Here is a 55,726-nt window from a genome sequence, read left to right as displayed (position 1 = left end):
CATAATAATATTGGAACAGAACATATTTTACTTGGGCTTGTACGTGAAGGTGAAGGAATTGCAGCAAAAGCGTTAATTGCTCTTGGATTAAGTCCAGAGAAAGTTCAAAAAGAGGTAGAAGCATTAATTGGACGCGGAACAGAAGCTTCTCAAACTGTACATTATACACCGCGTGCTAAAAAGGTTATTGAGTTGTCAATGGATGAAGCTCGTAAATTAGGTCATTCTTACGTTGGAACAGAACATATCTTACTTGGTTTAATCCGTGAAGGTGAAGGTGTAGCAGCACGTGTTTTAAATAACTTAGGTGTTAGCCTAAATAAGGCAAGACAGCAAGTATTGCAACTTCTTGGAAGTAATGAAGCAAGTTCAGGTCACCAAGGTGGTTCTTCAACAAATGCAAATACACCGACACTGGATAGCTTAGCACGTGATTTAACAGTTGTTGCACGTGAAAATCGTCTAGACCCTGTTATCGGGCGTGGTAAAGAGATTCAACGTGTAATTGAAGTTTTAAGCCGTAGAACAAAAAATAATCCTGTATTAATTGGAGAGCCTGGTGTAGGTAAAACGGCAATTGCAGAAGGATTAGCACAACAAATTGTAAATAATGAAGTTCCTGAAACATTAAGAGATAAGCGTGTTATGACACTAGATATGGGTACAGTTGTAGCTGGAACGAAATATCGTGGTGAATTTGAAGATCGTTTAAAGAAAGTTATGGATGAAATCCGTCAAGCTGGCAACATTATTCTATTTATTGATGAACTTCATACATTAATTGGTGCAGGTGGAGCAGAAGGTGCTATTGATGCATCGAACATTTTAAAACCATCTTTAGCACGCGGAGAGTTACAATGTATTGGGGCGACAACTTTAGATGAATATCGTAAATATATTGAAAAAGACGCGGCTTTAGAGAGACGATTCCAACCGATTCACGTTGATGAGCCAAGTTTAGACGAATCAACTCAAATCTTGAAAGGTTTACGTGATCGTTACGAGGCACATCACCGTGTATCTATTACAGATGATGCAATTGATGCAGCTGTAAAGCTTTCAGACCGTTATATTACAGATCGTTTCTTACCAGATAAGGCAATTGACTTAATTGATGAAGCTGCTTCAAAGGTTCGCTTACGTTCTTATACAACACCACCAAATCTAAAAGAGCTTGAAGTGAAGCTTGAGGAAATTAGAAAAGAAAAAGATGCAGCTGTGCAAAGTCAAGAATTTGAAAAAGCTGCTTCCTTACGTGATATGGAACAACGCTTACGTGAGAAGTTAGAAGATACGAAGCGTCAATGGAAAGAACAACAAGGAAAAGAAAACTCAGAAGTGACAGTAGAAGATATTGCAAATGTCGTTTCTACGTGGACTCGTATCCCGGTTTCTAAACTTGCACAAACAGAGACTGATAAATTATTAAACTTAGAATCCATCCTTCACGATCGTGTTATTGGTCAAGATGAAGCGGTAGTAGCTGTAGCGAAAGCTGTTCGTCGTGCTAGAGCGGGATTGAAAGATCCAAAACGTCCGATTGGTTCATTTATTTTCTTAGGACCAACAGGTGTAGGTAAAACAGAGCTAGCAAGAGCGTTAGCAGAATCTATGTTCGGTGATGAGGATGCAATGATTCGCATCGATATGTCTGAGTACATGGAGAAGCATTCTACTTCTCGTTTAGTTGGATCTCCTCCAGGATATGTTGGATATGAAGAAGGTGGACAATTAACAGAAAAGGTTCGCCGTAAGCCATATTCAGTTGTCCTATTAGATGAAGTAGAGAAAGCTCACCCTGATGTGTTTAACATTTTACTACAAGTATTAGAAGATGGTCGTTTAACGGATTCTAAAGGGCGTACAGTTGATTTCCGTAATACAATTGTTATTATGACATCTAACGTTGGTGCAGACGCGTTAAAACGTAATAAACATCTTGGATTTAACGTACAAGATGAGAGCCGCGATTATTCAGATATGAAAGGTAAAGTAATGGATGAGCTGAAAAAGGCATTTCGTCCAGAATTCTTAAACCGTATTGATGAAATTATCGTGTTCCATATGCTTGAGAAAAAACATATTCAAGAGATTGTAACACTTATGGTAAATCAGTTAGTGAATCGCTTAAAAGAGCAAGAAATTGAATTGCATTTAACAGAAGGAGCAATTTCAGCCATTGCTGATAAAGGATTTGACCGAGAATACGGTGCTCGTCCGCTTCGTAGAGCAATTCAGAAACATGTAGAAGATAGACTGTCGGAAGAACTTTTAAAAGGTGCTATTGAGAAAGGACAAAAAGTTATCTTTGATGTTGAAGGGGAAACATTTGTCATTCATAGTGCTGAAAAGGTAAAATAAGTATAGACAAACTAAGAGGGCTACGAGATAGCCCTCTTTCTTGTACGAGAAGGATAAACTGTGTATAGATGAAAGTGAAGTGAAATATAAAACGATATGGCTAAAAAGAAAACAAAATTTACATGTCAAGAGTGTGGTTATCAGTCACCAAAATATATGGGGAAATGCCCTGGTTGTGGTCAATGGAATACACTTGTTGAAGAGATGGAACCGGTTGTATCATCAAGACGCCTTAATTATGCCAATGCAATTCAATCGGAAGTAACAAAACCAAGACGCCTAACAGAAGTAGAAACAAAATCTGAGGCACGTATTGAAACGAAATTCCAAGAGTTTAACCGTGTACTTGGTGGTGGGATTGTAGATGGATCCTTAGTACTTATTGGTGGAGACCCTGGGATTGGAAAATCAACATTGCTATTACAGATTTCATCGCAATTAGCAGATTCTTCATATGATGTACTATATATATCCGGTGAAGAATCGGCAAAACAGATTAAACTTCGTGCAGATCGTTTGCATGTAAATGGTAGTAATCTATTTGTTGTATCAGAGACAGACTTGCAGCGAATTGCAGCACACATTGAAGAGATGAATCCAGCTTTTGTTGTTATTGACTCCATTCAAACGATACATTTACCTGAGGTAACGTCAGCGCCGGGAAGTGTGGCACAAGTACGTGAATGTACAGCAGAATTAATGAAACTTGCAAAAACGAAAGGAATCCCTATTTTTATCGTCGGACATGTAACAAAAGAGGGGGCAATTGCAGGACCTCGTATGTTAGAACATATGGTCGATGCAGTTCTTTACTTTGAAGGAGATCGTCATCATACATATCGTATTTTGCGAGCTGTGAAGAATCGTTTCGGTTCCACGAATGAAATGGGTATTTTTGAAATGAAAGAGCTTGGTCTTGCGGAAGTCTTAAACCCTTCTGAAATTTTTCTTGAGGAAAGACCCGTTGGAGTCGCAGGATCAACAGTAGTTGCCTCAATGGAAGGAACAAGACCGGTTTTAGTAGAAATACAAGCATTAATCTCCCCTACTAGTTTTGGAAACCCTCGAAGAATGGCGACGGGAATTGATCATAACCGTGTATCGCTTATTATGGCAGTGTTAGAAAAAAGAACAGGTTTATTATTGCAAAACCAAGATGCATATTTGAAAGTGGCAGGTGGTTTGAAATTAGATGAACCAGCAATTGATTTAGCTGTGGCTTTAAGTATCGCTTCAAGTTTTAGAGATAAATCTACGGCACCAACCGATGCAGTAATAGGAGAAGTAGGATTAACTGGAGAAATAAGAAGAGTATCGAGAATTGAACAACGTGTACAAGAAGCAGCTAAATTAGGATTTCAACGTGCTATTATTCCTAGAAAAAATTTGGGAGGATGGACAATTCCGGATGGGATTGAGGTAGTAGGTGTATCTAATTTAGGGGAAGCGCTTCGTTTGACATTAGGAGGCTAGGCTATGGAAGAAAACAAGCAACGTGTCAAAAGTATGATTAATATTTTACAACTCGTGGCCCCAGGAACACCACTGCGCGAAGGGATAGATAATGTGCTTCGCGCACAAACAGGGGGACTAATTGTTCTTGGATATAACGAACAAATTAAAAGTATTGTAGATGGAGGCTTTCATATTAATTGCGCATTCTCTCCTGCTAGCTTATACGAATTAGCAAAAATGGATGGGGCACTTATTTTAAATGAAACTGGAAGTAAAATTTTAATTGCAAATGCACAGTTAGTTCCAGAGGCATCTATTGATTCTATTGAAACAGGTATGCGCCACCGGACAGCAGAGCGTGTAGCAAAGCAGACAGGTAGTCTCGTTGTGGCTATTTCACAAAGACGTAACGTAATTACACTATATCAAGGGAATTTACGTTATACACTAAAGGATATAGGTGTTATTTTAACAAAGGCAAACCAAGCTATTCAGACGTTAGAAAAATATAAGGCTGTATGGAATGATGGTATTACCAATTTGGGCATTCTAGAATTTGAAGAAGTCGTTACAATGTCCGAGGTGGTTCATGTGCTACATAGTGTTGAAATGGTACTGCGTATTAAAAATGAAATATTGAGCTATATTCATGAGCTAGGAACAGAAGGTAGGTTAATTCGTTTACAACTTACAGAACTACTAGCTGATTTAGAGGCAGAGGCAGCGTTATTAATTAAAGATTATTACCAAGAAAAAACACAAGACCATCATCAAATTTTGAAAAAGTTACAAGATCTTGCGAACACACAACTTTTAGAGGATAGCGATTTAGTTAAATTGCTTGGCTACCCAGGACAAACGAGTTTAGAAGAAAGTGTGACGCCGAGAGGATACCGAATCACAAGCAAAATTTCGCGCGTTCCGCCACTTATCATTGAAAATTTAATTAATCGGTTTAAGACTTTGCAAGGTGTTTGTCGAGCAACTATTAATGAATTGGATGATGTGGAAGGAATTGGAGAAGTCAGGGCGAAGAAAATACGAGAAGGCCTAAAAAGAATCCAAGAGCATCTCTATATGAGTAGACACAATTAAGAATATTACATTGATTCCATAATATAACGACACTAGAACACTTTTGGTATATGATATGATATATTGGTAAATAAAACTATTTATAAAAAAACACGTCCGCTTTTGCATTCGGCGTTTTGATTAGCGAAACAATGGTTAATAATGAGTAGGAGGTGGTTGGATGTTAAAACGGATTGTACAGCTCTTCTTTCTAGTAATTGGGGGAGCGTTAGGGATTTACTTAATCCCAAAAGTTATTAATGTATTAGACATCGGTGCCGTTCCTTTATTGGAAGGATCGTATGCTCGTGCAATTATTGGTGCAATTATTTTATTTTTAACAACATTTTGGCTTGTAGATTATATTGTTCAACTTATTAAGCATATTGAAGAGGCTCTTGTAAAGGCGCCTGTAGCGGATGTTTTATTTGGTACATTAGGTTTAATCTCTGGGCTTATTGTTGCGTATTTAATTTTAATACCAATTCGTGAATTTACAATTCCCGTTATTAGTACAGTGTTGCAAGTGTTCTTTACTCTTTTACTTGGATACTTAGGATTCCAAGTAGGGTTTAAAAAGAGGAATGAATTGCTAGGATTATTTACACTACCACAACGTGGGAAGAAGAAAAATAATAATAGTGATAATGAAGAAACTGAAGCAGAGGTAGAAGAATCTACAACTCATTGGAAAATTCTCGATACGAGTGTAATTATCGACGGACGTATTGCTGATATTTGCCAAACAAAGTTTTTAGAAGGAACAATTGTGATTCCACAATTCGTGTTAGAAGAACTTCAGCACATTGCCGATTCTTCGGATGCTTTAAAACGTAATCGTGGTCGCAGAGGATTAGATATTTTAAATCGTATTCAAAAAGAGATGCCGATTCCGGTAGAAATTTATGAAGGCGATTTCGATGATATTCAAGAAGTGGATAGCAAGCTTGTAAAGTTGGCGAAAATCACTGGCGGAACGGTAGTAACGAATGATTTCAACTTAAATAAAGTTTCTGAACTACAAGGGGTAACGGTGTTAAACATTAACGATTTAGCTAATGCAATTAAACCTGTTGTACTCCCAGGGGAAGAACTAAGTGTTTATGTTGTAAAAGATGGAAAAGAACAAAATCAAGGTGTTGCATATTTAGATGACGGCACGATGATCGTAGTAGAAGATGGTAGAGAATATGTAGGGTCACAACTCGATGTGCTTGTTACGAGTGTGTTGCAAACATCGGCTGGTCGTATGATTTTCGCCAAACGTAAATTATTAGAAAAAGCATTATAAGTAGAGGATTATTAATATGTATACATTAATTATTCCAGCAGCCGGTCAAGGTAAGCGGATGGGTGCAGGTAAAAATAAGTTGTTCTTACTTATTAATGAAGTACCGATTATTGTGCATACGTTACGTGCTTTTGAAAAGGATAAAGCGTGCAAAAGTATTATTATGGCAATTAACGAAGAAGAGCGCTCGTATTTTGAAGAGCTAATGCAGAAGTATCCGATTGAAAAGCCAGTACAATTTATTCAGGGTGGAGCTGAAAGACAAGATAGTGTATATAACGCCATTCAGCATACTAGTGATGTTGAGTATGTTCTTGTACATGACGGCGCGCGTCCATTCGTAACGAATAAAGTGATTCAAGATGTATTAACTGCAGCGGAAAGATATGGAGCATCCATTTGTGCGGTACCAGTGAAAGATACAGTTAAGAAAGTAGAGCAGGGTGTTGTTATCGAAACGGTAGAAAGATCTCAGCTTAAAGCTGTACAAACACCGCAAGGGTTCGCTGTTTCTCTTTTGTTAGAAGCTCATAGAAGTGCGAAACAGAGTTGTTTCCTTGGTACAGATGATGCAAGTCTCGTAGAACGTATTGGGAAGCAAGTAGGTGTAGTAGATGGAAGTTACTATAATATTAAAGTGACGACTCCAGAAGATTTACTAATTGCTGAAAGCTTTCTTCACGTTCAAACGAAATGATAGCAATGAGCATAGCGAAGAAAAGCTCGGCAACAGCCGGGCTTTTCTTTATAAGGATAGCGATATAATATAGAATCATAAAACTCTGTAGTTTAGCTTGAGGAGGATGTAAAAAATGTTTCGAATTGGACAAGGTTTTGATGTGCATGAATTCGCGGAAGGTAGACCGTTAATTATTGGTGGAATTACAATTCCCCATGAGAAAGGATTAATTGGTCATTCAGATGCAGACGTATTGTTACATACGATTGCGGACGCATGTTTAGGTGCAATTGCAGCAGGAGATATTGGAAAGCATTTCCCTGATACAGATCCTGCCTTTAAAGATGCTGATTCAGCTGTATTGCTGCAAAAGGTTTGGGAGTTTGTACGTGAACAAGGTTACGAGTTAGGGAATCTAGATTGTACAATTATTGCTCAAAAGCCGAAGATGGCACCACATATTGAAAGTATGCGTAAACGCATTAGTGAGCTATTAGAAACGTCTATTGATAATATCAATGTAAAGGCAACAACAACAGAAAAATTAGGATTTACAGGTAGAGAAGAAGGAATTGCTTCTCAAGCAGTTGTTTTATTACAGAAAAAATAAGGGTTTTTAATTCGTAAGATGGATAATCACATTTGTTTGGTGTACAATTATAGAATGTGTTGACATTAAGAATGGAAGGTGTACCAATTATGGAAAAGCAAGTGAGAGTGCGCTATGCGCCAAGTCCAACAGGACACTTACATATCGGAAATGCGCGTACGGCATTATTTAATTATTTATTTGCTCGTCATCAAGATGGTAAGTTTATTATTCGTATTGAAGATACTGATGTAAAACGTAATGTTGCTGGTGGAGAAGAAAGCCAATTAAAATACTTGAAATGGCTCGGTATGGACTGGGATGAAGGTGTTGATGTTGGTGGTGAATTTGGACCATATCGTCAAACAGAGCGTTTAGATATTTATAAAAAATTATATGAAGATTTACTAGAGCGTGGTTTAGCTTACAAATGTTATATGACAGAAGAAGAGCTAGAAGCAGAACGTGAAGGACAAATCTCTCGTGGTGAAACACCTCGTTACGCAGGTAACCACCGTGATTTAACTGAAGCACAAGAGAAAGAATTTGAAGCTGAGGGACGTATTCCAAGTATTCGTTTCCGTGTACCAGCTGACCGTGATTACACATTTAAAGATATCGTAAAAGATGAAGTTGCATTCCATTCAAATGATTTCGGTGATTTCGTTATCGTGAAAAAAGATGGAATTCCAACTTATAACTTTGCGGTAGCAGTAGATGATCACTTAATGGAAATTACACACGTACTTCGTGGTGATGATCATATTTCAAATACGCCAAAACAAATGATGATTTATGAAGCTTTCGGTTGGGATATCCCGCAATTTGGTCATATGACTTTAATTGTAAATGAAAGCCGTAAAAAATTAAGTAAGCGTGATGAATCTATTATTCAATTTATTGAGCAATATAAAGAGCTTGGATATCTTCCAGAAGCAATCTTTAACTTTATTGCACTACTAGGCTGGTCGCCAGTAGGAGAAGAAGAAATCTTCTCTCAAGAAGAGTTTATCAAAATGTTCGATGCAGCTCGTTTATCAAAATCACCTGCATTGTTTGATTCTCAAAAATTAAAATGGATGAACAACCAATATATGAAAAAGCAAGATTTAGATACGGTGGTAGAATTAAGCTTACCGCATTTAGTGAAAGCTGGACGTATAGGTGAGACTTTAAGTGAACAAGAACAAGCTTGGATTCGTGATGTAATTGCGTTATATCATGAACAAATGAGCTTTGGAGCTGAAATTGTAGAGCTTTCTGAAATGTTCTTCAAAGATCATGTTGATCATGAAGAAGAAGGACAAGAAGTATTAAAAGGTGAACAAGTACCAGAAGTACTTCGCGCATTTGCTGGTCAAGTAGAAGCACTAGAAGCGATGGAACCAGCAGCAATTAAGGCTGCTATTAAAGCAGTTCAAAAGGAAACAGGTCATAAAGGTAAAAACTTATTTATGCCAATCCGTGTTGCAACTACTGGTCAAACACATGGTCCAGAGCTTCCTAATGCTATTGCACTTCTTGGAAAAGAAAAAGTTTTAAATCGTCTTCAAAAAGTAATTGGTTAACATTTTCTAGGTTTAGAAATATAATAAGTATACTTAAAACCTAATAAGGAAAAGCGACGAGAAGGAGAAGTAGAAAATCAGGCTTTTTACAGAGAGAACCACCTTTAGGCTGGAAGTGGTTTATAAGCGGATTTTTGAAATGCCCCTTCGAGTCTTCTGCTGAACAGCAAATTGTTTTGCGAAACGTCTTAGGGCGTAAAGTAAGCAGAAGCGGTGTACACCGTTATCAGAGATGAGTTTGAGGCTTTTTTTAGCCTAAACAGAGTGGAACCGCGCTTATAAGGCGTCTCTGTCAATATGACAGAGGCGTCTTTTTTTATACCGTAAAACAGGATATGAGTATAAGTTTTATCTACGTGTATAAAGGTTTAGGGAGATAAGTAGGGAGTTAGTTCGCTCGAAAAAGCAGCCCATAAAGGGGAGGGAACATCGATGTTTAAGAGGCTTCGGGAAGATATTGAAGTCGTTTTTGAACAGGATCCAGCGGCAAGAAGTTATTTCGAAGTCATTTTGACTTACTCTGGATTACATGCAGTTTGGGCACATCGAATTGCACATGCTTTTTATAAAAAGAATTTCTTCTTTATTGCACGTTGGATCTCACAAGTTAGTCGTTTCTTTACTGGTATTGAGATTCATCCAGGAGCAACAATTGGTCGTCGTTTTTTCATAGACCATGGAATGGGGGTTGTAATTGGAGAAACGTGCGAAATTGGTGATAATGTAACGATCTATCAAGGGGTTACATTAGGTGGTACGGGTAAAGAAAAGGGAAAGAGGCACCCTACAATTCAGGATAATGTATTAATTGCAACAGGTGCTAAAGTACTAGGTTCTATTACAGTTGGAGAGAATTCTAAAATTGGAGCGGGGTCTGTCGTATTAAAAGAAGTCCCTGCACATTCTACAGTTGTAGGTATACCTGGCCGAGTCGTTATTCAAAATGGAGTAAAGATCGGTCAAGAATTAAATCATTCTGACCTTCCAGACCCAATTTTTGATAAGTTAAAGGTCATGGAAGTAGAACTTGATAAATTGAAAAAACAACTTGAAGTAAAGGTAGAAAGGAAGGATAAAAATGACTATTCACATTTATAATACGTTAACGCGTCAAAAGGAAGAGTTTACTCCATTAGAAGAAAATAAGGTAAAGATGTATGTGTGCGGACCTACAGTGTATAACTATATTCACATTGGGAATGCAAGACCACCTATGGTATTTGATACGGTACGCCGTTATTTAGAATATAAAGGGTATGATGTGCAGTATGTATCTAACTTTACTGACGTAGATGATAAACTAATTAAAGCAGCAAATGAATTAGGTGAAGATGTGCCGACAATTGCTGACCGTTTCGTTGAAGCGTACTTTGAGGATGTAACAGCACTAGGTTGCAAACATGCAACGGTTCATCCGCGTGTAACGGAAAATATGGATATCATTATTGAATTTATTCAAGAACTTGTGAATAAAGGATATGCATATGAATCAGAAGGTGATGTGTACTTTAGAACGAAGGAATTCGAAGGGTACGGTAAATTATCGCATCAACCAATTGCAGACTTACGTCACGGTGCGCGTATTGAAGTAGGAGAAAAGAAACAAGACCCTCTTGATTTTGCTCTATGGAAAGCTGCGAAAGAAGGAGAAATCTTCTGGGAAAGCCCTTGGGGGAAAGGTCGTCCAGGCTGGCATATTGAATGCTCGGCAATGGCGCGTAAATACTTAGGAGATACAATCGATATTCATGCTGGTGGTCAAGACTTAGCATTTCCTCATCATGAGAATGAAATTGCGCAGTCTGAGGCGTTAACTGGAAAAACATTTGCACGTTATTGGATGCACAATGGATATATTAATATTAATAATGAGAAGATGTCTAAGTCACTGGGGAACTTCATTTTAGTTCACGATATCATTAAGCAATATGATCCACAGTTAATCAGATTCTTTATGCTATCGGTGCATTACCGTCACCCAATTAATTTCAGTGAAGAGTTATTACAAAGTACAAATAACGGATTGGAAAGAATTAAAACGGCTTACGGTAACTTAAAACACCGTATGGAAAGTAGTACCGATTTAACAGACCATAATGAGAATTGGTTAGCGGAACTGGAAAAATTCCAGACTGCATTTGAAGAAGCAATGAATGATGACTTCAACACTGCTAATGCAATCACTGAGTTATATAATGTAGCAAATCATGCGAATCAATATTTACTGGAAGAACATACGTCTAAAGTGGTAATTGAGGCATACGTAAAACAACTTGAAACATTATTTGATATTTTGGGGTTAGAATTAGCGCAAGACGAGTTGCTTGATGAAGAAATTGAGGCACTTATTCAAAAACGTATTGAAGCTCGTAAAAATCGTGATTTTGCATTGTCAGATCAAATTCGCGATGATTTAAAAGACCGTAATATTATTTTAGAAGATACCGCTCAAGGTACAAGATGGAAAAGAGGATAAGAATGATTGATGCAAAGCAATTAAACAGCTTAGCGTTAGCATACATGGGTGATGCGGTATATGAACAATATATCCGCTATCACCTACTCCAAAAAGGGAAAGTTCGTCCTAACCAATTACATCGATTAGGGACAAGCTTTGTTTCGGCAAAAGCACAGGCGAAAGTTGTTTATCATTTATTAGAGACAGCATTTTTAACTGAGGAAGAAGAAGCAGTACTAAGAAGAGGGCGTAATGCAAATTCAGGTACTGTTCCGAAAAACACGGATGTACAAACATATCGACATAGTACAGCTTTTGAAGCGCTAATTGGCTATCATCACTTATTAAATAATCGCGAAAGATTAGACGAAATTGTATATAAAGCAATTGCTGTTTTAGAAGAAAAGGAAGGGGGCACATCATCATGAGTAGTGAATATATTATCGGACGTAACCCTGTAATTGAAGCGTTACGATCAGGAAGAGATATTAATAAAATTTGGATCGCAGAAGGTGCTGCCAAAGGACAAGTACAAATTGTACTAGCACTAGCGAAAGAAAATAAGGTTATTTTACAACATGCACCAAAGAAGAAGTTAGATCAATTAGTTGAGGGGAACCATCAAGGTGTAATTGCTCAAGTGGCTGCGTATCAATATGCTGAGCTAGAAGATCTATTTAAATTAGCAGAGAAGCGTAATGAAGATCCGTTCTTCTTAATTTTAGATGAAATTGAAGACCCACATAACCTAGGTTCTATTATGCGTACTGCGGATGCAACAGGAGCTCATGGAATTATTATTCCGAAGAGAAGAGCTGTGGGACTTACAGCATCAGTTGCGAAAGCATCGACTGGAGCAATTGAATATATTCCTGTTGCACGTGTAACGAATTTATCTCGTACAATTGATGAGTTAAAAGAACGTGGACTTTGGATTGCTGGTACAGATGCAAAAGGGAAAACGGATTACCGTAATTTAGATGGTAAAATGCCAATTGGATTAGTAATTGGAAGTGAAGGAAAAGGTATGAGTCGTATTATTGGTGAAAAATGTGATTTCCTAATTACTTTACCGATGGTGGGTAAAGTTACATCCTTAAATGCTTCAGTAGCCGCAAGTTTGTTAATGTATGAGGTATATCGTAAGCGTCACGAAATTGGTAAATAAAAAATGAACGATATTTTAATCGTTGACGGTTACAACATTATCGGAGCTTGGGGAGACTTGAAGAAACTACGGGATGTAGATTTGCAATCATCAAGGGATGCACTGATTGATAAGATGGCGGATTACCAAGGATACACTGGTACAAAGGTAATGATAGTCTTTGATGCTTATACAGTACAAGGCATTGAAAAAAAGATGAAACAATCGCGTGTGGAAGTCATATTCACGAGAAAGAATCAAACTGCAGATGAAAAGATAGAGCAACTAGCGATTGAGCTTAGAAATATAAATACGCAAATATATGTTGCGACTTCTGATTATACGGAACAATGGGTTATATTTGCGCAAGGTGCTCTTCGGAAATCTGCACGTGAATTAGAGCTGGAAGTACAAGCGATGGAGCAACAAGTAAGAAGGCGTACGCAAGACACAAAAGAAAAGCAACCCGCCATGCGAAAGATATTTAGTAAAGATATTACAGAAAAATTAGAAAAATTAAGAAGAGGAGAGCGTTGAAGCATTGACGCTCTTTATCTTTTTACTGTATAATATTGCTAAATAAATAGCGGTCGGAGGGATCAAGGTGGAAGCAGGCTTCGTAAGTGTAGGCGACGTTACATTTCGTGATTTAGAGGATGAGGCAATCGTTGAGTTAGTTCGAAAAGGTAATACTGACGCTCTAGAATATTTGATTCACAAATATAAGAACTTTGTTCGCGCGAAATCAAGATCTTATTTCTTAGTGGGTGCCGATCGAGAAGATATTGTTCAAGAAGGTATGATTGGATTGTTTAAAGCGATTCGTGATTATAAAGAGGACAAGCTGTCTTCATTCAAAGCATTTGCTGAACTGTGTATCACTCGACAAATTATTACCGCTATTAAAACGGCAACAAGGCAAAAACATATTCCGTTAAATTCATATGTTTCTTTAGATAAGCCGATTTATGATGAAGAATCTGATCGGACATTATTAGATGTTATTTCGGAAGCGAAGGTAACGGATCCTGAAGAAATGATTATAAGTCAGGAAGAATATACAGACATAGAATCTAAAATATCTGAATTATTAAGCGATTTAGAAAGAAAAGTTCTTTCTTTATATCTAGATGGTCGTTCTTATCAAGAGATTTCGGAACAGTTAAATAGACATGTGAAATCTATTGATAACGCTTTACAGAGGGTAAAGCGGAAATTGGAACGATATATGGAAATGAGAGAGAGTACTACGTTAAATTCATAATAAATACTACAGGTGTAAAAAATCACCTGTTTTCTTTTTGTAGAGAGTACAAAAGGCATGTCATTGACATTGTCTTTTGTTGTATGATACATTTTTAGGGACATAATGTTACAAGGTTGGTGTAACTAATGAGGAAAAAAGTTGTACTCTCATGTGAAGAGTGTAAAAATCGAAACTACTCTACGATGAAAGATACGAGCTCAGTAGAGCGACTTGAAATAAAGAAGTTTTGTAAAACATGCAATCAGCATACAGTTCACAAGGAAACAAAATAAATAATTGAAATAATACACTGGAGGTCCCGTAGATGCGTTTAACGAACTTTTTCGGCGATGTAGGTCGCGAAATGAAAAAAGTAAGTTGGCCTAAAAAAGATGAATTACTCCGTTCAACAGCGACTGTTATCGCTACAGTTGTCTTCTTTGCGATTTTCTTCGCAGTAGTTGATATGGGCATTTCTTCTTTAATTCGGTTAATTCTTGGTTAATTCTTGAATAAGAAGCACTTATCCATGATATAATGTTATTTATAAGAACTGTGTAAAAGCCCGGTGAACGGGTTTTTTCATTTGCGCAAAAAAATGTACGTCAGGGAGGGAAGGACGCTCGTCCTAAATGAATGGAAAAAAGTTGGTATGTTGTCCATACTTATTCTGGATATGAAAATAAAGTAAAAGCAAACCTAGAGAAACGTGTAGAATCAATGGGGATGCAAGATAAAATTTTCCGTGTTGTTGTCCCGGAAGAAGTAGAAGTAGAAATGAAAAACGGTAAAGAAAAATTAATGAAAAGAAAAGTGTTCCCAGGTTATGTATTAGTAGAATTAATCATGACTGATGACTCTTGGTATGTTGTACGTAATACACCAGGTGTAACTGGGTTCGTTGGTTCTTCTGGTTCTGGATCTAAACCATCACCTCTATTAGAAGAGGAAGTTGTTACCATTATGAAGCATATGGGAATGGACAACGAAGTGGTTGATTTCGACTTTGAACTTCATGAAACAGTGCGTGTAAATGAAGGACCATTCGCAGATTATACAGGTGCTATTGAAGAAATTGATGTGGAGAAGAAAAAGGTTAGCGTGCTTGTGGACATGTTCGGTCGCGAGACTCCAGTTGAACTTGACTTCCATCAAATTGAAAAATTATAAAATGAAACTTGAAATGAATTGTAAAAAGTGATAATATCTTTTAAGTCAGTACGTCTTCGTTATCGGAGACGTTTTTTGAAAGATTTTATCCTTACAGATAAAATATGACGTGGGAGGGCAAATCACTGTCCAATTGACCACATCACGGACTTAAGGAGGTGTGTCTCGTGGCTAAAAAGGTAATTAAAATGGTAAAGCTTCAAATTCCTGCAGGTAAAGCTAACCCAGCTCCACCAGTTGGTCCAGCATTAGGACAAGCAGGTGTTAACATCATGGGCTTCTGTAAAGAGTTTAACGCTCGTACAGCTGATCAAGCTGGTCTTATCATCCCTGTTGAAATTACGGTATTTGAGGACCGTTCATTCACTTTCATTACTAAAACTCCTCCTGCTGCTGTTCTTCTTAAGAAAGTAGCTGGTATTGAGTCTGGTTCTGGTGAACCAAACCGTAATAAAGTGGCAACTGTTAAGCGTGATAAAGTACGCGAAATCGCTGAAACTAAAATGCCTGACCTAAACGCTGCTAGCGTAGAAGCTGCAATGCGTATGGTTGAAGGTACTGCACGCAGTATGGGCATCGTTATCGAAGACTAATTCGATTTGTTTTTTTAAAAAGGTTGCGGGTCTGGAATTCCAATTCGCAACCTTTATTATCGTAAATGATTATCGTTTTTAAATAAATGGATGGCGCGCATCCTCAGGTTATACCTGAAAATAAGCGTAAACGTGGGAGGTTATTCCGCTAAAACCACATTCGAGGAGGAAATAAAAATGGCTAAAAGAGGTAAAAAGTACGTAGAAGCTGCAAAGCTTGTTGATCGTGCAACTGCTTACTCTGCAACAGAAGCAGTAGAATTAGTAAAGAAAACAAACACAGCTAAATTTGATGCGACTGTAGAAGTTGCATTCCGTTTAGGTGTTGACCCTAAGAAAGCTGACCAACAAATCCGTGGTGCAGTTGTTCTTCCACACGGTACTGGTAAAGTACAACGTGTATTAGTATTCGCTAAAGGCGAAAAAGCTAAAGAAGCTGAAGCTGCTGGAGCTGACTTCGTAGGCGATGCTGATTACATCGGTAAAATCCAACAAGGTTGGTTCGATTTCGATGTAGTAGTAGCAACTCCTGACATGATGGGTGAAGTTGGTAAACTTGGCCGCGTATTAGGACCTAAAGGTTTAATGCCAAACCCTAAAACTGGAACAGTTACTTTCGATGTAACTAAAGCTGTTAACGAAATCAAAGCTGGTAAAGTTGAATACCGCGTTGATAAAGCTGGTAACATCCACGTTCCAATCGGTAAAGTATCTTTCGAAGATGCTAAATTAGTAGAAAACTTCAGTACAATCGCTGACACTTTACAAAAAGTTAAGCCAGCTGCTGCAAAAGGTACTTACATGAAGAACGTAACAGTTGCTTCTACAATGGGACCTGGCGTACGTGTAGACGTTTCTACATTAGCGTAAATTTTGGAAGTTGACTTCATAAAGAAGTTTTTATATAATCATTTATGTTGTGAATTTAATTAGTGTACCGTAGACAGTAGGTGTCAATAGACTTAATTTCCTACCTAGGTGTTAATATACGAAACGGAATTTTTTTCTGTGACTATATGCCTCCATGTCTACAAGTTGGGCATGGAGGTTTTTAGTGCACTTTCGGTACATCTTCTATATAATCTACAGGAGGTGTAATAACATGAGCAAAGTAATCGAAACTAAACAACAAGTTGTAACTGAAATCGCGGACAAACTTCGCGAAAGTAAATCTACAATCGTTGTTGACTACCGTGGTTTAACAGTTTCTGAAGTAACAGAATTACGTAAAAACTTACGTGAAGCTGGCGTTGAGTTCAAAGTTTACAAAAACTCTTTAACTCGTCGTGCTGCAGAATCTGCTGAAATGGCTGAGTTAAACGAATTCTTAACAGGACCAAACGCAATCGCGTTCAGTAACGAGGATGTAGTTGCTCCTGCGAAAGTATTAAACGACTTCGCTACAAAACACGAAGCTTTAGAAATTAAAGCTGGTGTAATCGAAGGTAAACTTGTAACACTTGATGAGGTTAAAGCTATCGCTACTCTTCCATCACGTGAAGGCTTACTTTCTATGCTTCTTAGCGTTCTTCAAGCTCCAATCCGTAATCTTGCACTTGCTACTAAAGCAGTTGCAGATCAAAAGGAAGAGCAAGGCGCTTAATTTTTTAAAAGATAATTACTTGTTATCTATAAAACAATACAAACCTATTTAAGGGAGGATATTTACAATGACTAAAGAACAAATCATTGAAGCAGTTAAATCTATGACTGTATTAGAACTTAACGACTTAGTAAAAGCTATCGAGGAAGAATTCGGCGTAACTGCTGCTGCTCCTGTAGCTGTAGCTGGTGGCGCTGGTGAAGCTGCTGCTGAAAAAACTGAATTTGACGTAGTACTTGCAAGTGCTGGCGCTCAAAAAATCAAAGTTATCAAAGCTGTACGTGAAATCACTGGTCTTGGCTTAAAAGAAGCTAAAGAATTAGTTGACAACACTCCAAAAGCAATCAAAGAAGGCGTTTCTAAAGAGGAAGCTGAAGAAATGAAAGCTAAACTTGAAGAAGTTGGCGCTGCTGTAGAAGTTAAGTAATTAACTTTTGATGCTTTAAAAAAAGCTCGCTCTCATGCGAGCTTTTTTTTTAACTGTAAAGAAAAGAGGTGGCCATATGGCAGACCATTATTTTTCTAACGACCCTTCTAGTAAAAGTGATCGTAAGCGATGGGAATTTGCACTTCGTGGATCTCGATTTACTTTCTTATCTGACCGTGGGGTGTTCTCGAAAAACGAAGTGGACTTTGGTTCTCGTCTTTTAATTGAAGCGTTTCAAGTGCCAGATATTAAAGGTGATATATTAGACGTAGGTTGTGGATATGGACCAATTGGTTTATCGTTGGCGAAAGAGTTTCAAGACCGTAAAGTTCACATGGTGGATGTGAATGAAAGGGCGCTTGAGCTTGCGAAAGAAAATGCCGCTAACAATAGAATTGGAAATGTACACATTTTTCAGAGTAGCGTCTATGAAAATGTAGATGGTATGTATGCTGCTATTCTATCTAATCCTCCAATTCGTGCAGGTAAAGATATCGTGCATGAGATTTTAGAGAAGGCTGTAGAGTATTTGGTTCCAGGTGGAGAGTTGTGGATTGTTATTCAAAAGAAGCAAGGTGCACCATCTGCACTGAAGAAACTAGAGGAAGTATTTTCTGAAGTCGAAGTTGTAGAAAAGAAAAAGGGATATTATATCATAAAATCAAAAAAACGTTGACGGTTATTTTTGGCTATGTTAACATTATACAATGCCAATATATGATTTTCTGCGTTGAGAAAGATGTATATTTTTGTTTCTCTTGGAAAAGATAGTAAAATCAGCAGATTATGAAACAGAATGATGGTTTTCTTATAGAAGCCATTTTTCTTTTTTGAGCAGGTAGAAAGACTCAACGTATTTATCTTTAAGAGAAAAAGACTACGCTAATAGCAGTAGTTGTATTTATTTGTGATTTTGCGCAAATTTTTTTGCGCATTTATAATACTCATGATTTGAGGGGTGAAGCAGTTGACAGGTCAACTAGTTCAATACGGACGCCACCGCCAACGAAGAAGTTATGCCCGTATTAGTGAAGTATTAGAGTTACCAAATCTTATCGAAATTCAAACCTCTTCTTATCAGTGGTTTCTTGATGAGGGTTTGCGAGAAATGTTCCAAGACATTTCTCCGATTGAAGACTTTACGGGAAATCTATCGCTTGAATTTATCGACTACAGCTTAGGTGAACCTAAATACTCTGTAGACGAATGCAAAGAGCGTGATGTGACGTATGCAGCACCACTTCGTGTAAAAGTGCGTCTAATCAACAAGGAAACTGGTGAAGTAAAAGAACAAGATGTGTTCATGGGAGATTTCCCACTCATGACAGAGACTGGAACATTCGTAATTAACGGTGCAGAACGTGTTATCGTTTCCCAGTTAGTTCGCTCTCCAAGCGTATACTATAGTGGCAAAGTGGATAAAAACGGAAAACGTGGTTTTACTGCTACTGTAATTCCAAACCGCGGAGCTTGGTTAGAGTATGAGACAGATGCTAAGGATGTTGTATATGTGCGTATTGACCGTACGCGTAAACTTCCTGTAACTGTTTTGTTACGCGCATTAGGGTTTGGCTCTGATCAAGAAATCACCGAGCTTTTAGGTGATAACGAATACTTAAGCAACACATTAGAAAAAGACAACACAGATAGCACAGAAAAAGCATTGCTTGAAATTTATGAGCGTCTACGTCCTGGTGAACCACCAACAGTAGAAAATGCTAAGAGCTTACTTGTGTCTCGTTTCTTCGATCCAAAGCGCTACGATTTAGCAAATGTAGGTCGCTATAAGATCAACAAGAAGTTACACATTAAAAACAGATTGTTTAACCAACGCTTAGCTGAAACATTAGTGGATCCAGAAACTGGTGAAATTTTAGCGGCAGAAGGAACAATCTTAGATCGTCGTACACTTGATCGCATTTTACCTTACTTAGAGAAAAACATTGGATTCAAAACAGCGAAACCAATGGGTGGAGTGGTAGAAGGCGATGTTGAGCTGCAATCTATTAAGATTTATGCTCCTGAGTCAGAAGGCGAACGCGTAATTAATGTAATTGGTAATGCGAATATTACTCGTGATGTAAAACACATTACACCAGGTGATATCCTTGCTTCTATCAGTTACTTCTTCAACCTACTATACAAAGTAGGGGATACAGATGATATCGACCATTTAGGAAACCGTCGTCTGCGTTCAGTTGGAGAACTATTACAAAATCAATTCCGTATCGGTCTTTCTCGTATGGAACGTGTTGTTCGTGAGAGAATGTCGATTCAGGATACAAATGCAATTACACCACAGGCGCTAATTAATATTCGTCCTGTTATTGCATCTATTAAAGAGTTCTTCGGAAGTTCTCAGTTATCTCAGTTCATGGACCAAACAAACCCATTAGCAGAGTTAACTCACAAACGAAGACTATCTGCATTAGGACCCGGTGGTTTAACGCGTGAGCGCGCAGGCTTTGAAGTGCGTGACGTTCACTACTCTCACTATGGTCGTATGTGCCCGATTGAAACACCAGAGGGACCAAACATCGGTTTGATTAACTCATTATCATCGTTCGCGAAAGTAAATGAGTTTGGTTTCATTGAAACACCATACCGTCGTGTTGATCCAGAAACTGGTCTTGTAACAGGGCAGGTTGATTACTTAACTGCAGATGAAGAAGATAATTATGTTGTAGCCCAAGCGAATATGAAATTATCTGAAGAAGGAGAATTCCTTAGTGAAGATATCGTAGCTCGTTTCCGTGGTGAAAACATTGTCACAAATAAAGAACGCATCGACTACATGGATGTATCTCCAAAACAAGTAGTGTCGGCAGCGACAGCTTGTATTCCGTTCTTAGAAAACGATGACTCTAACCGCGCACTTATGGGAGCGAACATGCAACGTCAGGCGGTTCCGTTAATGAATCCGGAATCTCCGATTGTAGGTACAGGTATGGAGTACGTATCAGCAAAAGACTCAGGTGCTGCAGTAATCTGTAAACACCCTGGTGTTGTTGAACGCGTAGAAGCACGTGAAGTTTGGGTACGTCGCTTTGTAGAAGTTGACGGTCAAACAGTAAAAGGCGACTTAGATCGCTACAAAATGCAAAAATTCATTCGTTCTAACCAAGGAACTTGCTACAACCAACGCCCAATCGTAAGTGTTGGAAATGAAGTTGTAAAAGGTGAAATCCTTGCGGATGGTCCTTCTATGGAATTAGGCGAACTAGCACTTGGACGTAACGTGCTTGTTGGCTTCATGACTTGGGACGGTTATAACTACGAGGATGCGATCATTATGAGTGAGCGCCTTGTAAAAGATGATGTGTACACTTCTATTCATATTGAAGAATATGAGTCAGAAGCTCGTGATACGAAGCTTGGACCAGAAGAAATTACACGTGACATTCCAAACGTTGGGGAAGATGCATTACGCAACCTTGACGAGCGCGGTATCATTCGCGTTGGTGCGGAAGTAAAAGATGGAGATTTACTTGTTGGTAAAGTAACACCTAAAGGTGTAACAGAATTAACAGCTGAAGAACGTCTATTACATGCTATCTTTGGAGAAAAAGCACGTGAAGTACGTGATACATCACTACGTGTACCACACGGTGGTGGCGGTATTATCTTAGACGTAAAAGTATTCAACCGTGAAGATGGCGATGAGTTGCCACCAGGCGTGAATCAACTTGTACGTGCATATATCGTTCAAAAACGTAAAATTTCTGAAGGTGACAAGATGGCCGGACGTCACGGTAACAAAGGTGTTATCTCTCGTATTTTACCAGAAGAAGATATGCCTTACTTACCAGACGGTACGCCAATCGATATCATGTTAAACCCATTAGGGGTACCATCTCGTATGAATATCGGTCAGGTATTAGAGCTTCATCTTGGTATGGCAGCAAGATACCTTGGCATTCACATTGCAACACCAGTATTCGATGGTGCTCGTGAGGAAGATGTTTGGGGCACGATTGAAGAAGCTGGTATGGCAAATGACGCGAAAACAATCCTGTATGACGGACGTACTGGTGAACCATTCGATAACCGCGTATCTGTTGGTGTCATGTATATGATCAAACTTGCGCACATGGTTGACGATAAACTTCATGCTCGTTCTACTGGACCATACTCACTTGTAACGCAGCAGCCTCTTGGAGGTAAAGCTCAGTTCGGTGGACAACGTTTCGGTGAGATGGAGGTTTGGGCACTTGAAGCTTATGGTGCTGCTTATACTCTTCAAGAAATCTTAACAGTGAAGTCTGATGATGTTGTTGGACGTGTTAAGACGTATGAAGCCATTGTTAAAGGCGAAAATGTTCCAGAACCAGGCGTTCCTGAATCATTCAAAGTATTGATTAAAGAGCTGCAAAGTTTAGGTATGGACGTTAAAATGATGTCTAGCGACGATAAAGAAATTGAAATGCGTGATACAGAAGATGACGATGATCATCAATCAGCAGATAAATTGAATGTCGAAGTTGAGACAACTAAGGAATAATTGGGATAACCTGTAGACTAAAAGGGAGGTAGGCCCCTTGATAGATGTAAATAACTTTGAATATATGAAGATTGGACTTGCTTCACCTGACAAGATTCGTTCTTGGTCATACGGTGAAGTTAAGAAACCAGAAACAATTAACTATCGTACGTTAAAGCCTGAAAAAGATGGCTTGTTCTGTGAGCGTATTTTCGGACCACAAAAGGACTGGGAATGTCATTGCGGAAAATACAAACGTGTACGTTATAAAGGTGTAGTTTGTGATCGATGTGGCGTTGAAGTAACGCGTGCAAAAGTTCGTCGTGAACGTATGGGTCATATCGAATTAGCTGCTCCTGTATCTCATATTTGGTATTTCAAAGGTATCCCGAGCCGCATGGGACTTGTCTTAGACATGTCCCCTCGCGCGCTTGAAGAAGTAATTTATTTCGCTTCTTATGTTGTAACAGAAAGTGGAGATACACCACTTGATAAGAAGCAATTACTTTCTGAAAAAGAATACCGTGCATATCGTGATCGATATGGTAGCACATTCCAAGCTGCTATGGGTGCAGAAGCGATTAAAAAGCTACTACAAGACATCGATTTAGATAAAGAAGTAGACTTCTTAAAAGAAGAATTAAAAACAGCACAAGGACAACGCCGTACTCGTGCTATTAAACGTCTAGAAGTATTAGAAGCATTCCGTAACTCTGGAAATCACCCATCTTGGATGATCCTAGATGTTCTTCCAGTTATCCCACCAGAACTACGCCCAATGGTACAGTTGGATGGTGGACGTTTTGCTACTTCTGACTTAAACGACTTATACCGTCGTGTAATTAACCGTAACAATCGTTTAAAACGTCTATTGGACTTAGGTGCACCAAGCATCATCGTTCAAAACGAAAAACGTATGTTACAAGAAGCTGTAGACGCATTAATCGATAATGGTCGCCGTGGCCGTCCAGTTACTGGACCAGGTAACCGTCCATTAAAATCACTATCTCACATGCTTAAAGGTAAACAAGGACGTTTCCGTCAAAACTTATTAGGTAAACGTGTTGACTACTCTGGCCGTTCTGTAATCGTTGTAGGACCGAACTTAAAGATGTACCAATGTGGATTACCGAAAGAAATGGCGCTTGAATTGTTTAAGCCTTTCGTTATGAAAGAGTTAGTTGGAAAAGGTTTAGCACACAACATTAAGAGTGCTAAACGTAAAATCGAGCGTGTACAACCTGAAGTTTGGGACGTTTTAGAATCTGTGATCAAAGAGCATCCAGTACTTCTAAACCGCGCACCAACACTTCACCGTCTTGGTATCCAGGCGTTTGAACCTACATTAGTAGAAGGTCGCGCAATTCGTCTTCACCCACTTGTATGTACTGCATACAACGCGGACTTTGACGGTGACCAAATGGCGGTTCACGTTCCGTTATCATCAGAGGCACAAGCAGAAGCTCGTATTCTTATGTTAGCGGCGCAAAACATCTTGAATCCAAAAGACGGAAAACCAGTTGTTACTCCATCTCAGGATATGGTATTAGGTAACTACTACTTAACTCTTGAGCGTGAAGGTGCAATCGGTGAAGGTATGGTCTTCAAAGATGCAAACGAAGCAATACTTGCATACCAAAATGGATATGTACATCTGCACACACGTGTTGCAGTTGCTGCAAGTTCAGTAAATAACGTAACATTTACTGAAGAGCAAAAAGGTAAGCTTCTATTAACAACAGTTGGTAAATTAATATTTAACGAAATCTTACCAGAGTCGTTCCCTTATATTAATGAACCGACAAACTCAAACCTTGAAAAAGAAACACCAACGGAGTATTTCGTTGAAAAAGGTGCGAACATTAAAGAAATTATTGCTAGTCGCGAAGAAGTGGCGCCATTTAGCAAGAAGATCCTTGGTAACATCATTGCGGAAGTATTCAAACGTTTCCAAATTACGGAAACATCTCGTATGCTTGACCGCATGAAAAACTTAGGATTTAAGTACTCTACAAAAGCTGGTATTACAGTTGGGGTATCTGACATTCTTGTATTAGGCGAAAAAGATGAAATTCTCCATGAAGCACAAGCAAAAGTAGATAATGTAATTAAACAATTCCGTCGCGGTTTGATCACAGAAGAAGAACGTTACGATCGCGTTATCTCTATTTGGAGTAATGCAAAAGATGTTATCCAAGGAAAACTGATGAAATCCTTGAATAAACGCAATCCAATCTTCATGATGAGTGATTCCGGTGCCCGTGGTAACGCATCGAACTTTACTCAGCTTGCTGGTATGCGTGGTCTGATGGCCAATCCATCTGGTCGTATTATCGAACTTCCAATTAAATCAAGTTTCCGTGAAGGTTTAACAGTACTTGAGTACTTCATCTCTACGCATGGTGCGCGTAAAGGTCTTGCCGATACAGCACTTAAAACTGCCGATTCTGGTTACTTAACACGTCGTCTTGTAGACGTTGCACAAGATGTAATTGTCCGTGAAGATGATTGTGGAACAGATCGTGGTCTATTAATTGGTGCGATTAAAGAGGGTAATGAAGTAATTGAGTCATTATATGATCGTCTTGTTGGACGTTTTGCAAGAAAAACTGTAAAACATCCTGAAACAGGTGAAGTATTAGTTAGTGAAAACCAACTAATCACTGAAGATATCGCTCATATCGTTGAAAATTCGGGTGTTGAAACTGTAAACATTCGTTCAGCATTCACGTGTAACACTCGCCACGGTGTATGTAAGAAGTGTTACGGTCGTAACTTAGCAACTGGTACAGACGTAGAAGTAGGAGAAGCGGTAGGTATTATCGCAGCTCAATCTATCGGTGAGCCAGGTACACAGTTAACGATGCGTACGTTCCATACAGGTGGGGTTGCCGGAGATGATATCACTCAAGGTTTACCTCGTATCCAAGAGATCTTCGAAGCTCGTAATCCGAAAGGTCAGGCAGTTATCAGTGAAATCGATGGTGTTATCGCAGCGATCAACGATGTTAAAGATCGCCAAGAAGTAGTTGTACAGGGTGAAGTTGAAGCTCGTACGTATGCTATTCCTTACGGTGCGCGTCTGAAAGTAACTCCAGGACAGCCAATTAGCCACGGTAAAGAGTTAACAGAAGGTTCTATTGATCCGAAAGAATTACTAAAAGTAACGGACATTACGGCGGTTCAAGAATACTTATTACGTGAAGTTCAAAAAGTATACCGTATGCAAGGGGTAGAAATTGGCGATAAACACGTAGAAGTAATGGTACGTCAAATGTTACGTAAAGTTCGTGTAAGTGATGCGGGTGAAACAGATGTATTACCAGGAACATTACTAGATATCCATCAGTTTACTGATGCGAATGCGAAGGTGTTACTGAAAGGTAAACAACCAGCAACAGCTAGACCTGTTCTACTTGGTATTACAAAAGCTTCGCTTGAAACTGATTCATTCTTATCTGCAGCATCGTTCCAAGAAACGACACGTGTCTTAACTGATGCAGCAATTAAGGGTAAACGCGATGAACTTCTAGGATTGAAAGAAAATGTTATTATCGGTAAACTTGTTCCTGCTGGAACAGGTATGAATCGTTATCGCAAAGTGGACCTTGTAAAAACAACTCAAGGTGACATGAATGTAGAAAACGATGAAGTTTATGTGGAACAGTAAAATTTTCCGTCGTAAATTTTGTATAAAAACAGCTAATCCTAGTTGACATTGTATGAAGCAAAATGTTACTATAATCAAGGTTGCTCCTGAATGATGCTTTGGAGGATATTTATATGTCTTATCAAAAAGTGTCAAATGCTGAAAATGTAGTCGTTGGTCATAAACGTACATTGGAGGCAATCAAAAATGGTATAGTTAAAGAAGTTGTTATTGCGGAAGATGCTGATATGCGGTTAACCCATATGATCATTCGTACTGCCTTGCAACATAACATACCCATAACAAAAGTTGAATCAGTTCGTAAGCTTGGAAAAGTTTCGGGGATTCAAGTGGGAGCTTCAGCAATAGGAATAATAAGTTAAAACTGTTTTTGTGAGGAGAGAGCATTTGCTCTTCCTTGCAAAAACTTTGTTTTCAACTAATAATGAACCACCTGGATATGTGGTCATACAAACATGCGAAGGGAGGATAATCAAATGCCTACTATTAACCAATTAGTGAGAAATGGTCGTACTGATAAAGTATGGAAGTCTAAATCACCTGCGTTAAACAAAGGTTTTAACTCTTTAAAGAAAAAATCAACTGATATCTCTGCACCTCAAAAACGTGGTGTATGTACTCGTGTTGGTACAATGACTCCGAAGAAACCGAACTCAGCGTTACGTAAATACGCTCGTGTACGTTTAACAAATGGTATTGAAGTTACAGCTTACATCCCAGGTATCGGTCATAACCTACAAGAGCATAGCGTAGTATTAATTCGCGGTGGTCGAGTAAAGGATTTACCAGGGGTACGTTACCACATCGTTCGTGGTGCGCTTGATACAGCTGGTGTTGACAAACGTATGCAAGGACGTTCTAAATATGGTACTAAGCGACCAAAACCTGCTAAAAAATAATAACTTTAAAATGAAAGGAGGAACTCAATATGCCTCGTAAAGGACCTGTTGCGAAACGTGACGTGTTACCAGATCCAATGTACAAATCTAAGCTAGTAACACGCCTTATCAACAAAATGATGGTTGACGGTAAAAAAGGTAAATCTCAAACAATTCTTTATAACGCTTTCGATATCGTTCGTGAACGTTCAGAGAAAGACCCTATGGAAGTATTCGAGCAAGCTCTTAAGAACATCATGCCTGTTCTTGAAGTACGTGCTCGTCGTGTTGGTGGTGCTAACTACCAAGTTCCAGTTGAGGTTCGTCCAGAACGCCGTACAACTTTAGGTCTTCGCTGGTTAGTAAACTATGCTCGTCTTCGTGGTGAAAAAACTATGGAAGAGCGTCTAGCTTACGAAATCTTAGATGCAGCTAACAACGCTGGTGCATCTGTTAAGAAACGTGAAGACACTCATAAAATGGCAGAAGCTAACAAAGCATTTGCTCATTACCGTTGGTAGGATTCAACGTAAAATAAATGTAAGCATAAACCGCTTTATTTGTCGCTTATGGAAGTGTGGAGAGGGAGAATGCCTCTCCCTTTCGTTGGGCGCTCGTTTTACATAATGAGGGTACTGGACATACTGACATGTGTAACAATATAAAGTGGCTTTTTTGCTACTTAAAATAAAAAAATCCAATCCATATATGGAAGGAGCAAGACACCAAATGACAAGAGAGTTCTCTTTAGAAAACACTCGTAATATTGGTATCATGGCTCACATCGATGCTGGTAAAACAACAGCAACTGAACGTATTCTGTATTACACAGGACGTATTCATAAAATCGGTGAAACTCATGAAGGTGCATCTCAGATGGACTGGATGGAGCAAGAGCAAGAGCGTGGTATCACAATTACTTCTGCTGCAACTACAGCTCAATGGAAAGGTCACCGTGTAAACATCATTGACACTCCAGGACACGTAGACTTCACAGTAGAAGTAGAACGTTCTTTACGCGTACTTGATGGTGCGGTAGCAGTACTTGATGCACAATCTGGTGTAGAACCACAAACAGAAACTGTTTGGCGTCAGGCTACTACTTACGGTGTACCTCGTATCGTATTCGTTAACAAAATGGATAAGATTGGTGCAGATTTCTTATACTCTGTAGGAACAATCCACGATCGTTTACAAGCAAACGCACACCCAATTCAGTTACCAATCGGTGCTGAAGATGAGTTCAATGGTATCATTGACCTTGTTGAAGAATGTGCTTACATGTACGGTAACGATTTAGGAACAGACATCGAGCGTGTTGAAATTCCTGAAGAGCACAAAGAATTAGCTGCAGAATACCGTGGAAAACTTATTGAAGCGGTAGCTGAGCTTGATGAAGAAATGATGATGAAGTACCTAGAAGGTGAAGAAATCACTATAGAAGAGCTTAAAGCTGGTATCCGTAAGGCTACAACTTCTGTAGAATTCTTCCCAGTAATCTGTGGTTCTGCATTCAAAAATAAAGGTGTTCAAATTCTGTTAGACGCAGTTATCGATTACCTACCATCTCCATTAGACGTACCTGCTATTAAAGGTACTCTTCCGGATACAGATGAAGAAATCGAACGTAAGTCTAGCGATGAAGAACCATTTGCAGCTTTAGCATTCAAAATCATGACTGACCCTTATGTTGGTAAGTTAACGTTCTTCCGTGTGTATTCTGGTGTGTTAAACTCTGGATCATACGTGAAAAACTCAACTAAAGGTAAGCGTGAGCGTGTAGGTCGTATCCTACAAATGCACGCTAACAGCCGTGAAGAGATTTCAACAGTTTACGCTGGTGATATCGCTGCTGCTGTAGGTTTAAAAGATACTACTACTGGTGATACTCTTTGTGACGAGAAGAGCCTTGTTATCCTTGAGTCTATGGAATTCCCAGAGCCAGTTATCTCTGTAGCTATCGAACCAAAATCTAAAGCTGACCAAGATAAAATGGGTACAGCATTATCTAAGCTTTCTGAAGAAGATCCAACATTCCGTGCTCACACTGACCAAGAAACTGGCCAAACAATCATCGCTGGTATGGGTGAACTTCACCTTGATATCATCGTTGACCGTATGCGCCGTGAATTCAAAGTGGAAGCAAACGTTGGTGCTCCTCAGGTAGCATACCGTGAGACTTTCCGCGCTGCTGCGAAAGTTGAAGGTAAGTTCGCTCGTCAATCTGGTGGTCGTGGACAATTCGGTCACGTTTGGATTGAGTTTGAACCTAATGAAGAAGGTAAAGGTTTTGAATTCCAAAACAAAATCGTCGGTGGTGTAGTTCCACGTGAATACATCCCAGCTGTTGGAGCGGGTCTTGAAGACTCACTTAAAAATGGTGTACTAGCTGGTTATCCACTAGTTGACATCAAAGCTGCGTTAGTTGACGGATCTTACCATGATGTCGATTCATCTGAGATGGCGTTCAAAATCGCTGCATCTATGGCACTTAAAGCTGCGGTTTCTAAATGTAGCCCAGTAATTCTTGAGCCAATGATGAAAGTTGAAGTTGTAATTCCTGAAGAGTACATGGGTGACATTATGGGCGACGTAACATCTCGTCGTGGACGTGTAGAAGGTATGGAAGCTCGCGGTAACGCACAAGTTGTTCGCGCTATGGTTCCACTTTCTGAAATGTTCGGTTATGCAACGGCATTACGTTCTAACACTCAAGGACGCGGAACATTCTCAATGACATTTGATCATTATGAAGAAGTACCGAAGTCTGTTTCTGAAGAAATTATTAAAAAAAATAAAGGTGAATAATTGATTTTTATCGATTGTTCAAGTATAACTACTTATGTAAGCTTAGAAAGTGGGACGTAAGTTTCACTTTCTAGTCTAAATATAAAATAACCTATATAAACTAAGGAGGAATTTAGAATGGCTAAAGCTAAATTCGAACGTTCTAAACCCCATGTTAACATCGGTACAATCGGCCACGTTGACCATGGTAAAACTACATTAACTGCTGCGATCACTACAGTTCTTGCAAAAGCTGGTGGTGCTGAAGCACGCGGATACGATCAAATCGACGCTGCTCCAGAAGAAAGAGAGCGCGGAATCACAATCTCAACTGCACACGTTGAGTACGAAACTGAAACTCGTCACTATGCACACGTTGACTGCCCAGGTCACGCTGACTATGTTAAAAACATGATCACTGGTGCTGCTCAAATGGACGGCGGTATCTTAGTAGTATCTGCTGCTGATGGCCCAATGCCTCAAACACGTGAGCACATCCTTCTTTCTCGTCAAGTAGGTGTTCCTTACATCGTTGTATTCTTAAACAAATGCGACATGGTAGACGACGAAGAATTATTAGAATTAGTAGAAATGGAAGTTCGCGACCTATTATCTGAATACGGATTCCCAGGCGACGACATTCCTGTAATCAAAGGTTCTGCTCTTAAAGCTCTTCAAGGAGAAGCTGATTGGGAAGCAAAAATCATTGAATTAATGACTGAAGTTGATGCTTACATCCCAACTCCAGAACGTGAAACTGACAAACCATTCTTAATGCCTATCGAGGATGTATTCTCTATCACAGGTCGTGGTACAGTTGCAACTGGTCGTGTAGAGCGCGGAATCGTTAAAGTTGGTGACGTAGTAGAAATCATCGGTCTTGCTGAAGAAAATGCTTCTACAACTGTAACTGGTGTAGAGATGTTCCGTAAACTTCTTGACCAAGCTCAAGCTGGAGACAACATCGGTGCTTTACTTCGTGGGGTTGCTCGTGAAGACATCCAACGTGGACAAGTTCTTGCTAAAACTGGCTCTGTAAAAGCTCACGCTAAATTCAAAGCTGAAGTTTTCGTATTATCTAAAGAAGAAGGTGGACGTCACACTCCATTCTTCGCTAACTACCGTCCTCAGTTCTACTTCCGTACAACTGACGTAACTGGTATCATCCAATTACCAGAAGGTACTGAAATGGTAATGCCTGGTGACAACATCGAAATGACTATCGAACTTATCGCTCCAATCGCTATCGAAGAGGGAACTAAATTCTCTATTCGTGAAGGTGGACGTACAGTAGGTTACGGTGTAGTTGCAACTATCGTTGAGTAATCTTAACTGATATAAAAAAACCCAAGGGATCTTCCCTTGGGTTTTTTGTTTGTAGTTATATAATGAATGAAATTTTATTTTTATGTTTTGACGAGTTTCTTCTATAGTAATATGAAATCAATAAAACTAAAATCCAGAAACTGTAAAATGAATTCTGTTAGATGAAAACTTGAAATTCTTTAAAGTGCCATGTATAATAGCAAAAGTAGAGAAAAGCAGATGCAAACAAAAAGATGCTTGCATCTAGACGAATAACATTGTATAATAGACAATGTTGGTCTTTGACTGCGATGAAGTGGAAGGTTGCTGACACACCCGGCCGCTTTGCCATGGCATGGTGTGGGGAAATTTCCATGGAGAAGGTCTATTTTAGAAATAGGCGAACGAAGGAGGGAAAATAATGGCAAAAGAAAAAATTCGTATCCGTTTAAAAGCTTATGATCACCGTATTCTTGATCAATCAGCTGAGAAAATTGTAGAAACAGCTAAGCGTTCTGGGGCAACAGTTTCTGGTCCGATCCCATTACCAACTGAGAAGACTATTTACACAATTCTTCGTGCTGTTCATAAGTACAAAGATTCTCGTGAGCAATTCGAAATGCGCACACACAAACGTTTAATCGATATCGTGAGTCCTACTCCACAAACAGTAGATTCATTAATGCGTTTAGACTTACCGTCTGGTGTAGATATCGAAATCAAACTATAATTCATATAACTTAAAAATGTAGGAGGTGTAACTCATGACCAAAGGAATCTTAGGAAGAAAGATCGGTATGACTCAAGTATTTGCTGAGAACGGTGAGTTAATCCCAGTAACAGTTATCGCTGCTAATCCAAACGTTGTTCTTCAAAAGAAAACAACTGAAACTGATGGCTACAATGCAATCCAGTTAGGATTTGAAGATAAACGTGAAAAGTTAACTAACAAACCTGAACAAGGCCACACTGCTAAAGCATCTACAACTCCTAAGCGCTTCATTCGCGAAATCCGCGATGCAGACGTGGACGGATTAGAGGTTGGTCAAGAGGTAAAAGTTGAAGTTTTCGCTGCAGGTGAAATCGTTGACGTAACAGGAATTTCTAAAGGTAAAGGTTTCCAAGGTGTTATCAAACGCCACGGACAATCTCGCGGACCTATGTCTCATGGTTCTCGCTATCACCGTCGTCCAGGTTCAATGGGCCCAGTTGCTCCGAACCGTGTATTCAAAGGTAAAAAACTTGCTGGACGTATGGGTGGAGACCAAGTTACTATCCAAAACTTAGAAATCGTTCAAGTTGACACTGAGCGCAACTTATTACTAGTAAAAGGTAACGTTCCAGGTGCTAAGAAATCTCTTGTAGTTGTTCAAGGCGCTGTGAAGGTTAGCAAATAATTCACATAGGAAGGAGGAATTCCAATGCCAAAAGTTACTGTATATAACCAAACTGGTTCACAGGTTGGTGAAATCGAATTAGCTGAAGCTATTTTCGGTATCGAACCAAATGAAGCTGTACTTTTCGAAGCTGTAATGATGCAACGTGCATCTTTACGTCAAGGTACACACAAAGTAAAAACTCGTTCTGAAGTTCGTGGTGGTGGTCGTAAACCATGGCGTCAAAAAGGAACTGGACGTGCTCGTCAAGGGTCTATCCGCTCTCCTCAATGGCGTGGTGGTGGTACGGTATTCGGACCTACACCAAGAAGCTATGCGTACAAACTTCCTAAGAAGGTTCGTCGTTTAGCAATCAAATCTGCATTAGCTACTAAAGTAGTTGAGAACAACATTGTAGTTCTTGAAGACCTAGTGTTAAATGCACCAAAAACAAAAGACATGCTAGCAGTACTTAAAGGATTAACTGTTGAGAAGAAAGCTCTTATCGTAACTGCTGATGCAAACGAATCTGTAGAGTTATCTGCTCGCAATATCCCTGGAGTAACAGTAATCACTGCTGATGGCGTAAACGTTTTAGACGTGCTTCATCATGATAAGCTAATCATGACAAAAGCGGCAGTGGAAAAAGTAGAGGAGGTGCTTGCATAATGAGAGATCCTCGTGATATCATTAAGCGCCCAGTTATCACTGAACGTTCTATGGAAATGATGGCTGAAAAAAAATACACGTTCGATGTGGACGTTAAATCTAATAAAACAGAAGTTAAAGATGCTCTTGAAGCGATCTTTGGTGTTAAAGTAGAAAAAGTGAACATCATGAACTACAAGCCGAAAGCAAAACGCGTTGGTCGTCACGCTGGTTTTACTAGCCGTCGTCGTAAAGCAATCGTTAAGCTAACTGCTGACAGCAAAGAAATCGAAATCTTCCAAGGCGTTTAATTCTTACTAAAGAAGGAGGGAAATTGAGATGGGAATTAAAAAGTATAATCCAACTACTAACGGTCGTCGTAATATGACTACGAATGATTTCGCTGAAATCACGACTGACAGACCAGAAAAGTCATTACTTGCTCCTTTAAGCAAGAAGGCTGGTCGTAATAACCAAGGTAAAATTACTGTACGTCATCAAGGTGGCGGACATAAGCGTCAATACCGTATCATCGACTTTAAGCGTAACAAAGATGGAATTCCAGGACGCGTTGCTACGATCGAATACGATCCAAACCGCTCTGCGAATATCGCATTAATTAACTACGTTGACGGTGAAAAACGTTACATTCTTGCTCCTAAGAACTTAGAAGTAGGTATGGAAGTTATGTCTGGCCCAGAAGCTGACATCAAAATCGGTAACGCATTACCATTAATCAACATTCCAGTAGGTACTGTTGTTCATAACATCGAGCTTAAGCCTGGTCGTGGCGGACAATTAGTTCGTTCTGCTGGTACATCTGCTCAAGTACTTGGTAAAGAAGGTAAATACGTACTTGTACGTTTAACTTCTGGTGAAGTACGTCTTGTATTATCTGCTTGTCGCGCTTCAATCGGTCAAGTAGGTAACGAACAACACGAACTTATCAAGATCGGTAAAGCAGGTCGCTCTCGCTGGTTAGGTAAACGCCCAACAGTTCGTGGTTCTGTAATGAACCCAGTTGATCACCCACACGGTGGTGGTGAAGGACGTTCTCCAATCGGACGTAAGTCTCCAATGTCTCCATGGGGTAAACCAACTCTTGGATTCAAGACTCGTAAGAAAAACAAAGCGTCTGACAAATTCATCGTTCGTCGTCGTAAAAAATAATGGGATTGTAGTACGGTTCATTTTTAGAACCGTACGCCAATCACGAAGGGAGGCACCAAAATGGCTCGTAGCTTAAAAAAAGGACCATTTGTCGATGATCACTTAATGAGCAAAATGGAAAAATTAGTTGCATCTGAGCAAAAACAAGTTGTTAAAACTTGGTCTCGCCGTTCAACAATCTTCCCTCAGTTCATCGGACACACAATCGCTGTATATGATGGTCGTAAACACGTACCTGTGTACATCACTGAGGATATGGTTGGCCATAAGTTAGGTGAATTCGCACCAACTCGTACGTATAAAGGTCACCTTGCTGACGATAAGAAAACTAGAAGATAATGAGAGGAGGCACTTCAATGCAAGCTAAAGCAGTAGCGAGAACAGTTCGTATTGCTCCTCGTAAAGTTCGTTTAGTAGTAGACTTAATCCGAGGTAAGCAAGTGGGTGAAGCGATTGCTATCCTTAACCACACACCAAAAACTGCTTCTCCAGTTGTAGAGAAAGTTTTAAAATCTGCAATCGCAAATGCAGAGCACAATTATGAGATGGATATTAACAACCTAGTTGTTGAAAAAGTTTTCGTTGACGAAGGTCCAACGTTGAAACGTTTCCGTCCACGTGCAATGGGTCGTGCAAGCCAAATTAACAAACGCACAAGCCACATCACAGTTGTGGTATCAGAAAAGAAGGAGGGATAATCGATGGGTCAAAAGGTTAATCCAATTGGTCTTCGTGTCGGCGTTATCCGTGACTGGGAATCTCGTTGGTTCGCAGAGAAAGATTATGCTACATTATTACATGAAGACATCAAAATCCGTGAGTACATTACTGTACGCTTAAAAGATTCTGCTGTTGCTAAAGTAGAAATCGAACGTGCAGCAAATCGTGTAAATGTTACAATTCACACTGCAAAACCTGGTATGGTAATTGGTAAAGGTGGTACTGAAGTTGAAGCACTTCGTAAAGCTCTTAACCAATTAACAGGCAAGCGTGTACACATCAACATTTTAGAAGTTAAGAGAGCTGATCTTAACGCTAAATTAGTAGGCGAAAACATTGCTCGTCAATTAGAAAACCGTGTATCATTCCGTCGTGCACAAAAGCAAGTTATTCAACGTGCTATGCGTGCAGGTGCTAAAGGTATTAAAACACAGGTTTCTGGTCGTCTTGGCGGAGCTGATATCGCTCGTGCAGAATCTTACAGTGAAGGAACTGTTCCACTTCATACACTTCGCGCTGATATTGACTATGCAGCAGTTGAAGCTGATACAACATACGGTAAATTAGGCGTAAAAGTATGGATCTACCGTGGAGAAGTCCTTCCTACAAAAAAGAAAGCTTCTGAGGAAGGAGGAAAATAATATGTTAATGCCAAAACGCGTAAAATATCGTAGAGAGCATCGTGGTAAAATGCGTGGTCGTGCAAAAGGTGGAACTGAAATTGCTTTCGGTGAATTCGGTTTACAAGCACAAGCTGCTTCATGGATTACAAACCGTCAAATCGAAGCTGCTCGTCGTGCAATGACTCGTTACATGAAACGTGGCGGTAAAGTATGGATTAAAATTTTCCCTTCTAAACCTTACACTGCAAAACCTCTAGAAGTACGTATGGGTTCCGGTAAAGGGGCACCAGAAGGCTGGGTAGCAGTAGTAAAACCTGGGAAAATTATGTTCGAAATCGCGGGTGTATCTGAAGAGGTAGCACGCGAAGCATTACGTCTTGCAGCTCACAAGTTACCTGTGAAATGTAAATTCGTAAAACGTGAAGAAAATGGTGGTGAATCTAATGAAAACTAATGATATTCGTGAATTAACCACTGCCGAAATCGAAACAAAAGTTAAAGCTTTAAAGGAAGAATTGTTCAATCTTCGCTTCCAACTTGCTACAGGACAATTAGAGAATCCAACTCGCATTCGTGAAGTGCGTAAAGCAATTGCTCGTATGAAAACTGTAGTTCGTGAAAGAGAGATCGGAATTAATCGATAAATTGAGGGGAGGTTTGCATAGTGAGCGAACGTAACCAACGCAAAGTTTATACTGGTCGTGTTGTGTCTGACAAAATGGACAAAACGATTACAGTTTTAGTTGAAACTTACAAAACTCATTCCTTGTACGGAAAGCGTGTTAAGTATTCTAAGAAGTACAAAGCCCATGATGAGCAAAACCAAGCGAAACTTGGCGATATCGTTAAAATCATGGAAACTCGCCCGCTTTCTGCTACTAAGCGTTTCCGTTTAGTTGAAATCGTTGAAGAAGCGGTTATTATCTAAATAGATGAATCGGAATTTTTAGTCCGAAGGGAGGTTTCATAAGATGATCCAACAAGAATCTCGTTTGAAAGTTGCTGACAACTCTGGTGCACGTGAACTTTTAACAATTAAAGTATTAGGCGGCTCTGGTCGTAAATATGCTAACATCGGTGATATTATCGTTGCTACGGTAAAACAAGCAACACCAGGTGGCGTTGTTAAAAAAGGTGACGTTGTTAAAGCAGTAGTAGTACGTACGAAGAGCGGAGCTCGTCGTCCGGACGGTTCTTACATCAAATTTGATGAAAACGCAGCGGTTATCATTAAAGACGATAAGAGCCCACGTGGTACTCGTATCTTCGGACCAGTAGCTCGTGAATTACGTGATAGCAACTTCATGAAGATCGTTTCTTTAGCTCCAGAAGTTCTATAATTTAAGGTATTGCCTTGCTAAGGAGGTGCAGAATTAAGATGCATGTAAAAAAAGGTGATAAAGTACAGGTAATCACTGGTAAAGACAAAGGAAAACAAGGCGTTATCCTTGTGGCTTTCCCAAAGCAAAACCGTGTTATCGTTGAGGGTGTTAACATCGTTAAAAAACACTCTAAGCCATCTCAATTAAATCCACAAGGTGGAATTATTACTAAAGAAGCACCTATTCACGTTTCTAACGTTATGGTTTTAGATCCTAAAACAGGTGAACCTACTCGCGTAGGCTTCAAAGTAGAAGATGGTAAAAAAGTTCGTATTGCAAAAAAATCTGGTGAATTATTAGATAAATAATTTTCTTAAGAAAGGAGGTCACTTCATTGAATCGCCTTAAAGAGAAGTTCCAAAAGGAAATTACTCCTGCTCTAGTGAGCAAGTTTAACTATAAATCTGTGATGGAAGTACCGAAAATCGAAAAGATCGTAATCAACACTGGTGTTGGTGACGCGGTATCTAACTCAAAAGCTTTAGACAATGCAGTAGAAGAATTAACACAAATCGCAGGTCAAAAGCCTGTTGTAACTCGTGCTAAAAAATCAATCGCTGGTTTCCGTCTTCGTGAAGGTATGCCAATCGGTGCGAAAGTAACTTTACGCGGCGAGCAAATGTATGAGTTCTTCGACAAATTAGTATCAGTTTCTTTACCACGTGTACGTGATTTCCGTGGTGTTTCTAAGAAATCATTTGATGGTCGTGGGAACTACACATTAGGTGTTAAAGAGCAACTTATCTTCCCTGAGATCGATTATGATAAAGTAAGCAAAGTCCGCGGTATGGACATCGTAATCGTTACTACAGCGAAAACTGATGAAGAAGCTCGTGAACTTTTAACACAATTCGGTATGCCATTCCAAAAATAATGGAAGCCAACGCTAAGTAGAGGAGGCGAAAACGTGGCTAAAAAATCTATGATAGCGAAACAAAAGCGTACTCCTAAGTTTAAAGTACAAGAGTATACACGTTGCGAACGCTGCGGTCGTCCGCATTCTGTATACCGCAAATTTAAGCTTTGCCGTATTTGTTTCCGTGAACTTGCATATAAAGGTCAAATTCCTGGTGTTAAAAAAGCTAGTTGGTAAAACCCACAAATGGGAAGGAGGTAAAACACATGGTGATGACAGATCCAATTGCAGACATGCTTACTCGCATCCGTAATGCGAACATGGTACGTCATGAGAAATTAGAGGTTCCTGCTTCTAAAATCAAAAAAGAGATCGCTGAACTTTTAAAACGTGAAGGTTTCATTCGTGATGTAGAATACATCGAGGATAACAAACAAGGTATCCTTCGTATTTTCCTGAAATATGGTGCAAACAATGAACGTGTAATCACTGGATTAAAACGTATCAGTAAACCTGGCTTACGCGTTTACGCTAAAGCTGATGAAGTACCACGTGTACTTAACGGATTAGGTATCGCTCTTGTTTCTACATCTAAGGGAGTAATGACAGACAAAGACGCTCGTCAATTACAAACTGGTGGAGAAGTAGTAGCATACGTTTGGTAATATATATTTAAAACGAACGGAGGTGTGACCACATGTCTCGTATTGGTAAAAAGATTCTTGAAATCCCTGCAGGTGTTACTATCACAGTTGCAGAAGACAATACTGTAACAGTAAAAGGCCCTAAAGGTGAATTAACTCGTACTTTCAATGCTGATATGCTTATCAAAATTGAAGAGAATACATTAACAGTTGAGCGTCCATCTGAACAGAAGGACCACCGTGCATTACACGGTACAACTCGTGCTTTAATCGGAAACATGGTTGAAGGTGTAACTGCAGGTTTCGCACGCGGACTTGAATTAGTCGGTGTAGGTTACCGTGCTCAAAAACAAGGTGATAAACTTGTATTAAGCGTAGGTTATTCTCATCCAGTAGAAATGACTCCGGAAGCAGGTATTGAAGTTGAAGTACCTGCACCAACTAAAATCGTAATCAAAGGTATCGACAAGCAACGTGTTGGCGAATTTGCTGCTAACATCCGTGCTGTACGTGCTCCTGAGCCATATAAAGGTAAAGGTATTCGTTACGAAGGCGAAGTTGTTCGTCGTAAAGAAGGTAAAACTGCTAAGTAAACCCGTTAGGTGAGAGAAAGGAGTGACAAGAAAATGATCACTAAAGCTGATAAAAATGCGACTCGTAAGAAAAGACATGCACGTGTACGTGCTAAACTTACTGGTACTGCAGAGCGTCCACGTTTAAACGTGTTCCGTTCTAACCAACATATTTACGCTCAAGTTATTGATGATGTGAATGGTGTAACGTTAGTAAGTGCATCTACTCTTGATAAAGACCTTGCTCTTAACGGTACTAGCAATACTGAAGCTGCTACGAAAGTAGGAGAATCAGTTGCTAAGCGTGCTGTAGAGAAAGGCGTTAAAGAAGTAGTATTCGATCGCGGTGGTTACTTATACCATGGCCGTGTTAAAGCTCTAGCTGAAGCTGCTCGTGAGGCTGGATTACAATTTTAATGGTCAAAGGAGGGAAAATTGATGCATCGCATTGACCCAAGTAAATTAGAACTTGAAGAACGTGTAGTTACGATAAATCGTGTCGCGAAAGTTGTTAAGGGTGGTCGTCGTTTCCGCTTTGCTGCACTAGTTGTAGTTGGCGATAAAAACGGTCATGTTGGATTCGGTACTGGTAAAGCACAAGAGGTACCAGACGCAATCCGCAAAGCTATCGAAGACGCTAAGAAAAACTTAATCGCTGTACCATTAGTTGGTACAACAATTCCACACACAATCAACGGTCACTTTGGAGCTGGTGAAGTATTCTTAAAACCTGCTGCTGAAGGTACTGGTGTTATTGCTGGTGGACCTGTTCGTGCGGTACTTGAATTAGCTGGTGTACAAGATATTCTTTCGAAATCTCTTGGTTCTAACACACCAATCAACATGATTCGCGCTACTGTGAACGGATTAAGCGAACTTAAGCGCGCTGAAGATGTTGCAAAATTACGCGGTAAATCTGTAGAAGAGCTACTAGGTTAAGGAGGGAAAACAAATGGCGAAAAAGTTAGAAATTACCCTCACTCGTAGTGTAATTGGTCGTCCACAAGATCAACGTGCGACGGTAGAAGCTTTAGGTCTTAAAAAGTTGAATTCAACTGTAGTTAAGGAAGAAACTCCTGCTATTCTTGGTATGATCAACAAAGTTTCTCACCTTATAACTGTAAAAGAAGCTTAAGGATAACTCATTAATATAAGGAGGTGCCTGGGAATGAAACTTCATGAATTAAAACCTGCAGAAGGTTCTCGTAAAGTACGTAACCGTGTCGGTCGTGGTATCGGTTCTGGTAACGGTAAAACTGCTGGTAAAGGTCATAAAGGACAAAACGCACGTTCTGGTGGCGGTGTTCGTCTTGGCTTCGAAGGTGGTCAAACTCCATTATTCCGTCGTTTACCAAAACGCGGCTTCACAAACATTAACCGTAAAGAGTTTGCTATTGTAAACTTAACAACGTTAAATCGTTTTGAAGATGGTACAGAAGTAACACCTGAATTATTGCTGGAAACTGGCGTTATCAGCAAGTTAAACGACGGTGTTAAAATTCTTGCAAGCGGCGCAGTAGAGAAAAAACTAACTGTTAAAGCGCACAAGTTCTCTTCAAGTGCTAAAGAAGCAATTGAAGCAGCTGGCGGATCAGTTGAGGTGATCTAATGTTTCGTACAATCTCCAACTTTATGCGCGTTGCTGAGATAAGACGTAAAATATTATTCACTTTAGCGATGTTAATCGTATTCAGGATTGGCACGTTTATCCCAGTGCCATTTACAAATGGAGACGTACTGAAAGCACAAGATCAATTAAATGCCTTAGGTATCCTAAATACATTTGGCGGTGGCGCCTTGAAAAACTTCTCCATCTTCGCGATGGGAATCATGCCGTATATTACAGCATCCATCATCGTGCAATTATTGCAGATGGATGTTGTTCCTAAATTTTCGGAATGGTCGAAGCAAGGCGAAATGGGCCGTCGTAAACTAACGCAATTTACGCGTTACTTTACAATTGTTCTTGCGTTTATTCAGGGGTTTGGTATGTCAATCGGTTTTAACGGTATGGTAGGTGGGCAATTAATTTTGAATCCTGGTTGGAGCACTTATTTATACATTGCTACGGTACTGACTGCTGGTACTGCATTTTTAATGTGGTTAGGCGAACAGATTACATCTAAAGGTGTAGGTAATGGTATTTCCATCCTTATCTTTGGAGGTATTGCTGCAGCGATCCCAAGTGTTATATCTCAAGTGTATCAACAACAGTTTCAAAATATCGGAGATCAATTGTTCATGAGTATCGTTAAAGTTGCATTGATCTTACTAGCTGTGCTAGCGGTTATTGTTGGTGTTATTTTCATTCAACAGGCTGTTAGAAAGATCCCAATTCAATATGCGAAGCGTGTAACAGGAGGGAATGGGAATCATGCTGGAGCACAAAACACACATTTACCGCTTAAGGTAAATAGTGCGGGTGTTATTCCAGTCATTTTTGCTGTTTCATTCTTAATTACGCCTCCAACTATTGCACAGTTCTTCCCGAATCATGATGTATCGCAGTGGATCATTGCAAACTTTAACTATTCTCACCCAGTGGGAATGATTATATATGTTGCGCTCATTGTAGCCTTCACATATTTCTATGCGTTTGTTCAGGTTAATCCAGAGCAAATGTCAGAGAATCTAAACAAACAAGGTGGATATGTTCCAGGTATTCGTCCGGGTAAGAATACGGAACAATATCTAACAAAAATCTTGTATCGTTTGACCTTTGTAGGATCAATTTTCCTAGCAGCGATTGCAATCTTACCAGTTATCTTTACGAAACTGGGAAATCTTCCTCCATCTGCACAGATTGGTGGAACGAGTATGTTAATCGTTGTCGGCGTTGCTTTAGAAACAATGAAGCAGCTAGAAAGCCAACTGGTAAAACGCCATTACAAAGGGTTTATCAAGCAGTGAGTAAGTGGGAAGAATTGTCTTCCCTACATGCTCATGTACTCTGAGGGGGAACAAGGATGAACTTAATTTTAATGGGGCTTCCTGGTGCTGGTAAAGGTACACAAGCCGAACAGATTGTTGCCAAGTATAACATCCCTCACATTTCAACAGGAGATATGTTCCGTGCAGCTATGAAGGCTGAAACTGAAATGGGTTTACAAGCAAAATCTTTTATTGATAAAGGTGCACTTGTTCCAGATGAAGTTACAATCGGAATCGTTCGTGAACGTTTAAGTCAAGAAGACTGCGTAAGAGGTTTCTTACTAGACGGTTTCCCACGAACTGTTGCACAAGCATCAGCTCTTGAAGAGATTATGAAAGATCTTGGCAAAAAAATCGACTATGTTTTAAACATTAATGTGGATTCAGGGTTGTTATTAAAACGCCTTACAGGCCGTCGCATTTGTAAAGAGTGCGGTGCGACTTACCACTTAGAATTCAATGCGCCAGCAAAAGCTGACGTGTGTGATAAATGTGGTGGCGAATTATATCAACGCTCTGATGACAATGAAGAAACTGTAGCAAATCGTTTAGATGTAAATATTAAGCAAACAAAACCTTTGCTTGATTTCTACGAGGAGCTTGGTTACCTACAAAGCATTAATGGTGAGCAAGATATCAATAAAGTATTTGCTGATATCGATGTTCTCATCGGAGGCTTAGCGTAATGATAATCTGCAAAACTCCTCGCGAGATAGAAATCATGCGAGAAGCTGGCAGGATCGTTGCTTTAACTCATCAAGAGTTGAAACAGCACATTACTCCAGGAATTACAACGAAAGAGCTCGATCAAATAGCGGAAAAGACGATTCAAAAATATGGTGCTACGCCATCTTTTAAAGGATACAACGGATTTCCGGGGAGCATTTGTGCTTCTGTAAATGAAGAGCTTGTACACGGAATTCCAGGGAAGCGCAAGCTCAAAGAGGGCGATATCATCAGTATCGATATTGGTGCGAAATACAATGGGTACCATGGCGATTCTGCATGGACGTATCCAGTTGGAAGCATTTCTGAATCTGTTCAAAAGCTACTTGATGTCACAGAAAAATCGTTGTATCTTGGTCTAGAACAAGTAAAACCAGGCGAAAGATTATCAAATATCTCACATGCGGTTCAAACCCATGCTGAAGAGAATGGGTTCTCGATCGTTAGGGAGTATGTTGGTCACGGAATCGGGCAAGACTTACATGAGGACCCTCAAATCCCGCACTATGGTCCACCAAATAGAGGCCCTAGATTAAAGCCGGGAATGGTCATCTGTGTTGAGCCGATGGTGAATCAAGGAAGACGATATGTAAAAACACTATCTGATGACTGGACAGTGGTAACGGTAGATGGTAAATGGTGTGCCCATTTTGAGCACACGATTGCTCTTACAGAAGCAGGATACGAAATCCTTACCACTTTATAAGTAGCTGGCTCTCCGGGATTTCAGAGCAGTGTAAAATGTTACTGATTTGAAGAAGGGAGAACTATTGAATGGCTAAAGATGATGTAATTGAAGTCGAAGGTACCGTTCTTGAAACGTTGCCAAATGCTATGTTCAAAGTAGAATTAGAGAATGGGCATGTCGTATTGGCTCACGTTTCTGGTAAAATCCGTATGAACTTCATTCGTATTTTACCAGGAGACAAAGTTACGGTAGAATTATCTCCGTACGATTTAAATCGTGGTCGTATTACGTACCGTTTTAAATAATATAGCACTCCGTAATCTTTAAGGAGGTTCGAGACATGAAAGTAAGACCGTCAGTTAAACCAATCTGCGAAAAATGTAAAGTTATTCGTAGACGTGGAAAAGTAATGGTTATTTGTGAAAACCCTAAACATAAACAAAAACAAGGTTAATCAGAAGGAGGTGCATTCAGAATGGCACGTATCGCAGGTGTAGATATTCCTCGAGACAAACGCGTTGTTATTTCTTTAACTTACGTATTCGGCATTGGTCGCACAACTGCTGAAAAAATTCTTACTGAAGCTGGTATTTCTTCAGAAACACGAGTTCGTGATTTAACGGAAGACGAACTAGGACGTATCCGTGATATCATCGATCGTATTAAAGTTGAGGGAGACCTTCGTCGTGAAGTATCTCTTAACATTAAACGTCTAATGGAGATCGGTTCTTACCGTGGTCTTCGTCACCGTCGTGGTTTACCAGTTCGTGGTCAAAACTCTAAAAACAATGCTCGTACACGTAAAGGTCCACGTCGTACAGTAGCAAATAAAAAGAAATAATAAGTAAAGGAGGTTGAACTAACAATGGCACGTAAAACAAACACTCGTAAAAAACGTGTGAAAAAGAATATTGAAGCTGGTATAGCTCATATTCGTTCTACTTTCAACAACACAATCGTAACACTTACAGATACTCATGGTAACGCACTTTCTTGGTCTAGTGCTGGTGCACTTGGTTTCCGTGGATCTCGTAAGTCTACTCCATTCGCTGCGCAAATGGCTGCTGAAGCTGCTGCTAAAGTTGCAATGGAACACGGTTTAAAAACTTTAGAGGTTACTGTTAAAGGTCCTGGTGCTGGTCGTGAAGCTGCAATTCGTGCTCTTCAAGCTGCAGGTCTAGAAGTAACAGCAATTAGAGATGTTACTCCAGTTCCTCATAATGGATGTCGTCCACCAAAACGTCGTCGTGTGTAATTTTTCTGTATAGAATTTTCCCTTTTGTCTATAATGGATATGATGCATTATCGAGAAATTTCGTACAGAAACATCGCTTGTTGTGCACAATCGGGAACTGCCTAAGGGGGACTTTCGGTTAGACAGGGGGTATCCCTTTGTTTAACCGGGGTTTCGACGTTTTGAAGGAGGGTTTAGTTAATGATTGAAATCGAAAAGCCGAAAATCGAAACGGTTGAACTTAACGAAGATGCTAAATATGGTAAATTCGTAATTGAACCGCTTGAGCGTGGATATGGTACTACTTTGGGTAACTCCTTACGTCGTATTCTTTTATCCTCACTCCCTGGTGCCGCTGTTACTGCTATCCAAATCGATGGCGTATTACATGAATTTTCAACAGTTGAGGGCGTAGTAGAAGACGTTACGACGATCATCTTAAACTTGAAAAAGTTAGCTCTTAAAATCTACTCTGAAGAAGAGAAGACGTTGGAAATTGATGTGCAGGGCGAAGGTATTGTCACAGCTGCTGATATTACTCACGATAGTGATGTAGAAATCTTAAATCCAGATTTACACATTGCAACGTTAGCAAAAAATGCGCATTTCCGCATGCGTTTAACTGCAAAGCGTGGCCGTGGGTATACGCCAGCTGATGCAAATAAAAGCGAAGATCAACCAATAGGAGTAATTCCTATTGATTCTATTTATACTCCAGTATCACGTGTGACTTACCAAGTGGAAAAGACACGTGTCGGACAAGTGGCTAATTATGATAAGCTTACGCTTGATGTATGGACGGATGGAAGCATCGGGCCAAAAGAAGCTATCTCTTTAGGTGCCAAAATCTTAACTGAGCATTTAAATATCTTTGTTGGTTTAACTGATGAAGCACAAAATGCTGAGATTATGGTCGAGAAGGAAGAAGATCAAAAAGAGAAAGTTCTTGAGATGACTATCGAGGAACTAGATCTTTCTGTTCGTTCTTATAATTGCCTTAAACGTGCAGGAATTAATACTGTACAAGAGCTTGCGAACAAAACAGAAGAAGATATGATGAAAGTTCGTAACTTAGGACGTAAATCCTTAGAAGAAGTTAAACATAAACTTGAGGAATTAGGTTTAGGTTTACGTAAAGACGACTGAGGATTTAAACCCATCAACAAAGGAGGGAACTACGAATGGCATACAGAAAATTAGGCCGTACAAGTGCGCAACGTAAAGCTATGTTACGTGATTTAGCTACTGATTTAATTATCAACGAGCGCATCCAAACGACAGAAACTCGTGCAAAAGAACTTCGTTCTGTAGTGGAAAAAATGATCACTTTAGGTAAACGCGGAGATCTTCACGCTCGTCGTCAAGCAGCAGCTTTCATTCGCAATGAAGTAGCTAACGCTGAGACTGGTCAAGATGCACTTCAAAAATTATTCGCTGATGTAGCTCCACGCTATGCTGAGCGCCAAGGCGGATACACTCGTATTGCAAAAATTGGTCCACGTCGCGGAGACGCAGCACCAATGGTAATTATCGAGTTAGTATAATGATAATTAAAAGGGCAGGACAGTTCTTTTCAAGAAACTGGTCATGGCCCTTTTTTTTAAATATAAAAATAGGCTAACTTGGCGAAGGAAAGGGTGCCTTGTATTGAAAAAAGAGAAACTTCGGACAGAAAATATATCATTTCAATATCCTGGGGCAGCCACTTATGCATTAAAAGATGTTTCATTTTCTTTGTATGAGGGAGAATGGGTATCTGTTATTGGACAAAACGGTTCAGGGAAGTCTACACTTGCAAAGTTATTGAATGGTTTGTTTTTGCCGGAAGCAGGGACTATTACAGTAAATGATACAATGGTTTTATCAGAGGAAACGGTATGGGATGTTCGAAAACAAATTGGGATGGTATTTCAAAATCCAGACAATCAATTTGTTGGAACGACAGTGCAAGACGACGTTGTTTTTGGCTTAGAGAATATCGGAATGCCAAGAGAGCAAATGGTAGAAAGATTAGATCAGGCCCTCAAACTTGTCCGTATGGAAGATTTTCTTAATGATGAACCTCATTCGTTATCTGGTGGGCAAAAACAGCGAGTGGCAATAGCAGGCGTTTTAGCACTTCAGCCATCTATTTTGATATTAGATGAAGCAACGTCAATGCTAGATCCTCAAGGAAGACGTGAAGTGGTAGAAACGGTTAGACAACTTGTTAATCAAAAAGGTATTACCGTGTTATCAATTACGCACGATTTAGAAGAAGCGGCACAATCAGACCGTGTCATTATTTTAAATAAGGGAGAAATATTAGAGGAAGGGACTCCAGAGCAAATTTTCAAATCCTCTCATATGCTCCAGGAAATTGGATTAGATGTACCATTTTCAGTGAAAATAGCAGAATTATTAAAAAGAAATGAAATTCTCTTGCAAAATACGCATCTTACAATGGAAAGCTTGGTGAACGAACTTTGGAGATTACATTCCAAAAAGTAGAACATCGTTATCAATATAAAACTCCATTTGAAAGACGCGCACTTTATGATGTAGACGTGTCGTTTCCAAGTGGGGGCTATTATGCCATTATCGGTCATACTGGTTCAGGTAAGTCGACGATGATTCAACATTTAAATGGTTTATTGCAGCCGACAAATGGCACAGTTCAAATTGGTGAACATTTCATTTCGGCAGGAAAGAAAGAAAAAAAGCTAAAGCCACTACGTAAAAAAGTAGGGGTTGTCTTTCAATTCCCAGAACATCAGTTGTTTGAAGAGACTGTGGAGAAAGATATTTGTTTCGGCCCTACTAATTTTGGGGTATCTGTAGAAGAAGCGAAGCAAAAGGCAAGAGAGGCAATTGAACTTGTAGGGTTAGAACCAGAACTGTTAACACGTTCACCGTTTGAGTTAAGTGGTGGACAAATGAGGCGTGTTGCGATAGCGGGCGTATTGGCGATGGAACCCGAAGTGCTTGTATTAGATGAACCTACAGCAGGACTAGATCCAAAAGGGCAGAATGAACTTATGGAGATGTTTTATAAGCTACATAAGGAAAAAGGTCTTACAGTTATCCTAGTAACACATAATATGGAGGATGCTGCTAAGTATGCGGAGCAGATTGTAGTCATGCATAAAGGAACGGTCTTTTTGCAAGGAAGTGCAGAGGAAGTATTTTCACATGCTGATGAACTAGAGAAAATTGGCGTGGATCTTCCTATGTCTTTAAAGTATAAACGTGCAATTGAAGAAAAGTTTGGCATTTCAATCCCAAAGGCTACCTTATCTTTAGAGGATCTTACTCATGAAGTTGTGCAGGTGTTACGAAAAGGTGGTCATGAATCATGCAGCAGTTGATTATTGGAAGGTATATTCCAGGGAATTCTCTTATTCATCAACTTGATCCACGTACGAAGCTGCTGATTGTCTTTTTATATGTATTTGTTGTTTTCTTAGCAAATAATGCGATTTCATATGGATTTTTATTTTTATATGCACTCATTGCTTTATTTTTTGCAAAAGTGCCGATTCGTTATGTACTTTCGGGCTTAAAACCAATTCTATGGATTTTTCTTTTTACATTTTTCCTGCATATTTTTACAAATAAAGAAGGGGAAGTACTATTCCAGCTTGGTTGGTTTTCAATACATGAAAAAGGATTAGAGCAAGGAATATACATTTCTATACGATTCTTCGTTATTATTTTAATGACGACATTATTAACGTTAACGACGACACCTATTGAGATTACAGATGGTTTGGAGACGTTATTAAAGCCGTTGAAGCGTATAAAAGTTCCTGTTCATGAAATCGCATTAATGATGTCAATTTCTCTTCGTTTTATTCCGACATTAATGGATGAAACGAGTAAAATAATGAAAGCACAATCGTCACGTGGTATTGATTTCGCAGGAGGACCGATAAAAGATAGGATGAAAGCTATTATCTCACTACTGGTTCCTCTATTTATCAGTGCTTTTAAGCGTGCTGAGGACTTAGCAATTGCTATGGAGGCTCGTGGATATCAAAGTGGCGAAGGACGTACTAAATTTAGGCAACTACGCTGGAAAACAAGCGATACAGTAACGATTATAAGCTTACTTTGCTTAGCTTGTATTTTGGCATGGGTGCGATCGTAATGGAGAATGGAGAAATGGATAGAATAAAATGTACGGTTGCATATGATGGCATGCATTTTTGTGGTTATCAAATTCAGCCGCAGCATCGTACTGTTCAACAAGAGATTGAAAAAGCTTTGCAGAAATTGCATAAAGGAGAACTTGTTCGTGTTCAGGCATCGGGCAGAACGGATTCTACCGTTCACGCTAAAGGACAGGTTATACACTTTGATACACCGTTGTCTCTTGAAGAGTGGCAATGGGGTAATGCATTAAACACAATGTTGCCAGATGATATTGTGATCAGACAGGTAGAGAAAAAAACAGAAGAATTTCATGCGCGTTACGGTGTTGAGAGAAAAGAATATCGTTATCGTGTGTTATTATCAAAGACTGCGGATGTATTCCGTAGAAATTACGTATATCAATATCCATATCCGCTCGAAATAAACTCTATAAGAAAAGCGATCCCTTATTTTATTGGAACGCATGATTTCACTTCTTTTTGTTCGGCAAAAACTGACAAAAAAGATAAAGTGAGAACAATTTATGAAATTGAGCTAATTGAGCAAGACGATGAATTAATTTTTCGTTTTGTAGGTAATGGATTTTTATATAATATGGTCAGAATTATTGTTGGTACGTTACTGAACGTAGGGCAAGGAAAGCTTGATCCAGACAGCATTCCAGAGATTCTAGCGAAACAAAATCGTCAGTTTGCTGGAAAGATGGCTCCTGGTCATGGGCTTTACTTATGGCAGGTAAACTATAACAACTAATCCTGGTGTAACATTTGCTTGACATTAGAAACTCAAAAGTATATCATAACATATGGTATTGTTTCTAAAACCACGATTAGCCCCGGAAGGAAATCGTGTTTAAGATAAACAATAGATTTTTTCTATGGAAAAGATAACGAGGAGGGAAACACATGCGTACGACTTTTATGGCAAAAGCTAACGAAGTTGAGCGTAAATGGTATGTGGTTGATGCTGAAGGTCAAACTTTAGGTCGCCTATCTACGGAAGTAGCATCTATTTTACGCGGTAAAAACAAACCTACATTTACACCACACGTTGACACGGGTGATCATGTAATTATTATTAACGCTGAGAAAATTCATTTAACAGGTAATAAATTAAACGATAAAATTTACTACCGTCACACTAACCACCCAGGTGGACTTAAACAAAGAACAGCTCTAGAAATGCGTACAAACTACCCTGTACAAATGTTAGAGCTTGCAATTAAAGGCATGCTTCCAAAAGGACGCTTAGGCCGTCAAGTTTCTAAGAAACTAAACGTGTATGCTGGAGCAGAGCATCCACACCAAGCACAAAAACCAGAAGTTTACGAACTTCGCGGATAATTAATTAAAGGAGGGCTTACTTTGGCACAGGTTCAATACTATGGCACTGGACGTCGTAAGAGTTCAGTAGCGCGCGTACGCCTAGTTCCAGGCGAAGGACGCGTTATCATTAACGGTCGTGATTTTGAAAACTATATCCCATTTGCTGCATTACGTGAAGTAGTGAAACAACCTCTAGTTGCAACAGAAACTTTAGGTAACTACGATGTACTTGTAAACGTAAATGGTGGTGGATACACTGGTCAAGCTGGTGCTATTCGTCACGGTATTTCTCGCGCTTTATTAAAAGCTGATCCAGAATACCGTCTAACACTAAAACGTGCAGGTCTATTAACTCGTGACGCACGTATGAAAGAGCGTAAAAAATACGGTCTTAAAGGCGCACGTCGTGCACCTCAGTTCTCAAAACGTTAATTTTTGCGAACTACAAACCCCAACCATTTTGGTTGGGGTTTTTTTATGTTTCATTCCTCTTTTGGAATTTTTGTAGTTTGGAATATTTTAGTGCTATCCTCTCGCGTATGCTTCTTCTTTAGAAGTTTAGACTAATACGTATTAGGGAGGGTTATAAGTACTATGAATGTCATTGTCAGCTTACAAGAAAAACAAAAAGAGAAGCAGTTGAAATATGAACGGAAGATGCTGCGAGAATTATCACTAAAAACATTACGTTCAAATATTAGAGATGCCTTTCAGATGCAGGAACTTCATCGTCAGTATGAAGATTACTGTATTGAATTAGGGATAGAATCGTATTTATTAGGAGCGAGATACAGTAAGTTTGGTTATTATGGTGAATCATTCTTTGATGTGAAATATAGAGCCTTAGAAGAAGAGCAACAATTAACGGAAACACTATTTCAATTTTTAACGAGCATGACTATGAGGGAAATTAAGTTACAAGATGAGGAATTACTTTTTGAATCTTGTCAGCAGTTTATTGGCTTATGGTGGCAGGAAGGATATGAAAAAGGTGAAAGAAGATATCGATTAAAGCTTCATTAAGACAAGCATAAACTTTCCTCTTGTCCCATATAAGTAATTAGAGGGACTAGCTGGAGGAGGAAAGGTATGAAGAGAATTCGAATTATCTCTTTTGCACTCGCTGCGGTTGTTTTGTTTTTTTTAGTCAAACAAGAATTTCAAATTACAAAATCGTGGCGAGCGTGGAATTTACCCTTATCAGGGAAAGTGATTGTATTAGATGCTGGGCATGGTGGGCCAGACGGAGGGGCTGTTGGTGGAAAAGATATTATAGAAAAAGATATTACGCTTGAGATTACAAAGAAGGTACAAGATTATTTACAGGAACAAGGTGCGCTAGTTATTTTAACACGTGAGGGAGATTATGATTTAGCTCAGAAAGATACAAAATCATATAGTAGACGTAAAGCAGAGGATTTAAAAAAGCGTGTAGAGATTATTAATAAACCTGATGTAGACTTTTTTGCGAGTATTCATTTAAATGCTTTAACTAGTAGTGGATCGAAAGGCGCACAAACGTTCTATTACCGTTCTTCGATTGAAAATGAACGTGCTGCGAAATTTATACAAGCTGAATTGAGGACGAGTTTAGAGAATACGAATCGTTCTGCTAAAACAATTTCTCATGTGTATTTATTAAAGTATGCGAAAACACCAGGTGCTTTAATTGAAGCTGGCTTTTTATCGAATGTAAACGAAAGGTATATGTTAAATTCGGAGAAATATCAGCAAAAGGTAGCGGCTGCAGTATATCGTGGTATATTACGCTATTTCACGGAAAAAGGAAATCCTCCAGAATAAGGAGGATTTTTTGAGTTTCTCTCATTAACGAAGTTTTCCGAAAATATGTTATACTGGAAATGTAAACGCATTTATTTAAAAAATAAAGAGAGATAAATTTAATTAACATTACGTTATTTTTCATACAGGGGGCTAATCATGGTAACGAAAGAGCAAGTAGTGGAAGCGTTAGAAGGGGTTGTAGATCCGTTTTTACATAAAACGTTAAAAGAAACAGGGGCAATTAAAGAGGTTACAGTTAAGCCTGAGAAGGAACATGTAAGTGTTAAAATTGCAATCGTAAAAACCGGTACAGCGGAACAAATGCAATTGCAATCTGGAATTGTAAAGTTAGTAAAAGAATTAGGAGCAGCAACAGTAGGGCTTCGCTTTGCAGAATTTACAGAAGAGGAATTAGCTCAGTTTGCATCGGAACAAGAAGAAGAGCAAGCTGAATCTTTATTGTCACCAAATTCAAAAACAACATTTTTAGCAGTGGCGAGTGGAAAAGGTGGGGTAGGGAAATCAACAGTTTCTGTTAACCTTGCTATTGCTCTAGCTCGTCTAGGGAAAAAGGTTGGTATCATTGATGCCGATATTTACGGTTTTAGCGTACCGGATATGATGGGGATAGAAAAACGTCCTGTTGTAAGAGGGGATAAAATTATTCCAGTGGAGCGTCTAGGTGTAAAGGTAATCTCAATGGGATTCTTTGTAGAAGATAATGCACCGGTTATTTGGAGAGGACCTATGCTTGGGAAAATGTTAAATCACTTCTTCACAGAAGTAGAATGGGGCGATTTAGACTATTTAGTTTTAGATTTACCACCGGGTACAGGTGATGTTGCGCTAGACTTACATTCGATGTTGCCAGCTTGTAAAGAGATTATTGTAACAACGCCACATCCAACAGCGGCATTTGTAGCAGCGCGTGCCGGAGCCATGGCTTTACGTACAGAACATAGTATTCTTGGTGTTGTTGAAAATATGGCGTATTTTGAAAGTAAAACAACTGGTGAAAAAGAATATGTGTTCGGAAGAGGTGGAGGAGATAAATTAGCTACAGAACTTCAAACTGAAGTACTTGGCCGAATCCCACTTCAACAACCTGATTGGAATAAAGAAGACTTTGCGCCATCAGTATATGAAGATACACATACGACAGGTCTTATTTATCGCACGATAGCTGAGACTGTAATTGATAAAATAGCTGTCGCGCAAAAATAAAATAATAATGAGTGGACGATACATATATTGTCCACTCATTATTATCGTTATAATTTTTACTGCTGTTCCTTTTTACCGCCTTGGGAACCACCTTCACCGCCGGCTTCTTTTTTATCAGATCCACTTTTTTCAGCCTTTTGTACACCTTTACTAATAATATCAATCATCTTAGCTTGGAAGAGTGGGCTTTCAGCAGTTTCGGTTAGTACTTGTTGTAAATATTGACGGTATTCTTTGCTCTTCATCGTTTGTAACATCATTTTTTCTACTTCAGGGTTCTTCATAATTTCTATAACGCCTGCTTGGTATTCAGGGTCTTTTAGTAATGTTTTCATTAAGGTTGTTTGTTCTTTCCCCATACTTTTAGCGAATTTCGATGAGAACTCAGGGTCTTTAAAGAGCTTTTCCCAGAATTGTTGCCCTTTGTCGGATACCATTGCATCTTCAATCGTTTTCTTTACTACTGTTTCATCTAGTATGAGTGCTTGTTTCATTTTTTCATCAGTTAACACATCTTGAATGGCTTTCTTACCTTGATCGGTTTTTAAAATATCAACAATCATTTTCTTCGTTTGATCGTAATCAAGTTCGGACTTTGCTTCTTTTCCTTGTGCACACGCTACAAGTGCGAGGAATAGAAAAGAAGAAGTCAAAACGAGTAGCATCCGTTTCATAAGTTGGAACTCCTTTCAGCACAGTTCTCTCTTTTTAATATAAATATCTTTAGGGAATTTATACATGAACATGGCTAGCTTTTTGAAATTGTCATTGATACAATTTAATTAGAAATATAAGGATAATGGGGGATGTGTTGTGAATAGCCGCAAGTGGGTACGACTATTTTTTACGACGTTGTTTCTTGGTGGGATTAGCACGGTTATACTTGGGTTTGTTTTAGAGTGGGACAAGTACGCTAAATTTTTTCAAAATTTCGACGGAAAGGAGATTCTAGCAGTTTCCTTTTGGTTGATGGGTGTAGGATTTATTTTTAGTGTTATAAGTCAGATGGGATTCTTTGCTTATTTAACAATCCATCGTTTTGGGTTAGGTATGTTCCGTTCACCATCTTTATGGAATGCAGTCCAGCTCTTCTTTATTGCATTTGTTTTGTTTGATTTCGTGTATTTAAGATCTGTATTGATTGCAAATGGGGAAGTTTCATTAGGGAATAACATACTTGTTGCTGGTGTGTTATTTATGTTCGGGGCCATTGTTGCTTACATAAAAAGTAAGGAAACAAATAAAAAGGCATTTGTGCCCGCTTTGTTCTTTATGGTTGTTGTAACAATTCTTGAATGGGTACCAGCTCTTCGGATTAATGATACAGATTGGTTATATTTAATGGTGATACCACTTTTATTATGTAATGCATATCAGTTACTTATATTACATCGTTTAATTGGAAAGAGGAGTAAGTCAGCCTAATATAAGAGAGTTTGTACGAATGAAAAAAGCTCTATTACCTGAATGAAAGGTAATAGAGCTTTTTATGTGTGAAGGCACAATGGAAAAGAATTACTGTACATCTTTACTTTTCGTACTTGTGTTGGAAATAAGTTGTGATACGGATATTTGCTCATATCCGTCACTCTTTAATTTTTGCAGAAGCAGTGGTAAAGCTTTGTTTGTTTGAAGGGCAGAATCGGATGCGTGTAATAAGACGATATCTCCACCTTTTAAATTATTAGAGACGGTGGAAACGATATTGTTTACACCAGGGTTTTTCCAATCGTTTGAGTTATTACTCCAATGAACGATGGTGTATCCGAGTGATTCTGCTATTTTAAGTGTTGCTTTGTTAAAGTCTCCACTAGGTGGACGCAATAGCTTGACTTGTTTCACGCCGAGTTTTGTAAAAACATCTTGCGCTCGTAAAAGATCTCTTCGTATTTCATTTGTCTCTAGAGAAGTGTAGGACGTGTAATTATAGCCCATACTACCGATTTCATGTCCATCTTTTATGATGCGTTCAACAACATCAGGGTGTCTTTCTGCCCATGCAGCAGAAAGGAAGAAGGTTGCATTCTTAATGTCTTTTTCTTTAAGTGTATCAAGGATTGGAATTGCTTTTTTGTCTCCCCAACTAATATCAAATGTGAATGCAACTTGTTTTTTAGAGGTGTCGCCTTTGTAAATAACTTTAGGTCCTGTAGCGGTTGAAAAAGCGGATTCGTGTGAATATGTTTTTAAAAAGAGAAGCCATGCTGTAAATAAGGAAAGTATCACTATTAAGCTAATGTGTTTAAAATTTCTTTTACTCGTAATAAAAAAGAAAAACATAATATTACGCCCCTTTGTCCAATCCTTTTCAGTTACATATATGCTTTAAATATTAAAAAGAGAACAAAGGATTAATATCGTAAGCAGTGGATATAATGAATGATAGGATTTTGATAAGTGAAAATGAGCGAAACGTTTATTGCTTTGTAGGAAATGATTGAGGTGATGATTTGCTTGGGTTTATGTTAACGAAAGAAGAGAAAAAAGAAATGGAATACATATTGAAGAGAGAGTTAGAAGAACTTTTATTTGATTTTGAAGATGAACGTATTCATGACGTTGTAAAAAAGGCGATGGAGGAAAGATATAAAATCATTTTTTGTTTGTTTCGAAGAGTCGCTAATGCAGAAGAATGTATGCGTTATGTAAGGAAAAGAACTTTTTATTAAAAAGTGTTGACGTTAATAGATATTATATGATAAATTAATAAACGTCGCTGATACAGAAACGCAGAAGACGACAAAAAAGAAATTGAAAAACTTAGTTGACATCGAAAAACGAAGATGTTAACATAAGGAAGTCGCAAATGAGCGGCTAAGTAGTTCTTTGAAAACTGAACGAAACAAACAACGTGAAACGTCAATTTTTATTTTTAGATGCTAGACAAACTAACTTTATTGGAGAGTT

At 39.1% G+C, this 55,726-nt stretch carries 71 protein-coding genes and 2 other annotated features (1 of these 73 cut by a window edge); of the genes, 69 read left to right on the top strand and 2 right to left on the bottom strand.

Going from position 1 to position 55,726, the window contains the following annotated elements; translation table 11 throughout:
• From clpC to MR115_RS25925, 67 genes are all read left to right on the top strand, one after another.
• Positions 1-2,361, top strand: the 3' portion of a protein-coding gene (gene clpC / locus MR115_RS26255; protein ID WP_061678382.1) for an ATP-dependent protease ATP-binding subunit ClpC. 75 nt of this gene lie to the left of the window's left edge; the window shows 2,361 of its 2,436 coding nt (coding positions 76-2,436); its start codon lies off the left edge, out of view; its stop codon occupies positions 2,359-2,361.
• Positions 2,362-2,457: 96 nt separating this feature from the next.
• Positions 2,458-3,834, top strand: coding sequence for a DNA repair protein RadA (gene radA, locus MR115_RS26250; RefSeq protein WP_061678381.1), 1,377 nt, complete (start codon positions 2,458-2,460; stop codon positions 3,832-3,834).
• 3 nt (positions 3,835-3,837) lie between these two features.
• Complete coding sequence (gene disA / locus MR115_RS26245; RefSeq protein ID WP_061678380.1) at positions 3,838-4,911, top strand: DNA integrity scanning diadenylate cyclase DisA; 1,074 nt, start codon at positions 3,838-3,840, stop codon at positions 4,909-4,911.
• Between the two features lie 160 nt (positions 4,912-5,071).
• Positions 5,072-6,181: a PIN/TRAM domain-containing protein gene (locus MR115_RS26240; protein WP_061678379.1), complete on the top strand. Its 1,110-nt coding sequence runs from the start codon at positions 5,072-5,074 to the stop codon at positions 6,179-6,181.
• 16 nt (positions 6,182-6,197) lie between these two features.
• Entirely contained in the window at positions 6,198-6,878 is a 681-nt protein-coding gene (gene ispD / locus MR115_RS26235; protein ID WP_061678378.1) for a 2-C-methyl-D-erythritol 4-phosphate cytidylyltransferase, read from the top strand.
• A gap of 115 nt (positions 6,879-6,993) precedes the next feature.
• Entirely contained in the window at positions 6,994-7,470 is a 477-nt protein-coding gene (gene ispF / locus MR115_RS26230; protein WP_000488386.1) for a 2-C-methyl-D-erythritol 2,4-cyclodiphosphate synthase, read from the top strand.
• An 89-nt stretch (positions 7,471-7,559) separates the two neighbouring features.
• Entirely contained in the window at positions 7,560-9,017 is a 1,458-nt protein-coding gene (gene gltX / locus MR115_RS26225; protein ID WP_061678376.1) for a glutamate--tRNA ligase, read from the top strand.
• A gap of 47 nt (positions 9,018-9,064) precedes the next feature.
• Positions 9,065-9,311, top strand: a binding site (T-box leader).
• A 138-nt stretch (positions 9,312-9,449) separates the two neighbouring features.
• Positions 9,450-10,115 carry a serine O-acetyltransferase gene (gene cysE, locus MR115_RS26220; RefSeq protein WP_000476500.1) on the top strand — a complete coding sequence of 222 codons (666 nt, stop codon included), beginning with the start codon at positions 9,450-9,452 and terminating at the stop codon, positions 10,113-10,115.
• Positions 10,096-11,493, top strand: a complete 1,398-nt coding sequence (cysS, locus tag MR115_RS26215; RefSeq protein ID WP_061678375.1) for a cysteine--tRNA ligase — start codon at positions 10,096-10,098, stop codon at positions 11,491-11,493. Before cysE ends, cysS begins: the two co-directional genes overlap by 20 nt.
• Before the next feature lie 2 nt (positions 11,494-11,495).
• Entirely contained in the window at positions 11,496-11,903 is a 408-nt protein-coding gene (locus MR115_RS26210; protein ID WP_000564261.1) for a Mini-ribonuclease 3, read from the top strand.
• Entirely contained in the window at positions 11,900-12,643 is a 744-nt protein-coding gene (gene rlmB / locus MR115_RS26205; RefSeq protein ID WP_071747344.1) for a 23S rRNA (guanosine(2251)-2'-O)-methyltransferase RlmB, read from the top strand. Before MR115_RS26210 ends, rlmB begins: the two co-directional genes overlap by 4 nt.
• A gap of 3 nt (positions 12,644-12,646) precedes the next feature.
• Positions 12,647-13,159, top strand: coding sequence for an NYN domain-containing protein (locus MR115_RS26200; RefSeq protein ID WP_000997888.1), 513 nt, complete (start codon positions 12,647-12,649; stop codon positions 13,157-13,159).
• A 67-nt stretch (positions 13,160-13,226) separates the two neighbouring features.
• Positions 13,227-13,886, top strand: coding sequence for an RNA polymerase factor sigma-70 (locus MR115_RS26195; protein WP_000387198.1), 660 nt, complete (start codon positions 13,227-13,229; stop codon positions 13,884-13,886).
• A gap of 128 nt (positions 13,887-14,014) precedes the next feature.
• Entirely contained in the window at positions 14,015-14,161 is a 147-nt protein-coding gene (gene rpmG / locus MR115_RS26190) for a 50S ribosomal protein L33 (RefSeq protein WP_002070160.1), read from the top strand.
• 32 nt (positions 14,162-14,193) lie between these two features.
• Entirely contained in the window at positions 14,194-14,373 is a 180-nt protein-coding gene (gene secE / locus MR115_RS26185) for a preprotein translocase subunit SecE (RefSeq protein WP_001241321.1), read from the top strand.
• Positions 14,374-14,504: 131 nt separating this feature from the next.
• The gene (gene nusG / locus MR115_RS26180; protein WP_000415794.1) at positions 14,505-15,038 is read left to right on the top strand and encodes a transcription termination/antitermination protein NusG; all 534 of its coding nucleotides are present in this window, start codon (positions 14,505-14,507) and stop codon (positions 15,036-15,038) included.
• Positions 15,039-15,205: 167 nt separating this feature from the next.
• Positions 15,206-15,631, top strand: a complete 426-nt coding sequence (gene rplK / locus MR115_RS26175; RefSeq protein ID WP_001085872.1) for a 50S ribosomal protein L11 — start codon at positions 15,206-15,208, stop codon at positions 15,629-15,631.
• 177 nt (positions 15,632-15,808) lie between these two features.
• Positions 15,809-16,501, top strand: coding sequence for a 50S ribosomal protein L1 (gene rplA / locus MR115_RS26170; protein WP_002070162.1), 693 nt, complete (start codon positions 15,809-15,811; stop codon positions 16,499-16,501).
• 49 nt (positions 16,502-16,550) lie between these two features.
• Positions 16,551-16,694 (top strand) — a sequence feature (ribosomal protein L10 leader region).
• Between the two features lie 39 nt (positions 16,695-16,733).
• On the top strand, positions 16,734-17,234 hold the full coding sequence (gene rplJ / locus MR115_RS26165; protein WP_000048719.1) for a 50S ribosomal protein L10: 501 nt from the start codon (positions 16,734-16,736) through the stop codon (positions 17,232-17,234).
• A 67-nt stretch (positions 17,235-17,301) separates the two neighbouring features.
• Positions 17,302-17,661: a 50S ribosomal protein L7/L12 gene (gene rplL, locus MR115_RS26160; protein ID WP_000159737.1), complete on the top strand. Its 360-nt coding sequence runs from the start codon at positions 17,302-17,304 to the stop codon at positions 17,659-17,661.
• A gap of 76 nt (positions 17,662-17,737) precedes the next feature.
• Positions 17,738-18,337 (top strand): class I SAM-dependent methyltransferase, encoded by a 600-nt coding sequence (locus MR115_RS26155; RefSeq protein WP_242243232.1) that lies wholly within the window; start codon positions 17,738-17,740, stop codon positions 18,335-18,337.
• A 291-nt stretch (positions 18,338-18,628) separates the two neighbouring features.
• Complete coding sequence (gene rpoB / locus MR115_RS26150; RefSeq protein WP_061678374.1) at positions 18,629-22,162, top strand: DNA-directed RNA polymerase subunit beta; 3,534 nt, start codon at positions 18,629-18,631, stop codon at positions 22,160-22,162.
• A gap of 37 nt (positions 22,163-22,199) precedes the next feature.
• Positions 22,200-25,811 (top strand): DNA-directed RNA polymerase subunit beta', encoded by a 3,612-nt coding sequence (gene rpoC, locus MR115_RS26145; protein WP_242243231.1) that lies wholly within the window; start codon positions 22,200-22,202, stop codon positions 25,809-25,811.
• Positions 25,812-25,924: 113 nt separating this feature from the next.
• Positions 25,925-26,173 carry a 50S ribosomal protein L7ae-like protein gene (locus MR115_RS26140; RefSeq protein WP_000121828.1) on the top strand — a complete coding sequence of 83 codons (249 nt, stop codon included), beginning with the start codon at positions 25,925-25,927 and terminating at the stop codon, positions 26,171-26,173.
• A gap of 114 nt (positions 26,174-26,287) precedes the next feature.
• Positions 26,288-26,710, top strand: a complete 423-nt coding sequence (gene rpsL, locus MR115_RS26135; RefSeq protein ID WP_001142341.1) for a 30S ribosomal protein S12 — start codon at positions 26,288-26,290, stop codon at positions 26,708-26,710.
• Positions 26,711-26,739: 29 nt separating this feature from the next.
• Entirely contained in the window at positions 26,740-27,210 is a 471-nt protein-coding gene (rpsG, locus tag MR115_RS26130) for a 30S ribosomal protein S7 (RefSeq protein ID WP_001137490.1), read from the top strand.
• A 208-nt stretch (positions 27,211-27,418) separates the two neighbouring features.
• Positions 27,419-29,497, top strand: coding sequence for an elongation factor G (gene fusA, locus MR115_RS26125; protein WP_073519016.1), 2,079 nt, complete (start codon positions 27,419-27,421; stop codon positions 29,495-29,497).
• A gap of 117 nt (positions 29,498-29,614) precedes the next feature.
• On the top strand, positions 29,615-30,802 hold the full coding sequence (gene tuf, locus MR115_RS26120) for an elongation factor Tu (protein WP_001029617.1): 1,188 nt from the start codon (positions 29,615-29,617) through the stop codon (positions 30,800-30,802).
• A gap of 400 nt (positions 30,803-31,202) precedes the next feature.
• Entirely contained in the window at positions 31,203-31,511 is a 309-nt protein-coding gene (gene rpsJ / locus MR115_RS26115; RefSeq protein WP_001040595.1) for a 30S ribosomal protein S10, read from the top strand.
• 34 nt (positions 31,512-31,545) lie between these two features.
• Complete coding sequence (rplC, locus tag MR115_RS26110) at positions 31,546-32,178, top strand: 50S ribosomal protein L3 (protein WP_000160209.1); 633 nt, start codon at positions 31,546-31,548, stop codon at positions 32,176-32,178.
• A 24-nt stretch (positions 32,179-32,202) separates the two neighbouring features.
• The gene (gene rplD, locus MR115_RS26105; RefSeq protein WP_001127258.1) at positions 32,203-32,826 is read left to right on the top strand and encodes a 50S ribosomal protein L4; all 624 of its coding nucleotides are present in this window, start codon (positions 32,203-32,205) and stop codon (positions 32,824-32,826) included.
• Positions 32,826-33,116 (top strand): 50S ribosomal protein L23, encoded by a 291-nt coding sequence (gene rplW / locus MR115_RS26100; protein WP_001205558.1) that lies wholly within the window; start codon positions 32,826-32,828, stop codon positions 33,114-33,116. Before rplD ends, rplW begins: the two co-directional genes overlap by 1 nt.
• 28 nt (positions 33,117-33,144) lie before the next feature.
• Complete coding sequence (rplB, locus tag MR115_RS26095) at positions 33,145-33,975, top strand: 50S ribosomal protein L2 (RefSeq protein ID WP_000511582.1); 831 nt, start codon at positions 33,145-33,147, stop codon at positions 33,973-33,975.
• A gap of 60 nt (positions 33,976-34,035) precedes the next feature.
• Positions 34,036-34,314, top strand: a complete 279-nt coding sequence (gene rpsS / locus MR115_RS26090; protein WP_000124454.1) for a 30S ribosomal protein S19 — start codon at positions 34,036-34,038, stop codon at positions 34,312-34,314.
• A gap of 17 nt (positions 34,315-34,331) precedes the next feature.
• Positions 34,332-34,673, top strand: a complete 342-nt coding sequence (gene rplV, locus MR115_RS26085; RefSeq protein WP_001148024.1) for a 50S ribosomal protein L22 — start codon at positions 34,332-34,334, stop codon at positions 34,671-34,673.
• Between the two features lie 3 nt (positions 34,674-34,676).
• Positions 34,677-35,336: a 30S ribosomal protein S3 gene (gene rpsC / locus MR115_RS26080; protein WP_000529958.1), complete on the top strand. Its 660-nt coding sequence runs from the start codon at positions 34,677-34,679 to the stop codon at positions 35,334-35,336.
• 1 nt (position 35,337) lies between these two features.
• Positions 35,338-35,772 carry a 50S ribosomal protein L16 gene (gene rplP / locus MR115_RS26075; RefSeq protein ID WP_000928969.1) on the top strand — a complete coding sequence of 145 codons (435 nt, stop codon included), beginning with the start codon at positions 35,338-35,340 and terminating at the stop codon, positions 35,770-35,772.
• The gene (gene rpmC / locus MR115_RS26070) at positions 35,762-35,962 is read left to right on the top strand and encodes a 50S ribosomal protein L29 (RefSeq protein ID WP_000855718.1); all 201 of its coding nucleotides are present in this window, start codon (positions 35,762-35,764) and stop codon (positions 35,960-35,962) included. Before rplP ends, rpmC begins: the two co-directional genes overlap by 11 nt.
• A gap of 20 nt (positions 35,963-35,982) precedes the next feature.
• A complete protein-coding gene (gene rpsQ / locus MR115_RS26065) occupies positions 35,983-36,246 on the top strand; it encodes a 30S ribosomal protein S17 (RefSeq protein WP_000004106.1) in 264 nt (87 codons plus the stop codon).
• A gap of 43 nt (positions 36,247-36,289) precedes the next feature.
• Positions 36,290-36,658, top strand: coding sequence for a 50S ribosomal protein L14 (rplN, locus tag MR115_RS26060; protein WP_000615912.1), 369 nt, complete (start codon positions 36,290-36,292; stop codon positions 36,656-36,658).
• 38 nt (positions 36,659-36,696) lie between these two features.
• Positions 36,697-37,008, top strand: a complete 312-nt coding sequence (rplX, locus tag MR115_RS26055) for a 50S ribosomal protein L24 (RefSeq protein ID WP_000558201.1) — start codon at positions 36,697-36,699, stop codon at positions 37,006-37,008.
• Positions 37,009-37,034: 26 nt separating this feature from the next.
• Positions 37,035-37,574 (top strand): 50S ribosomal protein L5, encoded by a 540-nt coding sequence (rplE, locus tag MR115_RS26050; RefSeq protein WP_001080829.1) that lies wholly within the window; start codon positions 37,035-37,037, stop codon positions 37,572-37,574.
• Positions 37,575-37,607: 33 nt separating this feature from the next.
• On the top strand, positions 37,608-37,793 hold the full coding sequence (gene rpsN, locus MR115_RS26045) for a 30S ribosomal protein S14 (RefSeq protein ID WP_001085700.1): 186 nt from the start codon (positions 37,608-37,610) through the stop codon (positions 37,791-37,793).
• 29 nt (positions 37,794-37,822) lie between these two features.
• Complete coding sequence (gene rpsH / locus MR115_RS26040) at positions 37,823-38,221, top strand: 30S ribosomal protein S8 (RefSeq protein ID WP_000245511.1); 399 nt, start codon at positions 37,823-37,825, stop codon at positions 38,219-38,221.
• A 32-nt stretch (positions 38,222-38,253) separates the two neighbouring features.
• Complete coding sequence (rplF, locus tag MR115_RS26035) at positions 38,254-38,793, top strand: 50S ribosomal protein L6 (protein ID WP_061678371.1); 540 nt, start codon at positions 38,254-38,256, stop codon at positions 38,791-38,793.
• Between the two features lie 33 nt (positions 38,794-38,826).
• On the top strand, positions 38,827-39,189 hold the full coding sequence (gene rplR / locus MR115_RS26030; RefSeq protein WP_000628818.1) for a 50S ribosomal protein L18: 363 nt from the start codon (positions 38,827-38,829) through the stop codon (positions 39,187-39,189).
• A 21-nt stretch (positions 39,190-39,210) separates the two neighbouring features.
• A complete protein-coding gene (gene rpsE / locus MR115_RS26025) occupies positions 39,211-39,711 on the top strand; it encodes a 30S ribosomal protein S5 (protein WP_000554646.1) in 501 nt (166 codons plus the stop codon).
• Positions 39,712-39,724: 13 nt separating this feature from the next.
• Positions 39,725-39,907, top strand: a complete 183-nt coding sequence (gene rpmD / locus MR115_RS26020) for a 50S ribosomal protein L30 (protein WP_001085231.1) — start codon at positions 39,725-39,727, stop codon at positions 39,905-39,907.
• Positions 39,908-39,940: 33 nt separating this feature from the next.
• Positions 39,941-40,381 carry a 50S ribosomal protein L15 gene (gene rplO, locus MR115_RS26015; protein ID WP_000766082.1) on the top strand — a complete coding sequence of 147 codons (441 nt, stop codon included), beginning with the start codon at positions 39,941-39,943 and terminating at the stop codon, positions 40,379-40,381.
• The gene (secY, locus tag MR115_RS26010; RefSeq protein WP_000490122.1) at positions 40,381-41,682 is read left to right on the top strand and encodes a preprotein translocase subunit SecY; all 1,302 of its coding nucleotides are present in this window, start codon (positions 40,381-40,383) and stop codon (positions 41,680-41,682) included. The genes rplO and secY overlap by 1 nt, the downstream gene beginning before the upstream one ends.
• A 56-nt stretch (positions 41,683-41,738) precedes the next feature.
• On the top strand, positions 41,739-42,389 hold the full coding sequence (locus MR115_RS26005) for an adenylate kinase (protein ID WP_001048992.1): 651 nt from the start codon (positions 41,739-41,741) through the stop codon (positions 42,387-42,389).
• Positions 42,389-43,135, top strand: a complete 747-nt coding sequence (gene map, locus MR115_RS26000) for a type I methionyl aminopeptidase (protein ID WP_000582541.1) — start codon at positions 42,389-42,391, stop codon at positions 43,133-43,135. Before MR115_RS26005 ends, map begins: the two co-directional genes overlap by 1 nt.
• A 68-nt stretch (positions 43,136-43,203) precedes the next feature.
• A complete protein-coding gene (infA, locus tag MR115_RS25995) occupies positions 43,204-43,422 on the top strand; it encodes a translation initiation factor IF-1 (RefSeq protein ID WP_001029884.1) in 219 nt (72 codons plus the stop codon).
• A 35-nt stretch (positions 43,423-43,457) separates the two neighbouring features.
• Positions 43,458-43,571 carry a 50S ribosomal protein L36 gene (rpmJ, locus tag MR115_RS25990; protein WP_000868344.1) on the top strand — a complete coding sequence of 38 codons (114 nt, stop codon included), beginning with the start codon at positions 43,458-43,460 and terminating at the stop codon, positions 43,569-43,571.
• 21 nt (positions 43,572-43,592) lie between these two features.
• Positions 43,593-43,958: a 30S ribosomal protein S13 gene (gene rpsM / locus MR115_RS25985; RefSeq protein WP_000090790.1), complete on the top strand. Its 366-nt coding sequence runs from the start codon at positions 43,593-43,595 to the stop codon at positions 43,956-43,958.
• A 24-nt stretch (positions 43,959-43,982) separates the two neighbouring features.
• Positions 43,983-44,372, top strand: coding sequence for a 30S ribosomal protein S11 (gene rpsK / locus MR115_RS25980; protein WP_000101797.1), 390 nt, complete (start codon positions 43,983-43,985; stop codon positions 44,370-44,372).
• Positions 44,373-44,552: 180 nt separating this feature from the next.
• Positions 44,553-45,497 carry a DNA-directed RNA polymerase subunit alpha gene (locus MR115_RS25975; RefSeq protein WP_000569644.1) on the top strand — a complete coding sequence of 315 codons (945 nt, stop codon included), beginning with the start codon at positions 44,553-44,555 and terminating at the stop codon, positions 45,495-45,497.
• A 35-nt stretch (positions 45,498-45,532) separates the two neighbouring features.
• On the top strand, positions 45,533-45,895 hold the full coding sequence (gene rplQ, locus MR115_RS25970) for a 50S ribosomal protein L17 (protein WP_000331490.1): 363 nt from the start codon (positions 45,533-45,535) through the stop codon (positions 45,893-45,895).
• Between the two features lie 103 nt (positions 45,896-45,998).
• Entirely contained in the window at positions 45,999-46,841 is an 843-nt protein-coding gene (locus tag MR115_RS25965) for an energy-coupling factor ABC transporter ATP-binding protein (RefSeq protein WP_000711782.1), read from the top strand.
• The gene (locus MR115_RS25960) at positions 46,817-47,698 is read left to right on the top strand and encodes an energy-coupling factor ABC transporter ATP-binding protein (RefSeq protein ID WP_000406519.1); all 882 of its coding nucleotides are present in this window, start codon (positions 46,817-46,819) and stop codon (positions 47,696-47,698) included. Before MR115_RS25965 ends, MR115_RS25960 begins: the two co-directional genes overlap by 25 nt.
• Positions 47,686-48,480 carry an energy-coupling factor transporter transmembrane component T family protein gene (locus MR115_RS25955; protein WP_001186532.1) on the top strand — a complete coding sequence of 265 codons (795 nt, stop codon included), beginning with the start codon at positions 47,686-47,688 and terminating at the stop codon, positions 48,478-48,480. The genes MR115_RS25960 and MR115_RS25955 overlap by 13 nt, the downstream gene beginning before the upstream one ends.
• Before the next feature lie 14 nt (positions 48,481-48,494).
• Positions 48,495-49,238 carry a tRNA pseudouridine(38-40) synthase TruA gene (gene truA / locus MR115_RS25950; RefSeq protein ID WP_097845671.1) on the top strand — a complete coding sequence of 248 codons (744 nt, stop codon included), beginning with the start codon at positions 48,495-48,497 and terminating at the stop codon, positions 49,236-49,238.
• Positions 49,239-49,390: 152 nt separating this feature from the next.
• Positions 49,391-49,828: a 50S ribosomal protein L13 gene (rplM, locus tag MR115_RS25945; RefSeq protein WP_001260795.1), complete on the top strand. Its 438-nt coding sequence runs from the start codon at positions 49,391-49,393 to the stop codon at positions 49,826-49,828.
• Between the two features lie 21 nt (positions 49,829-49,849).
• The gene (gene rpsI, locus MR115_RS25940) at positions 49,850-50,242 is read left to right on the top strand and encodes a 30S ribosomal protein S9 (protein ID WP_000079986.1); all 393 of its coding nucleotides are present in this window, start codon (positions 49,850-49,852) and stop codon (positions 50,240-50,242) included.
• A gap of 162 nt (positions 50,243-50,404) precedes the next feature.
• Positions 50,405-50,833 carry a YbaK family protein gene (locus tag MR115_RS25935; protein ID WP_001101006.1) on the top strand — a complete coding sequence of 143 codons (429 nt, stop codon included), beginning with the start codon at positions 50,405-50,407 and terminating at the stop codon, positions 50,831-50,833.
• A 66-nt stretch (positions 50,834-50,899) separates the two neighbouring features.
• Complete coding sequence (gene cwlD / locus MR115_RS25930) at positions 50,900-51,613, top strand: N-acetylmuramoyl-L-alanine amidase CwlD (protein WP_000822445.1); 714 nt, start codon at positions 50,900-50,902, stop codon at positions 51,611-51,613.
• Positions 51,614-51,751: 138 nt separating this feature from the next.
• Complete coding sequence (locus tag MR115_RS25925; protein ID WP_242243229.1) at positions 51,752-52,819, top strand: Mrp/NBP35 family ATP-binding protein; 1,068 nt, start codon at positions 51,752-51,754, stop codon at positions 52,817-52,819.
• 56 nt (positions 52,820-52,875) lie between these two features.
• Here the strand turns inward: MR115_RS25925 and gerD are convergent, their stop codons facing one another.
• Positions 52,876-53,493 carry a spore germination protein GerD gene (gene gerD / locus MR115_RS25920; protein WP_061678366.1) on the bottom strand — a complete coding sequence of 206 codons (618 nt, stop codon included), beginning with the start codon at positions 53,491-53,493 and terminating at the stop codon, positions 52,876-52,878.
• 139 nt (positions 53,494-53,632) lie between these two features.
• Here gerD and kbaA point away from each other — a divergent pair, with 139 nt between their 5' ends.
• A complete protein-coding gene (gene kbaA / locus MR115_RS25915; RefSeq protein WP_242243228.1) occupies positions 53,633-54,244 on the top strand; it encodes a KinB signaling pathway activation protein KbaA in 612 nt (203 codons plus the stop codon).
• A gap of 90 nt (positions 54,245-54,334) precedes the next feature.
• Here kbaA and pdaB read toward each other — a convergent pair whose 3' ends face one another.
• The gene (pdaB, locus tag MR115_RS25910) at positions 54,335-55,099 is read right to left on the bottom strand and encodes a polysaccharide deacetylase family sporulation protein PdaB (RefSeq protein ID WP_242243227.1); all 765 of its coding nucleotides are present in this window, start codon (positions 55,097-55,099) and stop codon (positions 54,335-54,337) included.
• 170 nt (positions 55,100-55,269) lie between these two features.
• On the opposite strand from pdaB, the gene MR115_RS25905 reads away from it, so the two are divergent.
• Entirely contained in the window at positions 55,270-55,488 is a 219-nt protein-coding gene (locus MR115_RS25905; RefSeq protein WP_000900298.1) for a hypothetical protein, read from the top strand.
• Positions 55,489-55,726 lie beyond the last annotated feature (238 nt).

The sequence above is a fragment of the Bacillus cereus group sp. BfR-BA-01309 genome (genome assembly GCF_022664315.1).
Classification (GTDB): domain Bacteria; phylum Bacillota; class Bacilli; order Bacillales; family Bacillaceae_G; genus Bacillus_A; species Bacillus_A mobilis.
Note: the sequence above shows the minus strand (reverse complement) of the source record. Positions and strands in the feature narration are given on the sequence as shown.

Excerpts from the sequence above, each read along its gene's own strand:
- radA (WP_061678381.1), top strand. The coding sequence starts at position 2,458 with ATGGCTAAAAAGAAAACAAAATTTACATGTCAAGAGTGTGGTTATCAG.
- disA (WP_061678380.1), top strand. The coding sequence starts at position 3,838 with ATGGAAGAAAACAAGCAACGTGTCAAAAGTATGATTAATATTTTACAA.
- MR115_RS26240 (WP_061678379.1), top strand. The coding sequence starts at position 5,072 with ATGTTAAAACGGATTGTACAGCTCTTCTTTCTAGTAATTGGGGGAGCG.
- ispD (WP_061678378.1), top strand. The coding sequence starts at position 6,198 with ATGTATACATTAATTATTCCAGCAGCCGGTCAAGGTAAGCGGATGGGT.
- ispF (WP_000488386.1), top strand. The coding sequence starts at position 6,994 with ATGTTTCGAATTGGACAAGGTTTTGATGTGCATGAATTCGCGGAAGGT.
- gltX (WP_061678376.1), top strand. The coding sequence starts at position 7,560 with ATGGAAAAGCAAGTGAGAGTGCGCTATGCGCCAAGTCCAACAGGACAC.
- cysE (WP_000476500.1), top strand. The coding sequence starts at position 9,450 with ATGTTTAAGAGGCTTCGGGAAGATATTGAAGTCGTTTTTGAACAGGAT.
- cysS (WP_061678375.1), top strand. The coding sequence starts at position 10,096 with ATGACTATTCACATTTATAATACGTTAACGCGTCAAAAGGAAGAGTTT.
- MR115_RS26210 (WP_000564261.1), top strand. The coding sequence starts at position 11,496 with ATGATTGATGCAAAGCAATTAAACAGCTTAGCGTTAGCATACATGGGT.
- rlmB (WP_071747344.1), top strand. The coding sequence starts at position 11,900 with ATGAGTAGTGAATATATTATCGGACGTAACCCTGTAATTGAAGCGTTA.
- MR115_RS26200 (WP_000997888.1), top strand. The coding sequence starts at position 12,647 with ATGAACGATATTTTAATCGTTGACGGTTACAACATTATCGGAGCTTGG.
- rpmG (WP_002070160.1), top strand. The coding sequence starts at position 14,015 with ATGAGGAAAAAAGTTGTACTCTCATGTGAAGAGTGTAAAAATCGAAAC.
- secE (WP_001241321.1), top strand. The coding sequence starts at position 14,194 with ATGCGTTTAACGAACTTTTTCGGCGATGTAGGTCGCGAAATGAAAAAA.
- nusG (WP_000415794.1), top strand. The coding sequence starts at position 14,505 with ATGGAAAAAAGTTGGTATGTTGTCCATACTTATTCTGGATATGAAAAT.
- rplA (WP_002070162.1), top strand. The coding sequence starts at position 15,809 with ATGGCTAAAAGAGGTAAAAAGTACGTAGAAGCTGCAAAGCTTGTTGAT.
- rplJ (WP_000048719.1), top strand. The coding sequence starts at position 16,734 with ATGAGCAAAGTAATCGAAACTAAACAACAAGTTGTAACTGAAATCGCG.
- rplL (WP_000159737.1), top strand. The coding sequence starts at position 17,302 with ATGACTAAAGAACAAATCATTGAAGCAGTTAAATCTATGACTGTATTA.
- MR115_RS26155 (WP_242243232.1), top strand. The coding sequence starts at position 17,738 with ATGGCAGACCATTATTTTTCTAACGACCCTTCTAGTAAAAGTGATCGT.
- MR115_RS26140 (WP_000121828.1), top strand. The coding sequence starts at position 25,925 with ATGTCTTATCAAAAAGTGTCAAATGCTGAAAATGTAGTCGTTGGTCAT.
- rpsL (WP_001142341.1), top strand. The coding sequence starts at position 26,288 with ATGCCTACTATTAACCAATTAGTGAGAAATGGTCGTACTGATAAAGTA.
- rpsG (WP_001137490.1), top strand. The coding sequence starts at position 26,740 with ATGCCTCGTAAAGGACCTGTTGCGAAACGTGACGTGTTACCAGATCCA.
- fusA (WP_073519016.1), top strand. The coding sequence starts at position 27,419 with ATGACAAGAGAGTTCTCTTTAGAAAACACTCGTAATATTGGTATCATG.
- tuf (WP_001029617.1), top strand. The coding sequence starts at position 29,615 with ATGGCTAAAGCTAAATTCGAACGTTCTAAACCCCATGTTAACATCGGT.
- rpsJ (WP_001040595.1), top strand. The coding sequence starts at position 31,203 with ATGGCAAAAGAAAAAATTCGTATCCGTTTAAAAGCTTATGATCACCGT.
- rplC (WP_000160209.1), top strand. The coding sequence starts at position 31,546 with ATGACCAAAGGAATCTTAGGAAGAAAGATCGGTATGACTCAAGTATTT.
- rplD (WP_001127258.1), top strand. The coding sequence starts at position 32,203 with ATGCCAAAAGTTACTGTATATAACCAAACTGGTTCACAGGTTGGTGAA.
- rplW (WP_001205558.1), top strand. The coding sequence starts at position 32,826 with ATGAGAGATCCTCGTGATATCATTAAGCGCCCAGTTATCACTGAACGT.
- rplB (WP_000511582.1), top strand. The coding sequence starts at position 33,145 with ATGGGAATTAAAAAGTATAATCCAACTACTAACGGTCGTCGTAATATG.
- rpsS (WP_000124454.1), top strand. The coding sequence starts at position 34,036 with ATGGCTCGTAGCTTAAAAAAAGGACCATTTGTCGATGATCACTTAATG.
- rplV (WP_001148024.1), top strand. The coding sequence starts at position 34,332 with ATGCAAGCTAAAGCAGTAGCGAGAACAGTTCGTATTGCTCCTCGTAAA.
- rpsC (WP_000529958.1), top strand. The coding sequence starts at position 34,677 with ATGGGTCAAAAGGTTAATCCAATTGGTCTTCGTGTCGGCGTTATCCGT.
- rplP (WP_000928969.1), top strand. The coding sequence starts at position 35,338 with ATGTTAATGCCAAAACGCGTAAAATATCGTAGAGAGCATCGTGGTAAA.
- rpmC (WP_000855718.1), top strand. The coding sequence starts at position 35,762 with ATGAAAACTAATGATATTCGTGAATTAACCACTGCCGAAATCGAAACA.
- rplN (WP_000615912.1), top strand. The coding sequence starts at position 36,290 with ATGATCCAACAAGAATCTCGTTTGAAAGTTGCTGACAACTCTGGTGCA.
- rplX (WP_000558201.1), top strand. The coding sequence starts at position 36,697 with ATGCATGTAAAAAAAGGTGATAAAGTACAGGTAATCACTGGTAAAGAC.
- rpsH (WP_000245511.1), top strand. The coding sequence starts at position 37,823 with ATGGTGATGACAGATCCAATTGCAGACATGCTTACTCGCATCCGTAAT.
- rplF (WP_061678371.1), top strand. The coding sequence starts at position 38,254 with ATGTCTCGTATTGGTAAAAAGATTCTTGAAATCCCTGCAGGTGTTACT.
- rplR (WP_000628818.1), top strand. The coding sequence starts at position 38,827 with ATGATCACTAAAGCTGATAAAAATGCGACTCGTAAGAAAAGACATGCA.
- rpsE (WP_000554646.1), top strand. The coding sequence starts at position 39,211 with ATGCATCGCATTGACCCAAGTAAATTAGAACTTGAAGAACGTGTAGTT.
- rpmD (WP_001085231.1), top strand. The coding sequence starts at position 39,725 with ATGGCGAAAAAGTTAGAAATTACCCTCACTCGTAGTGTAATTGGTCGT.
- rplO (WP_000766082.1), top strand. The coding sequence starts at position 39,941 with ATGAAACTTCATGAATTAAAACCTGCAGAAGGTTCTCGTAAAGTACGT.
- secY (WP_000490122.1), top strand. The coding sequence starts at position 40,381 with ATGTTTCGTACAATCTCCAACTTTATGCGCGTTGCTGAGATAAGACGT.
- MR115_RS26005 (WP_001048992.1), top strand. The coding sequence starts at position 41,739 with ATGAACTTAATTTTAATGGGGCTTCCTGGTGCTGGTAAAGGTACACAA.
- map (WP_000582541.1), top strand. The coding sequence starts at position 42,389 with ATGATAATCTGCAAAACTCCTCGCGAGATAGAAATCATGCGAGAAGCT.
- infA (WP_001029884.1), top strand. The coding sequence starts at position 43,204 with ATGGCTAAAGATGATGTAATTGAAGTCGAAGGTACCGTTCTTGAAACG.
- rpmJ (WP_000868344.1), top strand. The coding sequence starts at position 43,458 with ATGAAAGTAAGACCGTCAGTTAAACCAATCTGCGAAAAATGTAAAGTT.
- rpsM (WP_000090790.1), top strand. The coding sequence starts at position 43,593 with ATGGCACGTATCGCAGGTGTAGATATTCCTCGAGACAAACGCGTTGTT.
- rpsK (WP_000101797.1), top strand. The coding sequence starts at position 43,983 with ATGGCACGTAAAACAAACACTCGTAAAAAACGTGTGAAAAAGAATATT.
- MR115_RS25975 (WP_000569644.1), top strand. The coding sequence starts at position 44,553 with ATGATTGAAATCGAAAAGCCGAAAATCGAAACGGTTGAACTTAACGAA.
- rplQ (WP_000331490.1), top strand. The coding sequence starts at position 45,533 with ATGGCATACAGAAAATTAGGCCGTACAAGTGCGCAACGTAAAGCTATG.
- MR115_RS25955 (WP_001186532.1), top strand. The coding sequence starts at position 47,686 with ATGCAGCAGTTGATTATTGGAAGGTATATTCCAGGGAATTCTCTTATT.
- truA (WP_097845671.1), top strand. The coding sequence starts at position 48,495 with ATGGATAGAATAAAATGTACGGTTGCATATGATGGCATGCATTTTTGT.
- rplM (WP_001260795.1), top strand. The coding sequence starts at position 49,391 with ATGCGTACGACTTTTATGGCAAAAGCTAACGAAGTTGAGCGTAAATGG.
- MR115_RS25935 (WP_001101006.1), top strand. The coding sequence starts at position 50,405 with ATGAATGTCATTGTCAGCTTACAAGAAAAACAAAAAGAGAAGCAGTTG.
- cwlD (WP_000822445.1), top strand. The coding sequence starts at position 50,900 with ATGAAGAGAATTCGAATTATCTCTTTTGCACTCGCTGCGGTTGTTTTG.
- MR115_RS25925 (WP_242243229.1), top strand. The coding sequence starts at position 51,752 with ATGGTAACGAAAGAGCAAGTAGTGGAAGCGTTAGAAGGGGTTGTAGAT.
- gerD (WP_061678366.1), bottom strand. The coding sequence starts at position 53,493 with ATGAAACGGATGCTACTCGTTTTGACTTCTTCTTTTCTATTCCTCGCA.
- pdaB (WP_242243227.1), bottom strand. The coding sequence starts at position 55,099 with ATGTTTTTCTTTTTTATTACGAGTAAAAGAAATTTTAAACACATTAGC.